The 51,861-nt window shown below is 71.8% G+C and carries 43 protein-coding genes and 1 pseudogene; 18 read left to right on the top strand and 26 right to left on the bottom strand.

Going from position 1 to position 51,861, the window contains the following annotated elements; genetic code table 11:
- Together JYK17_RS33895 and JYK17_RS33900 are read right to left on the bottom strand one after the other, a co-directional pair.
- A partial coding sequence (locus JYK17_RS33895; RefSeq protein WP_308011728.1) for an FtsX-like permease family protein occupies positions 1 to 1,279 on the bottom strand: 1,279 nt, incomplete at its 3' end.
- 149 nt (positions 1,280 to 1,428) lie between these two features.
- A complete protein-coding gene (locus JYK17_RS33900) occupies positions 1,429 to 1,842 on the bottom strand; it encodes a globin (protein ID WP_108014741.1) in 414 nt (137 codons plus the stop codon).
- Positions 1,843 to 1,958: 116 nt separating this feature from the next.
- On the opposite strand from JYK17_RS33900, the gene JYK17_RS33905 reads away from it, so the two are divergent.
- Positions 1,959 to 2,948 (top strand): methyltransferase domain-containing protein, encoded by a 990-nt coding sequence (locus tag JYK17_RS33905; protein ID WP_222811879.1) that lies wholly within the window; start codon positions 1,959 to 1,961, stop codon positions 2,946 to 2,948.
- Between the two features lie 79 nt (positions 2,949 to 3,027).
- Here the strand turns inward: JYK17_RS33905 and JYK17_RS33910 are convergent, their stop codons facing one another.
- From JYK17_RS33910 to JYK17_RS33975, 14 genes are all read right to left on the bottom strand, one after another.
- A complete protein-coding gene (locus JYK17_RS33910) occupies positions 3,028 to 4,380 on the bottom strand; it encodes an FHA domain-containing protein (protein ID WP_108014739.1) in 1,353 nt (450 codons plus the stop codon).
- A gap of 81 nt (positions 4,381 to 4,461) precedes the next feature.
- Positions 4,462 to 5,808 carry a vWA domain-containing protein gene (locus tag JYK17_RS33915; RefSeq protein WP_222811880.1) on the bottom strand — a complete coding sequence of 449 codons (1,347 nt, stop codon included), beginning with the start codon at positions 5,806 to 5,808 and terminating at the stop codon, positions 4,462 to 4,464.
- 98 nt (positions 5,809 to 5,906) lie between these two features.
- On the bottom strand, positions 5,907 to 7,316 hold the full coding sequence (locus tag JYK17_RS33920) for a PP2C family protein-serine/threonine phosphatase (RefSeq protein ID WP_108014792.1): 1,410 nt from the start codon (positions 7,314 to 7,316) through the stop codon (positions 5,907 to 5,909).
- A 3-nt stretch (positions 7,317 to 7,319) separates the two neighbouring features.
- Positions 7,320 to 9,836: a serine/threonine-protein kinase gene (locus JYK17_RS33925; protein ID WP_128802897.1), complete on the bottom strand. Its 2,517-nt coding sequence runs from the start codon at positions 9,834 to 9,836 to the stop codon at positions 7,320 to 7,322.
- A gap of 25 nt (positions 9,837 to 9,861) precedes the next feature.
- Complete coding sequence (locus tag JYK17_RS33930) at positions 9,862 to 11,190, bottom strand: hypothetical protein (RefSeq protein ID WP_108014736.1); 1,329 nt, start codon at positions 11,188 to 11,190, stop codon at positions 9,862 to 9,864.
- A 58-nt stretch (positions 11,191 to 11,248) separates the two neighbouring features.
- Entirely contained in the window at positions 11,249 to 12,292 is a 1,044-nt protein-coding gene (locus JYK17_RS33935; RefSeq protein WP_128802898.1) for a glutamate ABC transporter substrate-binding protein, read from the bottom strand.
- Between the two features lie 14 nt (positions 12,293 to 12,306).
- Positions 12,307 to 13,761 carry a GlnX family signal transduction membrane protein gene (locus JYK17_RS33940; RefSeq protein WP_108014791.1) on the bottom strand — a complete coding sequence of 485 codons (1,455 nt, stop codon included), beginning with the start codon at positions 13,759 to 13,761 and terminating at the stop codon, positions 12,307 to 12,309.
- Between the two features lie 147 nt (positions 13,762 to 13,908).
- Positions 13,909 to 14,880, bottom strand: a complete 972-nt coding sequence (locus JYK17_RS33945; RefSeq protein ID WP_108014734.1) for an N-acetylglucosamine kinase — start codon at positions 14,878 to 14,880, stop codon at positions 13,909 to 13,911.
- On the bottom strand, positions 14,871 to 16,136 hold the full coding sequence (locus JYK17_RS33950) for a 6-phospho-beta-glucosidase (protein ID WP_108014733.1): 1,266 nt from the start codon (positions 16,134 to 16,136) through the stop codon (positions 14,871 to 14,873). Before JYK17_RS33950 ends, JYK17_RS33945 begins: the two co-directional genes overlap by 10 nt.
- Positions 16,137 to 16,142: 6 nt before the next feature.
- On the bottom strand, positions 16,143 to 17,036 hold the full coding sequence (locus tag JYK17_RS33955) for a carbohydrate ABC transporter permease (protein ID WP_108014732.1): 894 nt from the start codon (positions 17,034 to 17,036) through the stop codon (positions 16,143 to 16,145).
- Between the two features lie 2 nt (positions 17,037 to 17,038).
- Positions 17,039 to 17,980, bottom strand: a complete 942-nt coding sequence (locus JYK17_RS33960) for a carbohydrate ABC transporter permease (RefSeq protein ID WP_108014731.1) — start codon at positions 17,978 to 17,980, stop codon at positions 17,039 to 17,041.
- Entirely contained in the window at positions 17,980 to 19,341 is a 1,362-nt protein-coding gene (locus tag JYK17_RS33965; RefSeq protein WP_234547825.1) for an ABC transporter substrate-binding protein, read from the bottom strand. The genes JYK17_RS33960 and JYK17_RS33965 overlap by 1 nt, the downstream gene beginning before the upstream one ends.
- 61 nt (positions 19,342 to 19,402) lie before the next feature.
- Entirely contained in the window at positions 19,403 to 20,614 is a 1,212-nt protein-coding gene (locus JYK17_RS33970) for an ROK family transcriptional regulator (protein WP_108014730.1), read from the bottom strand.
- Positions 20,615 to 20,788: 174 nt separating this feature from the next.
- Complete coding sequence (locus JYK17_RS33975; protein ID WP_164932238.1) at positions 20,789 to 21,883, bottom strand: mechanosensitive ion channel family protein; 1,095 nt, start codon at positions 21,881 to 21,883, stop codon at positions 20,789 to 20,791.
- 318 nt (positions 21,884 to 22,201) lie between these two features.
- Here JYK17_RS33975 and JYK17_RS33980 point away from each other — a divergent pair, with 318 nt between their 5' ends.
- The 5 genes and pseudogenes from JYK17_RS33980 (at position 22,202) to JYK17_RS34000 (ending at position 25,880) form a co-directional block, all read left to right on the top strand.
- Entirely contained in the window at positions 22,202 to 22,738 is a 537-nt protein-coding gene (locus tag JYK17_RS33980; protein ID WP_108014728.1) for an HNH endonuclease, read from the top strand.
- A gap of 236 nt (positions 22,739 to 22,974) precedes the next feature.
- Positions 22,975 to 23,208, top strand: a complete 234-nt coding sequence (locus JYK17_RS33985; RefSeq protein WP_108014727.1) for a hypothetical protein — start codon at positions 22,975 to 22,977, stop codon at positions 23,206 to 23,208.
- The gene (malQ, locus tag JYK17_RS33990; protein WP_222811881.1) at positions 23,209 to 25,314 is read left to right on the top strand and encodes a 4-alpha-glucanotransferase; all 2,106 of its coding nucleotides are present in this window, start codon (positions 23,209 to 23,211) and stop codon (positions 25,312 to 25,314) included.
- A 20-nt stretch (positions 25,315 to 25,334) separates the two neighbouring features.
- Positions 25,335 to 25,553 (top strand): annotated as a pseudogene (locus JYK17_RS33995) (hypothetical protein); the annotation flags it as partial.
- 63 nt (positions 25,554 to 25,616) lie between these two features.
- Positions 25,617 to 25,880 (top strand): hypothetical protein, encoded by a 264-nt coding sequence (locus JYK17_RS34000; protein WP_108014725.1) that lies wholly within the window; start codon positions 25,617 to 25,619, stop codon positions 25,878 to 25,880.
- A gap of 101 nt (positions 25,881 to 25,981) precedes the next feature.
- Here the strand turns inward: JYK17_RS34000 and JYK17_RS34005 are convergent, their stop codons facing one another.
- The gene (locus tag JYK17_RS34005; protein ID WP_108014724.1) at positions 25,982 to 26,584 is read right to left on the bottom strand and encodes a TetR/AcrR family transcriptional regulator; all 603 of its coding nucleotides are present in this window, start codon (positions 26,582 to 26,584) and stop codon (positions 25,982 to 25,984) included.
- Positions 26,585 to 26,706: 122 nt separating this feature from the next.
- Between JYK17_RS34005 and JYK17_RS34010 the strand changes: the two genes are divergently transcribed.
- From JYK17_RS34010 to JYK17_RS34020, 3 genes are all read left to right on the top strand, one after another.
- On the top strand, positions 26,707 to 28,143 hold the full coding sequence (locus tag JYK17_RS34010) for an FAD-dependent monooxygenase (RefSeq protein ID WP_108014723.1): 1,437 nt from the start codon (positions 26,707 to 26,709) through the stop codon (positions 28,141 to 28,143).
- 118 nt (positions 28,144 to 28,261) lie between these two features.
- The gene (locus JYK17_RS34015) at positions 28,262 to 29,599 is read left to right on the top strand and encodes a sigma-70 family RNA polymerase sigma factor (RefSeq protein WP_222811891.1); all 1,338 of its coding nucleotides are present in this window, start codon (positions 28,262 to 28,264) and stop codon (positions 29,597 to 29,599) included.
- Between the two features lie 72 nt (positions 29,600 to 29,671).
- The gene (locus tag JYK17_RS34020) at positions 29,672 to 30,430 is read left to right on the top strand and encodes an SDR family NAD(P)-dependent oxidoreductase (protein ID WP_128802902.1); all 759 of its coding nucleotides are present in this window, start codon (positions 29,672 to 29,674) and stop codon (positions 30,428 to 30,430) included.
- Positions 30,431 to 30,492: 62 nt separating this feature from the next.
- Here the strand turns inward: JYK17_RS34020 and pepN (JYK17_RS34025) are convergent, their stop codons facing one another.
- On the bottom strand, positions 30,493 to 33,063 hold the full coding sequence (gene pepN / locus JYK17_RS34025; RefSeq protein WP_222811882.1) for an aminopeptidase N: 2,571 nt from the start codon (positions 33,061 to 33,063) through the stop codon (positions 30,493 to 30,495).
- A gap of 158 nt (positions 33,064 to 33,221) precedes the next feature.
- On the opposite strand from pepN (JYK17_RS34025), the gene JYK17_RS34030 reads away from it, so the two are divergent.
- On the top strand, positions 33,222 to 33,698 hold the full coding sequence (locus JYK17_RS34030) for a DUF1203 domain-containing protein (protein ID WP_222811883.1): 477 nt from the start codon (positions 33,222 to 33,224) through the stop codon (positions 33,696 to 33,698).
- A 189-nt stretch (positions 33,699 to 33,887) separates the two neighbouring features.
- On the opposite strand, the gene JYK17_RS34035 is transcribed toward JYK17_RS34030, so the two are convergent.
- Positions 33,888 to 34,904: an aspartate-semialdehyde dehydrogenase gene (locus JYK17_RS34035; RefSeq protein WP_222811884.1), complete on the bottom strand. Its 1,017-nt coding sequence runs from the start codon at positions 34,902 to 34,904 to the stop codon at positions 33,888 to 33,890.
- Positions 34,905 to 35,125: 221 nt separating this feature from the next.
- Between JYK17_RS34035 and JYK17_RS34040 the strand changes: the two genes are divergently transcribed.
- Both JYK17_RS34040 and JYK17_RS34045 read left to right on the top strand, forming a co-directional pair.
- The gene (locus tag JYK17_RS34040) at positions 35,126 to 35,653 is read left to right on the top strand and encodes a sigma-70 family RNA polymerase sigma factor (RefSeq protein ID WP_108014718.1); all 528 of its coding nucleotides are present in this window, start codon (positions 35,126 to 35,128) and stop codon (positions 35,651 to 35,653) included.
- Between the two features lies 1 nt (position 35,654).
- On the top strand, positions 35,655 to 36,374 hold the full coding sequence (locus tag JYK17_RS34045; RefSeq protein WP_108014717.1) for a hypothetical protein: 720 nt from the start codon (positions 35,655 to 35,657) through the stop codon (positions 36,372 to 36,374).
- A 72-nt stretch (positions 36,375 to 36,446) separates the two neighbouring features.
- Here the strand turns inward: JYK17_RS34045 and JYK17_RS34050 are convergent, their stop codons facing one another.
- On the bottom strand, positions 36,447 to 39,743 hold the full coding sequence (locus tag JYK17_RS34050; protein WP_222811885.1) for a S8 family serine peptidase: 3,297 nt from the start codon (positions 39,741 to 39,743) through the stop codon (positions 36,447 to 36,449).
- Positions 39,744 to 39,883: 140 nt separating this feature from the next.
- A complete protein-coding gene (locus JYK17_RS34055) occupies positions 39,884 to 40,426 on the bottom strand; it encodes a CGNR zinc finger domain-containing protein (protein WP_108014716.1) in 543 nt (180 codons plus the stop codon).
- Between the two features lie 106 nt (positions 40,427 to 40,532).
- On the opposite strand from JYK17_RS34055, the gene JYK17_RS34060 reads away from it, so the two are divergent.
- The 5 genes from JYK17_RS34060 to JYK17_RS34080 all read left to right on the top strand — a co-directional run bounded on the left by JYK17_RS34060 (position 40,533) and on the right by JYK17_RS34080 (position 45,623).
- Entirely contained in the window at positions 40,533 to 40,976 is a 444-nt protein-coding gene (locus JYK17_RS34060; protein ID WP_108014715.1) for a VOC family protein, read from the top strand.
- A gap of 2 nt (positions 40,977 to 40,978) precedes the next feature.
- The gene (locus JYK17_RS34065; RefSeq protein WP_222811886.1) at positions 40,979 to 41,878 is read left to right on the top strand and encodes a pyridoxamine 5'-phosphate oxidase family protein; all 900 of its coding nucleotides are present in this window, start codon (positions 40,979 to 40,981) and stop codon (positions 41,876 to 41,878) included.
- 9 nt (positions 41,879 to 41,887) lie between these two features.
- The gene (locus JYK17_RS34070; RefSeq protein WP_108014713.1) at positions 41,888 to 42,349 is read left to right on the top strand and encodes an NUDIX hydrolase; all 462 of its coding nucleotides are present in this window, start codon (positions 41,888 to 41,890) and stop codon (positions 42,347 to 42,349) included.
- Positions 42,350 to 42,610: 261 nt separating this feature from the next.
- Positions 42,611 to 44,371 (top strand): TIGR03767 family metallophosphoesterase, encoded by a 1,761-nt coding sequence (locus JYK17_RS34075; RefSeq protein WP_222811887.1) that lies wholly within the window; start codon positions 42,611 to 42,613, stop codon positions 44,369 to 44,371.
- A gap of 100 nt (positions 44,372 to 44,471) precedes the next feature.
- Entirely contained in the window at positions 44,472 to 45,623 is a 1,152-nt protein-coding gene (locus JYK17_RS34080) for a serine hydrolase domain-containing protein (RefSeq protein WP_234547812.1), read from the top strand.
- Between the two features lie 92 nt (positions 45,624 to 45,715).
- Here the strand turns inward: JYK17_RS34080 and JYK17_RS34085 are convergent, their stop codons facing one another.
- Complete coding sequence (locus JYK17_RS34085; protein WP_222811888.1) at positions 45,716 to 46,774, bottom strand: hypothetical protein; 1,059 nt, start codon at positions 46,772 to 46,774, stop codon at positions 45,716 to 45,718.
- Positions 46,775 to 46,962: 188 nt separating this feature from the next.
- A complete protein-coding gene (gene pepN / locus JYK17_RS34090) occupies positions 46,963 to 49,530 on the bottom strand; it encodes an aminopeptidase N (protein WP_222811889.1) in 2,568 nt (855 codons plus the stop codon).
- Positions 49,531 to 49,686: 156 nt separating this feature from the next.
- Here pepN (JYK17_RS34090) and JYK17_RS34095 point away from each other — a divergent pair, with 156 nt between their 5' ends.
- Positions 49,687 to 50,349 carry a mycothiol-dependent nitroreductase Rv2466c family protein gene (locus JYK17_RS34095; RefSeq protein WP_108014708.1) on the top strand — a complete coding sequence of 221 codons (663 nt, stop codon included), beginning with the start codon at positions 49,687 to 49,689 and terminating at the stop codon, positions 50,347 to 50,349.
- Positions 50,350 to 50,356: 7 nt separating this feature from the next.
- Here JYK17_RS34095 and JYK17_RS34100 read toward each other — a convergent pair whose 3' ends face one another.
- The 3 genes from JYK17_RS34100 to JYK17_RS34110 all read right to left on the bottom strand — a co-directional run bounded on the left by JYK17_RS34100 (position 50,357) and on the right by JYK17_RS34110 (position 51,860).
- Entirely contained in the window at positions 50,357 to 50,560 is a 204-nt protein-coding gene (locus JYK17_RS34100; RefSeq protein ID WP_128802909.1) for a hypothetical protein, read from the bottom strand.
- Positions 50,561 to 50,652: 92 nt separating this feature from the next.
- Positions 50,653 to 50,883 carry a hypothetical protein gene (locus JYK17_RS34105; protein ID WP_108014707.1) on the bottom strand — a complete coding sequence of 77 codons (231 nt, stop codon included), beginning with the start codon at positions 50,881 to 50,883 and terminating at the stop codon, positions 50,653 to 50,655.
- A complete protein-coding gene (locus JYK17_RS34110; protein ID WP_308011729.1) occupies positions 50,883 to 51,860 on the bottom strand; it encodes a glycerophosphodiester phosphodiesterase family protein in 978 nt (325 codons plus the stop codon). The genes JYK17_RS34105 and JYK17_RS34110 overlap by 1 nt, the downstream gene beginning before the upstream one ends.
- Position 51,861: the final 1 nt, after the last annotated feature.

Below are 51,861 nucleotides of genomic sequence, written 5' to 3' on the forward strand. Positions count from 1 at the left end.
GCACCGGGCCGAACCCCTCGGCGGTGAGCGCGGGCAGGGTCACCGCGAGCGCGCAGCCCAGCGCCACGCACGCCGCCACCAGCCACACCCCGGGCCGCCCGCCGGCCGGCACGTCCAGCCGCAGTCCGATCCGCGCCAGCGCGCCCTGCCCGGCCAGCAGCCGGGTCAGCGGTCCGGCCAGCAGGGGTGCGCAGATCACCGAGGGGACCGCCAGGGCCAGTGCCTCCAGGGCGGCGAGCGCCGCGATCCTTGCGCGGGAGGCGCCGCGCGCCCGCAGCAGCCGGACCTCGCCCGTGCGTTCCGCGCTCAGCAGCCGCGCCACCAGCAGCAGGGCGCAGCCCGCGAGCAGCGCGAGCTGCAGCGCGACGATCAGCAGGGTGGAGCGGGAGACCAGCAGGGAGCGGTCGACGCGTCCGAGGACGTCCGGCAGGGAGGTGCTCGCGGCCGTCGTGCCGCTGAGCGCGGGCTGTCTGCGCAGGGCCGCACTGCCCGCCCGGGCGGCCTCGCGCAGCTCGCCGATCCGCCCGGTCGACAGCGACGAGAAGTCCGCCGACGCCAGCCACCCGGACTGCCCGGCGCTCACCCGGCCGCCGGTCAGCACACCGGGGGCGGCCAGCAGCGGGCCGTACGTGGTGAAGCCGACCGTTCTGACGCCCCGGCCGCCCAGGTCGTCCAGCCGCCAGTAGGGCGCGTCGGCGTGGGCGGGCCGGTACAGACCGGTGAGCGTGACGTGCACCTTCGGGCCGCTGAGCCGGTCGGTGAGGGTGAGACGGGCGCCGGGCTTCAGATGCAGGCGCCGGGCGGCGGTGACGGGGAGCGCGGCCTCGACGCCCGAGCCCTCCCGGGGCGCCCGTCCCGCGACGATCCGCACCTGCGTGGGATCCAGTGCCGCGACGAACGTCAGATCCGGCTCCCCGGACCGCTCGGCCGGCGGCTGCAGCGAGCGCGGCAGGGCGTAGGGGCCCGAGCGCATCAGGGTCCGTACGGTCACCGGCAGCCCGTCGAACGTCCGCCGGGCCCCCTGCCGTACGGCGCGGTCGGCGGCGGCACGCCCCTCGGCCGGTACGTCCGCCTTGACGATCAGGGCGGCGTCGGCGGCGTTCTGGGGGGTGCGCAGGGAGTGGCGCAGGGCGGCGTCGCCGATCGCGCCCGAGTAGGCGGTGAGGGTGGCCAGGACGGCGGTGGTCAGCAGAACGGTGAGCAGCGCGGCGGCCAGCAGGAGGCGGTGCGCACGGGCACGTAGCAGGACGAACCGTGCGATCGCGCCGAACGCCGTCACACCCAACCCCCCGTGGTTGTCCAGACCTCTCGGCGATGTTGTCAGAGGGTCAGGCTCAGGGGTAAGCGCTTGTACGGCGGGCTTGACCGGATCGTGACCGGATTCCGACGTAGTACGACCGGAATCCGCACGTCATACAGGGGAGTTGATCAGTCCGCGGTGTTCACCATCGAGGCGGCCGCGTACGTCAGGTACTTCCACAACTGCTGCTCGTGCTCCTCGGACAGGCCGAGTTCGTCGACGGCGTCCCGCATGTGCCGCAGCCAGGCGTCGTGCGCCTCGCGGTTCACGGCGAAGGGGGCGTGGCGCATCCGCAGGCGGGGGTGGCCGCGGTTGTCGCTGTACGTCGTCGGGCCGCCCCAGTACTGGATCAGGAACAGGGTCAGGCGCTCCTCGGCGGGACCGAGGTCCTCCTCGGGGTACATGGGCCGCAGGACCGGGTCCTCGGCCACACCCTCGTAGAAACGGTGCACGAGGCGGCGGAAGGTCTCCTCCCCGCCGACCTGCTCGTAGAAGGTCTGCTCCTGAAGCGTGCCGCGCCGGATCTCATTCACGTCCCCCATGCTCTCAGACGGCGGGACCCAGGACCTGAGGCGTAGGACCCTTGCCGGGGGCCCGACTTCCGGATCGGTGTGCTCCGGTACTCGCCTCGTGCGCCGCCGCGCAGGACAGTGGACGTATGGGCGCTCACGCTCTCGACAGAAGCGACAACGACCTCTCCGGGCTCGCGCGCTCGGCGCGGGCGGCGCTCGTACGGGAGATCGACGCGAGCGGGGCCTGGGACGACGACCCGGTGTGGCGGGAGGCGTTCGAGGCGGTCCCGCGTCATCTGTTCGTGCCGTACTACTACGTCGGCGTCATGGGCGGCTACGAGCGGCTGTGGGGCGAGAGTCCCGACCCGCGGACGCGGGAGAGGTGGCTGCGCGGCGCCTACGCGGACACCCCGCTGGCCACCCGGCTGCGCGACGGGGAACTCGTCTCCTCCAGCAGTCAGCCCTCGCTCATGGCGAAGATGCTGGTCGAGCTGCGGGTGGAGGACGGCAACCGGGTCCTGGAGGTCGGCGCCGGCACCGGCTACAACGCGGCGCTGCTGGCCCATCGGCTGGGCGACGACGACCTGGTCACCACCGTCGACCTGGAGCCGGAGATCACCGAGTCGGCGCGGCGGCACCTGGCCGCCGCCGGACACCACCCGGCCGTCGTCACCGGTGACGGTGCGCGCGGCGTGCCCGAGCGGGCCCCCTTCGACCGGATCATCGTGACCTGCACACTGGCCTCGGTGCCGCGCGGCTGGCTCGCCCAGTGCACCCCCGGCGCCCGCATCCTGGCACCGTTCGCCACCGGCCTGATCGCCCTGACGGTCCAGGACGCCACCCACGCCGAGGGCCACTTCCTGCCCACACCCGCCTACTTCGTCCCACTACGCGGCGAGACCCGCCCCACACCGGAACCCACCGACCTCCCGCGCCACGCCAGGGACCAGGACCTGTTCCGCTTCCTGCACACACTGACCCGAGGCACCCTCGACCCGCAGGAGACCTTCGCCCTCTGGGAACGCGAAGGCCGCCCCCCACGCGACCGCTACGGCATCACCATCGACAACGACCAGGAATGGGCCTGGCTGAACACCCCAAAGGGCCCTCACACCTGGCACCTCCCCTCGCCGTGAAGGGGCGCGGGGAACTGCGCGACCAGCCACGACGGCGCCGCAGACGAAAAACGGCCCGTCGCACCGCTGACCGGCGGAGCTAACCCCGGCGGATCGTGATCGTCGTCCAAGCCCCCACATGCACCTTGTCGCCGTCCTGCAGCGGCACCGGTACGAAGGGCTGGATCGGCTCCTCGGAGTTGTTGACCGTGGTGCCGTTCGTCGAGTTCTGGTCGACGACCGCCCAGCTGCCGTCCGGCTGCTGCACCAGCACCGCGTGCTGATGCGAGACGCCCGGGTCCTCCGGCGGCACCGCGAGATCGATGTCCGGGGTGTCGCCGGTGGAGTGGCGGCGGCGCCCGATGGTGATCTGGTTGCCGCTGAGCGTGCGCTGCTGCTCGGGCGAGTACGCGGGCAGGTTCAGCCCGGCGGCCTCGGGTCCCGAGCGCTGCATCATCGCCATGAAGTACTCGCGGTCCGGGCCGATGGTCGCCATCCAGGTGGCCGGACCGGCGGGCGGCTGCGGGAAGCCCTGTCCGGGCGGGGCCTGGGTCGCGCCGGCCTGCGGATAGCCGTAGCCACCGCCCTGACCGGGACCACCGGGACCACCGGGGGCGCCGGGGCCGCCGGGGCCGCCGGGTCCTTGCGGACCGCCGGACGGCGGCGGGATCACCCAGTCGTCGTCACCGCCGCCGAAGGACGGACCGCCGGGCTGCTGCGGCCGTCCCGTCTCCTGCGGGTAGCCGGGCGGGGCCGGCGGACCGGGCTGGTGGAACGCCTGCGGGGCACCGGGACCGTTCGGGCTCCCGGGACCGCCCTGCCCGCCGGGACCGGGACCACCCGGACCTCCGGGCGGCGGCGGAGCCTGACGGGACGGGTCCTGTCCGTAGCCGGAGGGGTCGGAGCCGAAGCCGGAGGGGTCGCCGAAGGGGCGGCCCTGACCCTGGGGGTCGGAGCCGTAGGGCGGGCTCGGCGGGATGGGCTCGGCGGGCCTGTTCATCTGGGACGGGCGCGAGCCCTGGTACTCGTACGAGTCACCGCCGCCGTACGACGGTCCGGGACCGGGACCACCGGGACCGCCAGGACCGGGTCCACCGGGGCCCGGCGGCGGCTGGAAGCGCACGGCGGGGCCGGGCGCCGGCGGGCGCGGGGCCGCCGGGGTGTAGGAGGTCGCGGTGTTCGTGAGGAAGTTCCACCGGCACTCCTCGCAGAAGGGCGCGCCGCCCTCGCGGGGCGTGCGGCACTGCGGGCAGAGCTCCGGCTCGGGGTCCGGCACGGCGGACAGATGTCCTCGGCCACCGCCCTGGGGGCCCTGGCCGGGCGGCGGGAAGCCGTAGCCACCGCCGGGCGGGGGTGGCGGAGGGGGCGGAGGCACGGCACCGGCCATGCGGTGACCGCAGACCTCGCACCAGTCGTCGGAACCCGACTGGTGTCCGTTCGGGCAGGTCGGCATGTCGGCGCTTCCCCCTCTCCTTGACCGGCCGTCCGGCCGGGTTTCTCCAACCCCAGGGGGCCGGGCTCGCTCTTTGCTATGTCACTTCTTTACACGAACAGTCTTTGTGGACCGAGTCTCGAGCGTCATCTCGTCGGCCTCCTCGACCTTCGCCTTCAGTCGCACAGTACCCGTCGCGGCGTCGACCACGTCCACCACCTTCGCAAGCAGTTTCGCAGTATCCGCGTTTCCGGAGGCGCTGGCGAGCTGAACGGCTCTGCCCAGTTTGGCCGTTGCTCCATCGAAATCGCCCGCTTTGCGAAGGTCAAGCCCCTGCTGGATGGCCTGTGCCAGTTCGGCCTGCCCGGTGTAGTGGGCGACCTGCGGGTTGATCGCCGTGGAGGCGGCCATGTCGTCGGTCCACACGGCCCTCACCAGGCCCTGGGCGCCCAGGTTCTGGGCGCTGCCGTCGGGCTGCGGGATCACCAGCGAGACCCGGGCGGCGAGCATCTCCTGGCCGATGTCCGCCGACTGCACTTCGACGCATACGTGGTAGTCACGGGACTCGTCGCCCCAGGAGCCGGTGGGGTAGTCGCCGGCACGCGGGCCGGCCTCCGCGCGACGGTCGGTCAACTCCTCGACGGTGGGCGCGACTTGCTTGACGAACTTGATGGACGTGCCCACCGGCGTCCACAGCCTGAGCGCCACGTCGGCGACCTCCTTGCCCATGGCCGTCTCCATCATCTGCGTGAAGTCGGCGGCGAGGGCGGCCGGGTCGGCCACGATGTCGGACGTGCCGAGCAGTGCCGAGGCGATCCCTGTGACTTCTTTCACTTCCCAGTCGGTGCCCACGCCCCGTGCGTCACAGGTGAACCGTCCGGCACAGGAGTCCAGGGCGGCCCTGAGGTCCCCGGGCGACTCGTGCTCGTTGCGGCCGTCGGTGAGCAGGATGCCGTGGCGGATCGCGACGTCGGCGGAGGCGAGCAGGCGGTCGGCCAGCCGCAGCCAGGTGCCGATCGCCGTGCCGCCGCCCGCGCTGAGCTTGCGCAGCGCCTGTTTGGCCTGCTCACGGGTGGTGGCGTCGGCGACCGCGAGACGCCCGCCGCCCGGGTAGACCTCCTTGGCGACATGGGTGCCGCCGATCACCGCGAAGTGGACTCCGTCGCGCAGGGTGTCGACCGCGGCGGCCGTCGCGTCCCGCGCGTTGCGCATCTTCGTCGGCGGGTAGTCCATCGAGCCGGAGCAGTCGACCATGATCGCCACTGCCGCGGAGGGGCCCTGTCCCGGCGCGTAGAGGTGGGGTGCCGCGACCGCGCTGCCGATCGTGCCGCCGCCGGTGGCGGTCACCGTGACGATGGCGTTGACCTCGCGACCGCCCTCCGGCAGGTACTCGTTCTGGTACACGTCCATCGAGAACTGCGGCACGTTGGACTTCGAGAAATTGGCCATGCCTACTCAAATCCCCCTCGAAAACCTCACGGTGGTGAGGTGACGCCTGGAAGTGGACCGGTCCCCTCCGGTCCATGAGACCTTCCCCGTACGCGGCCTCAGGCCGATCCTGCCCCCTGGGACACGGCCGGGAACGGGACGACGGCCACTGTTACGTTGTCGTGGCCCCCGCCGTCCAGGGCATGACCGACCAGTACGCGGGCGGCGTGCAGCGGACGGGCCGCGGCGTCCGACGGGACGAATTCGGCCATCTCCTGTGCCCCCTCCGCGTAGTTCCACAGCCCGTCGGTGCACACCACCACTACACCCGGCCGGTCCGGCTTGAAGGAAGCGGTGTGCGGCTCCAGTTCGTACGCGTCCGCGCCGAGCCAGCCCGTGATCGCGTGGGCGCGCTCGTCGGCGTACGCCTCGGCCTCGCTCATCAGGCCCGCGGAGACCATCTGCGCGGCCCACGAGTCGTCCTCGGTGAGCCGGGCCGGGGGCGAGGTGCGGTCCGCCGGCACCCAGTAGACGCGGCTGTCGCCGACCCAGCCGACGACCAGCAGCCCGGGCGTCACGACCGCGCCGACGATCGTGCACGCGGGCGCGTTCTGGTGCGGGCTGTGCTCGCGGGCGGTGGCGGGCTCGTCGGCCAGGGCGTTGACGGCGTGCGAGGCGGCGACGATCGCGTCGTGCATCGCCTGCTGCGGATGGGTGCCCCGCGGCAGGGCGGCCAGCAGCGACTCGTTGGCGGCCACTCCCGCGGCGAACGAGGCGTCGTCGGGGCGGGTCGCCGAGGAGACCCCGTCGCAGACCACGGCCACGGACGCGGGGGAGCCGTCCGGGAGGGTGGTCCGGCCGATGCCGAAGGCGTCCTCGTTGCGGTGGTGGCGCAGTCCGCGGTCGCTGACCGCGGCGACCGGTCCGGCCTCCTGCTCCATGTGGTCGCGCTCGCGGGGCTGGGCGTGCCCGCAGTTCTCGCAGTAGCCGTCGCTGTCGACGCGGCCCGCGCGGCAGGCGACGCAGAGCTTGGCCCCCGGGGGCGCGGAGAGGTCCGCGATGCGCGGGTCCGGCGCCTGCAGCGGGTACTCGTCGGGCTCCGGCGGCCGGTCGAAGCGCACCCCGGTGGCCGGGGAGACCGGCGACCCGGTGGGCGGGGGGACCGGCGGTCCGGCGGGCGGCACCGTCGGCAGCGGGGACCCGCCCGAGTCCGTACCGGGCAGCTCGGCGGGCACATGCGTCACCGCCGGGCCGCCGGAGCTGCTGTCCGGCTCGGCCGCGAGCGGCCAGGCCGCCGCATCACCGGCACCGGCACCTGCATCACCGCCTGCGCCGTCGTCGCCCTCGCCTGCGCCGTCGCCGGAGGGCGGGACCGAGCCGTTCAGGGTGACTGTCGGGTGGTCGTCCGGCCGTGCGGGCACGGCGGACAGGTCGTAGCCGCACGCACCGCAGAAACGGTCACCCGACTCGAGCGGCCACTCGCAGCTCGGGCAGTTCGACAGGGCGGCCTGCTGGGGCATCTGGGACATCAACTACACCCACGTCCGGGGGCGGTAACGGTTGGCACGTTCCACCAGGTCGATCCTCTCCTCGCCGCCGGGCGCCAGCCGGGCGAGCGTGCGGTACGAACGCTCCAGGCCGAAGCGGAGTCCCCGCTCGTCCAGATCGCTGCCGAGCAGCACCCGGTGCGCGGTGGGTGCGGAACCCTGCCCACCGGAGAGTATCCAGTCCAGCGCGCAGCCGAGGACCTCGGCCGACAACTGCTCCCGGCGCGCCGGATCCAGGCCGTAGGCGTCCAGCGCCTCGACCTGCCGGGCGGCGGCGCTCAGATCGTCCAGGAACGCCAGGTCACCGGGGGTCGTCGTGCGCCCGCGCAGCCGCGCCCGTACGGCGGCCACCCGCGCGGCCGTGTAGTGGATCGACGACTCCGGGACCGACTCCAGTGCCGCCACGGCGCCGACGCGGTCCCCGGTCGCGAGCTGGACGCGGGCCAGGCCGAAGGCAGTGCTCACATAGCTCGGGTCGGTCGACCACACCAGGCGGTAGTACTCGGCCGCGTTGTCCAGCTGGCCCAGCACCTCCGCACACAGGCCGAGCGCCAGCTTGGGCGCGGGCTCGCCGGGGAAGGCGTCGTAGATCGCGTCGAAGGCGAGCGCGGCGCCCTCGTGGTCGCCGGTCACCAGCGCCGCCACACCGCGGTACCAGACCACCCGCCAGTCGTCGGGCCGCTCGTCCTCCAGACGGAGCAGGGCCTCCAGGGCGGTGTAGGAGTCGCCGTTCTCCAGCCAGGCGCGGATCTGCCTCAGCCGGGTCTCGATCGACGCCGCGGGCGCCGCGGCCAGCGCCCCGAGCAGCTCGGCCGGGGCGGTCGTCATCAGACCCGCGAGGAAACCGGCGTTCGGGTCGGAGGGGTCGACGCGGGGGACCGGCAGGGCGAGGGCCGCCACGGGGGAGTTGACGGACTTCACGATCGCCGGGGAGCCGTTCGCGGAGGCGTTCGGGGGGGCGCTCGCGGAGGGAGGCAGGGCGGGCTGCCGACCCTTCCTGCGCGGCACCGACCGCGCCCCCAGCAGCGACACGTCCCCCTCCAGCTTGGGGAACAACTCCGTGTCCGTGACTCTCAGTTCGGGCCCGAACAGCGTCGACAGCGAGGGCCGCGCCCGGCCCGACTGCAGCGAGACGACCTCGCGCAGCACACCGGTCAGCTGCTCCGCCATCTCCTGCGCCGAGGCGAACCGGCGGGCCGGGTCCGGGTCGGTGGCGCGGACCAGGAAGCGGTAGAAGGACTCGTACTGGCGGAAGACCTCGATGTTGTCCGGGTCGGGCAGGGAGTCCACGAAGACGTTCGTGTACCCCTGGAAGTCGAAGGTCAGGACCGCGAGCGTACGGGCCACCGTGTACAGGTCCGAGGCCACCGAGGGGCCGGCGTCGGCCACTTCCGGCGCCTGGTAGCCCACCGTGCCGTAGATGGCCGACTCCTCGTCGTCCATCCGGCGCACCGCGCCCATGTCGATGAGCTTGAGCTGGTCCTCGGTCTGGATGGCGTTGTCGACCTTGAAGTCGCAGTACAGAAGGTTTCTGCTGTGCAGATGGCCGAGCGCCTCAAGCGCCTCGATGCCGTACGCGCATGCCTGCTCCACCGGCAGCGGATCGCGCTTGCCCTCGGGCGTACGGCGCGAATTGGCGATCTCCTTCAGCGACTTGCCGCCTACGTACTCCATGACGATGTAGCCGTCGAGCGAGCCGGTGCGCTGGTCGAGGTGCTCCACGAAGTTGTAGATCCGCACGATGTTGGAGTGCTCGATCTCGGCCAGGAAGCGCCGCTCGGAGATCGCCGCGGCCATCGCGTCCTGGTCACCGGTGTCCAGCAGGCCCTTGAGGACCACCCACCGGTCGGAGACCGCCTTGTCGACGGCGAGATAGACCCAGCCGAGCCCGCCGTGCGCCAGACAGCCCACGACCTCGTACTGGCCGTGCACCACGTCGCCGGTCTTCAGCTTCGGGACGAAGGAGTAGGGGTTGCCGCACTTGGTGCAGAAGCCCTCGGTGCGGCCCGCGCGGTCACCGCGCGCACGCCCCACCGGCGCCCCGCAGTCGGAGCGCGAGCAGAACCGCTTGCGCTCGGGCACCTCCGGGTTCTCGAGCACCATCGCCCGCGGGTCGGGCCGCGGCACGTCCGGCACCTGCACCAGACCGACGCCGAGTCGGCCGCGGCCGCTGGAGTTGGTGCTGGAACCCGAGCTGCGCACCGACACCGAACGGCTGGAGGTGCGGCCCGACAGGGAGCGGGAGAGCCGCCCGGACACCGAGCGCCGGGACTTCGAGGACTGCGAGGACGTGCGCGAGCTGCGGCTGCTGGCACGCGAACTGCCGCTGCCCTGCGAGTCCTTGCCGCCTCCGGTGATGCCGGTGGCCGGTGAGCTCACCATGCCGTCGGCGGAGACGACCGGCGCGAGACCGCAGGTGTCGCAGTACAGCTCGCCGCCGCCCACGTCCTCGTAACTGCCCTCGCACCCCGGCCGCTGGCACTGCTGCTGGGCCTTGCTCATGACGTCACAGCACCCCCTTCGTCACTCACGCTCCGGGCCCCCCGCGGTCCTGGGGCCCGCCCTGCCCCGGCACGCGGGCGGCCAGGGCCTCGGCGGCCGCCTGCTGGTAGCGCAGCACCGCCTGCCCGGCGACGCGCAGATCGCACGGCGCGCTCCACAACATGCGGCGCGCCGCGTCGTACCGCTCGATCAGGAACGGGTCCTCGGCGAGACCGTGGCGGGCCACCTTCGCCTTGTACGCGTCGAGGCGGCCGCGCAGCTCCGCGCGGACCGCGAGCGGCGCGGTCACGGCCGTCAACGACTCGCGGGCGCGCAGTAGTTCGTCCTCGGCCTTCTGCTCCAGCGACTCCAGCAGCGGCGACAGACGGTGCCACTGCGCGTGTCGGCGGTACTCGGCGGCCGTCGCCAGCTGCTCCTGCAGCTGGGTCGCCGGACCGCTGACGACCGGCACCTCCGTGGCCGCGATCTTCGCCAGCACCTCACCGCGAGCGGTGCGCGCCTCCGCGAGCGTGCGGTCGGCGCGGCTGAGCACGTCCCGCAGCTTCACCAGCCGCTGCTCCGCGTCCTGCCGGACGGTGAGCACGGCGTCGATCTCCCGGCGCACCTCCTCCAGGGCGCGCGCCTCGCGGTCGTAGACCGTGGTGTCCGGACGGCCGCCGCCGGGCGCCGAACTGCCTTGCGCGGGCAGCCAGTACGCGAGCGGGTCGGAGATCACCTGCTCGCGCAGGGAGGTCAGGATGCGCGTGATGCGCTCCAGGTCGTCGCCGGCCGGGTGCTCGCCGGGGCGCACCCCGACGGAGTGCGCGAGCTTGCGGGTGCGCTGGAGCTCCGCGGCCAGTAAATCGATCCGCGCGGGCAGCGCCGACCAGACCGCGTCGGCGGCCACGACCATGTCCAGGCTGGACGCGTACAGGTCGTTCATCACGTCGACCAGGCCGGCCAGCGAGAACTGCCGGCTCAGCTTGCCCGGATCGACCATCAGCGTCGGCGCGTTCGCCGTGGCCGTGGCGGAGCCCGCCACGGTGACGGACTCGCCGCGCAGCAGCTCCGTCAGCTCCACCAGGTCGTCGTGGCTGGACCAGCGGCGCCGGGAGCGGATCTCGCGGGCGGAGCGCAGCGCGTCGGAGTACGCGTCGAAGTAGGCCCACAGCAGGGTGATCGACGCCTCTGCCGCACTCCAGCGCTCCTTGGTGATGCCCGTGAGCTCAGCGCCCTCCAGGAGTCTGCGGCCCGCGTGGTCCTGCAGGGCGAGGAGCGAGGTCTCGATCGCCTCGTGCTCCGCGCCGAGCCGCGCCAGCGCACGGTCCACCTCGTCCCGGTCCATCACCGGCCCGGCGGGGTCCGTGACGCCCATCGATCACCTCTCGCTGCTGTCGTGTTCCGTGGTGTGGTCTCTTACCTCTGATGATCGGTCACTTGTAGTGGGCGGCGGGAGGGGTCGCCGACGTCGACTTCTTGTCACCCTGGTCCATGGTGGGGTGCAGCCACTTCTGGTACGAGTCCGCCCAGCCACCGTCCTTGACGTAGTTCTCCAGGGTCCGGTTGACCTGGCGTACCAGATCGTCCGAACCCCGCTTCATCGCCACGCCGTAGTACTCGTCGGTGAACAGGCCGCCCTTGAGCTCCACCGTCGGGTCCTGCGCGGCCTGGCTGGCGGCGAGCGCGCCGTCGGTGACGACCGCGTCGACCTCGCCGAGCTGCAACTTCACCAGGCAGTCGAGCTGGTTGGGCACGACGGTGCGGATGTCGGTGGAGGCGGGGATCCTGCCGCCCTTGTCCGCCTTGAGGTTGTCGAGCGCGGTGGAGCCCTCGGCCGAGCAGACCTTCTTGCCGGCGAGAGTGCCGTTGTAGCCGGTGATCGTCGACTTCTTGGGCGCCAGGACCTGCTGACCGGTCCTGAAGTAGGGGGCGGAGAAGGCGACATCGCCGAGGCGGTCGCAGGTGATCGTCATGGTGCGCACCACCATGTCGACCTGGCCGCTCTGGATGGCCGGAATACGCTGGTTGGTGGGGATGGCCTTGAACGAGACCGCGTTCGGGTCGCCGAGCAGGTCCTTGGCTATCCGGTGCACGAGGTCGATGTCGAAGCCCTCCAGCGAGCCGGAGGTGTTGTTCGGGTTGAGGTAGCCCCAGCGGTAGCTGTTGGTGTCGACGCCGACGATCAGCCGCCGGTCCTCGCGGGCCTTGATCTTGTCGACTACCGGTGTGGCGCCGCCACCGGACGGCGAGAGGCTCTGGTCCTGCGGGGGTATGCCGTTGTCGCACTTCGTGTCCGCCCTGGCCTGGGTGCCGTGGGCGAGGCGCCCGCCGGAGCTGTCCGGGGCGCCGCTGGACTGGGTGTGGGGCAGCAGCAGCGCGAAGGCCAGGGCCAGGGCGCACACGGCCGCCATCGCGCCGACCCCGCCCCAGCCGCGCAGGCCGGTCCGCAGACGCCGGGCCAGACGGTGTGCATCCATCCTCACGCCCCCTCTCACCGGTACTCCGAAAGCCTGCGCCCGATGCCGAGCACCGCGCCCGCCGCGCCCAGCACGGCGAGCACCGCCGCGCCGTACGGCAGTCCGGTCAGCGCGTCCTTGCCGTCGCCCGCGGCCTGCTTGAACTCCGCCTGCTCGTGGCCGAGTGCCGTTTCAAGCGCCTTGTCCACATTGTCGAAGCACACGCTCGTCGGATCCTTGCCGACGCCGATGACCTTGTCACGGGCCTGCTGGTACTCGCCCTTGTCGTTCAGGCCCTGGGCGACGCCGTGCCGGTCCTTCCACGCCTTCATGAAGCCGTTCGCGTCGTTCACGGGCTTGCGGCCCGCCGAGTCGTCCGCGAGGGAGTCCGCCTGCACGAGCGACTTGGCCAGCTTGCCGATCTGGTCGTCGTAGCCCACGGCGTAGGCGTCCTCGGTGGCGTCGCCGACCTTCTTGGTGTCCGCGCCGCGGCGGATCAGGCTGAGGTTCTCGTCGCTGCGGGCGGTCAGGGACGCGATCCGGGCGTCGTGCAGGACGTTCAGCGAGCGGACGCCGTGGTCGTAGGAGTCGCTCAGGCCCGCGCGCGCGACCGTGTGGCCGACGACGAGCCACAGCAGGACGACCGCGGAGGCGGCCGAAGCCGTGACCAGACCGTGGTTCAGCACCCGGTTGGTGCGCAGGTAGTTGCGGCGCTGCGCCCAGGCGAGGCCGCCGAGGGCGACGAGGCCGAGGCCGATCGCGGCCCACGGGAAGGACTTCGCGTCGGCGTAGTCGGACTGCAGCCGCTGGTTCTCCTTGCGGTACAGGTTCTCGGCCTTGGGCAGCATCTGCTGCTGCATCTGCTCGTTGGCGGCGCGCAGATAGGCGCTGCCGACCGGGTAGCCCTGCCGGTTGTTGGTCCGGGCCGTCTCGATCAGGCCCTTGTACTGCGGCAGCAGGTTGTTGAGTTCGGCGATCGTCCTCGCCGAGTCGGAGCCCGCCTCGGAGTTGGAGGCCGCCGTGACCAGCTTGGTCGCGGCCGTGCGGATGTCGGCCTCGTACCGCTTGCGCATCTCGGGCTTTTCCTGCGGGCCCGCGAGATAGCCGCTGGCCGCCGCCGTGTTGGCGTCGGCGAGCGAGCGGTAGATGTCGGCCGCGTCGGAACTCAGCGGCTGGCTGCGGGTGAGCACGTCGTCGGCGGCCGAGGCGCGCTCGGTCATCTGCCAGGCGGTGACCGCCCCGAACGCGACGACGAGAAGGGCGACGAACGCGCCGATGACGCGCAGCCGTCCGGGCTCCGTCGTCGCCGCCTCACGCAGCCGGTCGACGCCCTCGGCGAAGGCCGTGCGGCGGGCCGGGGCGGGTTCGGGCACGGCGGAGGGGCCCGGGGCCGGTGGGGGTGCGGCCTGCCCGGGCTGCGGCGGGATCGCCGGCATCGTGGGCAGCCCGGTGCCCGGTGGCGCCGTGCTGCTCTTCGGCGGGTGTGTCACTGTGACCTCCCCCATGGTCATCCGTCGCCGCAAGTATCCCTGCCGGTCGCCTCCGGCGGGAGGGCAGGGTCTCGCCTCACCCCCTGCCCATCAATACGTCGTGGGAATCGGATCGGTTCCGCCCCGGGGCACGTCGCCTCGCGGTGCTCACGCCTCGAAGTGCGCCCGGACGCGCTCGTGCACCTCCCGGGGGGCGTCCAGCCGGTCCAGACCCAGCAGCGCCGCCCCCAGCACCGGGCTCGCCGTGACCACCCTGGGCACCGCCTTGGGGGCCCGGGCCGCCAGCAAGTCCCGTACGCCGTCGTTGAGTTGCGGGTGCTGGGCGGCCAGGACGCCGCCGCCGAGGAGGACGGGGGTCTCCTCCTCCAGCAGACCGAGGCGGGTCAGGGCCACCGTCGCCATCGTGACCACCTCGTCGGCCAGGCGGTCCACGACGGCGCGGGCGACCGGGTCGCCGTCGGCCGCCGTCGCGAACAGGACCGGGGTCAGCTCGTGACGGCGGGCGGGCTCCACCTTCTCCAGGTGCAGCGCCTCGATCAGCGCGAGCATGGTGTCGAGGCCGAAGTGCGCCGGCAGGGTGCGGGCGAGGGCGGTGGGTTCGCCGCGCCCGTCCTCCGCGCGCGCGGCGAACCACAGGGCCTCCTCCGCCAGGCCCCATCCGCCGCCCCAGTCACCGGAGATACGGCCGATCGCGGGGAAGCGGGCGGTGCGCCCGTCGGGGTGCATGCCGACGCAGTTGATGCCGGCGCCGCAGACCACGGCGACCCCGCGCGGCTCGGTGATGCCCGCGCGCAGGATGGCGAAGGTGTCGTTGCGGACCTGCACGGCGGAGCCCCACGCGCGCGCGTGCAGCGCGGCCGCCAACTGCTCCTCCTCGACGGGGAAGTCGGCGTTGGCCAGGCACGCGGAGACCTGGTCCACGCCGCTCACCCCCGCCGCGGCGAACGCCCTGTCCACCGCCTCGGCGAGGGCGTCCACCGCGTTCTCCACGCCCACCACCGGCGGCCGGAACCCGCTGCCGCGGGCCGTCGCGAGGACGGTGCCGTCGTCCGCCACCACCGCGACGTCGGTCTTGCTGTTGCCCGCGTCTATGGCGAGGACACGTGCGGTCAGGCCCACGCGAGATGCTCCCGGTTGTGTGCGATCAGTCGGTCGGTCAGGGCGTCCGCGTACTCGTACTGGCCGATGAGCGGGTGGGCGAGCAGGGCCCGGAAGACCCGGTCGCGGCCGCCGCGCAGCGCCGCCTCCAGGGCCAGGTCCTCGTACGCCGTCACGTTCGCCATCAGGCCCGCGTACAGCGGGTCCACGGCGGGCACCGTCAGCGGCAGCGCCCCCTTCGGCCCGACGGCGGCCTGCACCTCGATGACCGCGTCGTCGGGCAGGAAGGGCAGCGTGCCCCGGTTGTGGGTGTTGACCACCTGGTACGGGCTGCCCCCGCCGCCCAGCAGCGCGGCCGCGAGGTCGACGGCAGCCTCCGAGTAGTAGGCGCCGCCCCGCTTGGCGAGCAGCTCCGGCTTCTCGTCGAGGGCCGGGTCGCCGTACATCGTCAGCAACTGCCGTTCCATCTCCGCGACTTCGGCGGCCCGGGAGGGCTTGGTGCGCAGTTCGCGCACGACCGCGTCGTGGGCGTAGAAGTAGCGCAGGTAGTACGAGGGGATCACGCCGAGCCGGTCGAGCAGGGCCCGGGGCAGCCGCAGGTCGCCGGCGATGGTGTCGCCGTGCTCGGCCAGCAGCCTCGGCAGGACGTTCTCGCCCTCGGGGCCGTCCAGGCGTACGGCGGTCTCCCAGGTGAGGTGGTTGAGGCCGACGTGGTCGAGGTGGACGTCGGACGGAGAAACGCCCAGCATCCCCGCGAACTTCCGCTGGAAGCCGATCGCCACGTTGCACAGGCCGACCGCCCTGTGGCCCGCCTGCAGCAGGGCCCGGGTGACGATGCCGACCGGGTTGGTGAAGTCGATGATCCAGGCGTCCGGGTTGGCGCGGCGGACGCGTTCGGCGATGTCGAGGACCACCGGGACGGTGCGCAGCGCCTTGGCGAGGCCGCCCGCGCCGGTGGTCTCCTGGCCGACGCAGCCGCACTCCAGCGGCCAGGTCTCGTCCTGCTCGCGGGCCGCCTGCCCGCCGACGCGCAGCTGCAGCAGCACGGCGTCGGCGCCCTCGGCACCCGCGTCCAGGTCGGAGGTGGTGACGATACGGCCGCCGTGCCCCTGCTTGGCGAAGATGCGGCGGGCCAGACCGCCGACCAGCTCCAGACGCTCGGCGGACGGGTCGACCAGCACCAGCTCCTCGACGGGCAGGGTGTCCCGCAGCCGCGCGAAGCCGTCGATGAGTTCGGGGGTGTAGGTCGAGCCTCCGCCGACCACGGTGAGTTTCATACTGGGTTAACCCTTCACTCCGGTGAGCGTGACGCCTTCGACGAACGCCTTCTGGGCGAAGAAGAACACGAGGATCACGGGGGCCATGACCAGCACGGTGGCGGCCATGGTCAGATTCCAGTCGGTGTGGTGCGCGCCCTTGAACGACTCCAGGCCGTACGACAGGGTCCAGGCGCCGGGGTTCTCCGACGCGTAGATCTGCGGGCCGAAGTAGTCGTTCCAGGCGTAGAAGAACTGGAACAGGGCCACGGCCGCGATGCCCGGCCGCGCCATCGGCAGGACGACCTTCAGCAGGGTGCGCAGCTCGCTGCAGCCGTCCACCTTCGCCGCGTCCAGGTACTCGTTCGGGATGGTCATCAGGAACTGGCGCAGCAGGAAGATGGAGAACGCGTCGCCGAACGCCATCGGGATGATCAGCGGCCACAGCGTGCCGGACAGGTCCAGCTGCTTCGCCCAGAACAGGTACATCGGGATGATGACGACCTGCGGCGGCAGCATCATCATCGAGATCACCAGCATGAGCGCCAGATTGCGGCCGCGGAAGCGGAACTTGGCGAGCGCGTACGCCACCGGGATCGAGGAGACGACGGTCAGGACGGTGCCGAGGCCGGCGTAGATCAGGGTGTTCTTCCACCAGGTCAGAAAGCCCGGGGTGTCGAAGACCTTCCGGTAGTTGGACCATTCCCAGGTGTGCGGGATCAGATCCCGGCTGAGTGCCTGGCTGTCGCTCATCAGCGAGGTCAGGAGCACGAACACGAACGGGAGGACGAAGAACAGCGCGGCGGCGACGCCGAGCGCGTGGACGGCGACCCACTCCAGCAGCGTACGGCGGCGGGCCGTGCGCTCGGCGGGGGAGACCGGCGACTTCAACTGCACGGGCTTTTCCAGCACTTGGGCCATGGTCAGTCACCTGCCAGGTTGAGACCGCCCCGGCGCCGCATCAGGAACGCGGTGAACACCATGGACAGGGCGAACAGGACCAGGGCGACGACGCACGCGGAGCCGTAGTCGAAGCGCTGGAAGCCGAGGTTGTAGACGAGCTGGGGGAGGGTCAGGGTCGACTTCTCCGGGTAGCCGGGCTCGAACTGGGTGCCCGCGCCCTGGATCACGCCGGAGGCGACCTTCCCCGCGATGAGCGGCTGCGTGTAGTACTGCATCGTCTGGATCACGCCGGTGACGACCGCGAACATGACGATCGGCGAGATGTTCGGCAGCGTCACGTACCGGAACCGCTGCCACGCCGACGCCCCGTCCAACTCGGCCGCCTCGTACTGCTCCTGGGGCACGTCGAGCAGCGCCGCCATGAAGATGACCATCAGGTCGCCGATGCCCCACAGGGCGAGCAGGGTCAGGGCCGGCTTGGACCAGCTCGGGTCGTTGAACCAGCCCGGGGCCGGGATGCCGACCTTCTCCAGGACGGAGTTGACCGGGCCCGTACCGGGGTTGAGCAGAAAGGCGAACGCCATCGTGGCCGCCACCGGCGGGGCCAGGTAGGGCAGATAGAAGAGGGTGCGGAAGACCCCCGTGCCCGTCTTGATCTTGGTGATCAGCAGGCCGACGCCGAGACCGAAGACGACCCTCAGCGTCACCATCACCAGCACCAGCCAGAGGGTGTTGCGCAGGGCCGGCCAGAAGAAGGGGTAGTGCTCGAAGACGTAACTCCAGTTCTTCGTCCCGCTCCACGTCGGCGGCTTGAAGCCGTCGTAGTGCATGAAGGAGAAGTAGACCGTCGAGATCAGCGGGTACGCGAAGAAGACCGCGAAGCCGATCAACCAGGGCGACATGAAGGCGAGAGTCCGCAGCGCCGACCGGCGGCGCTTCGACGCCAGGGTGATCGTGGCCATTACTTCGCCTGCGCGATGTCCGTGTCGATCTGCGCGGCCGTCTTCTTCAGGCCGGCCTTGAGGTCGGTGACCTTTCCGCTCTCGTAGTCGTAGCCGAAGTTCTGGATCGTCGTCAGATACACGCCGCCGTTGATGGAGGCGGGCGACGTGGTGGAGTTCGGGTTCGCGGCGATGTCCAGGAACGTCTTGAAGCGCGGGTCGTACTTCAGCTTGGGGGACTTCAGGGCGGCGAGCGTCGAGGGCACGTTGTGGATGCCGTTGGAGAAGTTCACCACCGCGTTTGTGTCGGTGGTCATGTACTTCACCAGCTCCCAGGCCGCGTTCTGCTTGTGGCTGGTGGCGGCGATGCCGGTGATGGTGCCGGTGATGTAGCCCTTGCCGTACTGGCTCGCCCGGTCGTCGGGGACGGGCAGCGGGGCGACGCCGATGTCGAACTTGGGCTTGGCGTCCATGGCCATGCCCAGGCGCCATTCGCCGTCGAGCTGCATGGCCACCTGGCCGGTGTGGAAGGGGTGTTTGACGCCCCATTCGTCACCGAGCTTGGAGCGGTAGGTCTCCAGCTTCCTGAATCCGCCGAGTTCGTCGACGAGCTTCTTCTGGAGGGTGAATCCGGCCCGGAAGGCGGGGTCCGTGGCGAGTTCGGACTTGCCGGCCCTGTCGAAGTACGTCGGTGAGAACTGCCCGAAGTAGTGCTCGGTCGTGGTCTCCCAGCCGTGGTAATCCGGCATGAAGCCGAGCTGCTTGTAGCTGTCGCCCTGGGGGATGGTCAGCTTCTTCGCGTCGGTCTCGAATTCGGACCAGGTCTTCGGCGGGGTCTTGATGCCCGCCTTCGCGAAGGCCGTCTTGTTGTAGTAGAGCCCGTAGGCGTCACCGAGCAGCGGGGCGGTGCAGCGGTTGCCGTCGAACTGGGTGTACTCGTTCATCGCCTTCGGGAACGTCGTCTCCGGGTCGATGCCCGACTTCTTGAAGAAGGGGTTGAGGTCGACCAGCGCACCCGACGAGCAGAACTTGCCGACGTTGTTGGTGGTGAAGGAGGAGATGACGTCCGGGGCCTTGCCGCCGCCGGTGCGCAGCGCCTGGTTGATCTTGTCGTCGGTCATGTTGGCGACGACGTTGACATGGATGTTGGGGTGCGCCTTCTCGAAGCCGGCGATCAGCGTGTTGACGGCCTTGACCTCGCTCGGCGCGCTCCAGGCGTGCCAGAAGTTGATGGTCGTGTCCTTCGAGGCGTCGTCGTCCGCGCCGGAGGAGGACTGGCCGGTACAGGCGGTGGTCAGCAGGGCGAGGGAGGCGGTGGCGGCGAGGGCGACGGCCGTCTTCCGCGACACTCCGGCTATCACTTTCCAGGACTTTTCGGGCATGACGAGGTCTCCCAGGGACGGGGTGGGTTGAGGGGGAGGGGCGGGACTGACGGGCAGGGGGTCAGCGCGAGGTGTCGAAGACCTCGTCGCGGGTGGCCGCGAGCGCGCTCTCCAACGCGCCCTGCAGCACGGGGTGTTCATGGACGTCGCCGACCACGAGCCGGGGCCGGGAGGCGGCCAGCTCCTCCAGCTCGGCCTGCACGAGGGCGCGCAGCACCTCGCCCCCGCTGGTGAGCGAGCTGCCGCTGAGGACGACGAGCTCCGGGTCGAGGACGGAGACGAGCGAGGCGAGACCGGTGGCCAGCCGGGTCGCGTACGTCCGCAGCAGCTGCCGGTGCGGTTCGTCGTCGCTCTCGGCGGCGCGGGCGACGAGAGCGGCCCCGGCCTCGGCGTACGGCCCTGCCGGGATGTCCTCGATGCCGAGGCCGCGGGCCAGCTCGGGGATGGCCTGCGAACCGGCCAGCTCCTGGTAGCCGCCGCTGTTGGCCTTCGTCACCTGCCGGACCAGGGGCACGCCCGGTACCGGCAGGAACCCGACCTCGCCGGCACCGCCGGTCCAGCCGCGGTGCAGCCGGCCGCCGAGGACGAGGGCGGCGCCGAGGCCCCCCTCGTTCCACAGCAGCACGAAGTCCTCGTGTCCGCGGGCCGCGCCCAGGCGCTGTTCGGCGACGGCGGCGAGGTTGACGTCGTTCTCGTACTCCACCGGCACCGGCAGGGCGGCGGCGAGCTCGTCGAGCAGGTTCGGGGCGTGCCAGCCCGGCAGGTGGGAGGCGTAGCGCAGCCGGCCGGTGTTCGGGTCGAAGGCGCCGGGGGTGCCGATGACCAGGCGGTGGACGTCGGCGCGGGCGAGCCCCGCGGCCTTCACGGCGCCGTCGAGGGCGTCGGTGACCTGCCGTACGACGGGCTGGGCGGGCCGCCTGCCGGGGGTGGCGAGTTCGTAGGAGCCCACCGTGCGGCCGGTGATGTCGGCGACGGCCGCGATGATGCGCTCGGGGGTGACGTCGAGCCCGGCGGCGTACGCGGCGGCCGGGTTGACCTCGTACAGCTGGGCGTTGGGGCCGGGCCGCCCCTCGGTGGTGCCGGTGGCGAGGACGAGTCCGGCCGCTTCGAGGCGGGCGAGCAGCTGGGAGGCGGTGGGCTTGGACAGGCCGGTGAGCTTGCCGATGCGGGTGCGGGAGAGTGGGCCGTGCTCCAGGAGGAGGTCCAGTGCGGCGCGGTCGTTCATGGCGCGCAGGACGCGCGGGGTGCCCGGCGTGCCGGCCGTTCCTGCCATGGGGCGCCACCTGCCTTTCGACTGCCCAAGCTTCTCATTGATCACTGTTAGGAAAGTTTCCTATTGGCGAGAGGAACGTAAGCCCAGGGCGAAGCGGGCGTCAAGAGAAACCGCCCGCGAGGCAACGGACTCGTTACCTCGCGGGCGGTGCGGAATGCCGGGCCGGGCGGGCCCCTACCTCAGCGGCGGCCGCTGCTGCGTGATCGGGGTGGCCGCGGCCGCCTGCGGGGACTCCGAGTTGGCGTAGGCCGACGGCGCCGCGACGACGGCCGTCGGGTCCGGCAGCTCCTCCTCCGGCACGGCCGTCGCCCCGCCCACGATGCGGATGTCCGCCGCGTCGAAGGCACGCTTGATGCGCCAGCGCAGCTCGCGCTCCACCGTCAGCGACTTGCCGGGCATCGTCCGCGCGGAGACGTGCACCACCATCGAGTCCAGCAGCACGCTGTCCAGGCCGAGGACCTCGATCGGGCTCCACAGGAGCTCGTTCCAGGGCTCCTCCGCGCTCATCTTCTCGGTGACCTCGTCCAGGGTGGCCTTCATCCTGTCCAGGTCCTCGGACGCCTTCACGGTCACGTCGACGCCGGCCGTGGCCCAGCCCTGGGAGAGGTTGCCGATGCGCTTGACCTCGCCGTTGCGGACGTACCAGATCTCGCCGCCGTCGCCGCGCAGCTTGGTCACGCGCAGGCCGACCTCGATCACCTCGCCGGAGGCGACGCCCGCGTCGATCGTGTCGCCGACGCCGTACTGGTCCTCCAGGATCATGAAGACGCCGGAGAGGAAGTCCGTGACGAGGTTGCGGGCGCCGAAACCGATCGCCACGCCCGCCACACCGGCGGAGGCGAGCAGCGGCGCCAGGTTGATCTGGAAGGCGCCCAGGATCATCAGGGCCGCGGTACCCAGGATCACGAAGGACGCGACCGAGCGCAGCACCGAGCCGATGGCCTGGGAGCGCTGGCGGCGGCGCTCGTTGTTGACCAGCAGCCCGCCGAGCGCCGTGCCCTCCGCGGCCTGCGCGGTGCGGGCCATGCGGTCGATCAGCTTGGTGATCGCCCGCTTCACTACCGCTCTGAGGACCATGGCGATCACCAGGATCAGCAGGACCCTGAGGCCGATCGCGAGCCATGTCGACCAGTTCTGTTCGACCCAGCCGGCGGCGTTGGTCGCGCTCTCCTGGGCGTCCTGGAGCGTGGGGACCACCGGAGTCGCCGAACCCGAGGGGGTCGGTGACGGCGACGGACCGGCGGCCGGCAGGGCGGCGGGCAAGAACACGGGCGGAACCTCCAGGTGCAGCGGTCCGCCCCACCGGCAGGCGGTCAAGGTCACGAAAAGGTCACCGGCGGGGCAGGTCAACCACACTATCGGGGCATCGTGTGTGGATCCGCGCCGTCTTTCGGGGAGAGACGGTGCTCACGTGGGGATGAACAGGTGGGATGAACCGATTGCCGTCCTGGGGATGAATGAGATGTGGTCGAAAACACTCCCAGCCCGTTACCGGCACATGGTGGCGCGTCCACCAGGCCAGAGGGGAGACTGACTGCAGATCGTCCCGGCGCGAGCCACGCGCCGCCGGCGTACAAGGAGGCATCCGTGCCGCATGTCCTGGTCCTCAACGCGTCGTACGAGCCACTCGGCGTCGTACCGCTCCGCCGCGCGCTCGTACTGGTCCTCGAGAACAAGGCCGTGTGCCTCGAGGAGTCCGGCGCCTTCATGCACAGCGCAACCGTCACCGTCCCCGCTCCCAGCGTGGTCCGGCTCAAGCGATTCGTCCGGGTGCCCTACCGGGGGCCCGTTCCGCTCACCCGGCGGGCGCTCTTCGCGCGCGACGGGGGCCGGTGCATGTACTGCGGTGGCGTCGCAACCAGCGTCGACCACGTCATCCCGCGCAGCCGCGGGGGCAAGCACGCCTGGGACAACGTGGTGGCGTCCTGCCGCCGCTGCAACCACGTGAAGGCCGACCGCCATCTGTTCGAGATCGGCTGGCGGCTGCGCCACAAACCGGCTCCACCCACCGGCCTGGCCTGGCGCATCATCGGCACCGGCCATAGGGACCCGCGCTGGCTGCCCTACTTGCAGCCGTTCGGCGCGGACGACGCCATGGCCCGGATCGACGGCATATCCGCCTGACGGTCCGGGCTTTCGCATACCTGAACGCAGGATCCCGCACGGCCCGGCGTTCGGTCCCGGGGTGCCCCGCGCTCCCCGGGACCGCCAAGTTTGGAACCAGGGGCGCGGGAAAGCGCAGGATTTCCGGCGCGGAATGTGATGAGGGGCACGATGTTCCTCCGTGGACGTCTGCCGTCGCGACGACGGGGTAGGGCTGCCGTAACCGTCCAGGCGTCGTACTCGAAAAGGAGGCCCCCGTGGCCGCATCGGCACAGCTTCTGCTCTCGGCCCTTTCCAAACGTGACGAGTTCGCCGACTACGAACCGCACCTGTACGCATCCGGCTCGGAGGGCACCTGCGTCGAGGCCCCGCTGACCAGCGAGCCGCCCCTGCCCGACGCCGAACCCCTCACCAGCGAGCCGCCCCTCGCCGACGCCACCCCCCTGACCAGCGAGGCAGTGGGCCTGGAGCCGGAGACCACGAGGTTCTAGATGACAGCAGCGGCCGAACCGCCCGCCGGACCCCAGTCCGGACCGCCCTCCGAGGACCTGTCCCGGCTCGCCGCGCTGCACGGCGTCGCCACCTCCTACAGCCCTTCCCCGGACCGCACGGTCGCGGCCTCGGCCACCGCCGTCACCCTCGCCCTCGCCGCCCTCGGCGTCGACGCCTCCACCCCCGAGGCGGTCAGCGCCGCGCTCGCCGCCCGTGAGCAGGAGCTGGGCGAACGGCTTCTGCCCCCGACCGTGGTCCTGTGGAGCGGCGGCACGTCCCCCGCGCTCGCGGCCCTGGCGACCGGCACCCGGCTGCACATCGAGACCGAGCAGGGCGAGACGCAGACCGGGACCGACCAACTCCCGCCGGGCGTCCACCGGTTGACGGCCACCGCGCCCGACGGACGCACCGCCGAGGCCCATCTCGTCGTCGCCCCGCCCCGGCTGACCACGTCCACAGCCCGCTCCTACGGCCTGCTCGTCCAGCTCTACTCCCTGTTCTCCCGGCGCTCCTGGGGCATGGGCGACCTCGGTGACCTGGCCGAGCTCGGCGCCTGGGCCGGGCGTGCGCTCGGCGCGGGCTTCGTCCAGGTCAACCCGCTGCACGCGGCCGTACCGGGAGCCCCCACCGACCCCTCGCCCTACCGCCCCTCCTCCCGCCGCTTCCCCGACCCGGTGCACCTGCGCGTCGAGGACATCCCCGAGTACGCCTACGTGGAGGACGGCGAGCGCCTGCGGACGCTGCGCGGACGCGCCGCCGGACTGCGCGCGTCGGTGCTGGAGAAGGGGGCGCTGATCGACCGGGACGCGGTGTGGGCGCTCAAGCGCGAGGCGCTGGAGCTGATCCGCGAGGTGGAGCTCGGGCCCGGCAGACGCGCCGCCTACGTCGACTTCCTCGCCGAACAGGGCCAGGCCCTGGAGGACCACGCCACCTGGTACGCGCTGGCCGAGGTGCACGGCTCCGACTGGAGCCGCTGGCCGGAGGAGCTGCGCGACCCCCGCTCGGCCGGAACCGCGCGCGCACGGGGCCAGTTGATGGACCGCGTGGACTTCTACTCCCGGCTGGCCTGGCTCACCGACGCCCAGCTCACCGAGGCGCAGCGCACCGCGCGCGAGGCCGGGATGCCGGTCGGCATCGTGCACGACCTCGCGGTCGGGGTGCACCCGCAGGGCGCCGACGCCTGGGCGCAGCAGGAGTACTTCGCCGCCGGCATGTCGGTGGGCGCCCCACCGGACGCCTTCAACGCCCGCGGCCAGGACTGGGGTTTGCCGCCCTGGCGCCCGGACCGCCTCGCCGAGTCCGGCTACGCGCCCTACCGCCGTCTGCTGCGGGCCCTGTTCCGCTACGCGGGCGCCCTGCGCATCGACCACGTCATGGGCCTGTTCCGGCTCTGGTGGGTGCCCCAGGGCCACCCGCCCACCGAGGGCACCTACGTCCGCTACGACGCCGAGGCCATGCTCGCGATCCTCGTCCTGGAGGCCTCGCGGGCCGGGGCGCTCGTCATCGGCGAGGACCTCGGCACGGTCGAGCCGGGTGTGCGCGAATCGCTGCGCGAGCGCGGGGTGCTCGGTACGTCGGTGCTGTGGTTCGAGCGGGACTGGGAGGGCGACGGGCGCCCGCTGCCGCCCGAGCGCTGGCGCGCCGACTGCCTGGCCACCGCCACCACCCACGACCTGCCCTCCACCGCGGCCCGGCTGACCGGCGAGCACGTCGAACTGCGCCACCGCCTGGGCCTGCTCACCCGCCCGCTGGAGGAGGAGCGCGCCGAGGCGGCGGCCGACACCGGCGAGTGGCTGACCCTGCTCACCCGCCTCGGCCTGCTGCACGGGACGGGGGGCGGCCACGCCGCCTCGGAGGAGGAGGCCGAGATCCAGGCCGTCCACCGCTTCCTCCTGCACACTCCGTCCCGCATGCTCGGCGTCTGGCTCCCCGACACGGTCGGCGACCGCCGCCCGCAGAACCTGCCGGGTACCTGGGACCAGTACCCGAACTGGCGGCTGCCGGTGGCGGATGCGGAGGGGTGTCCGGTGACCTTGGAGGAACTGGCCCGCTCGCCGCGTCTGCACGCGCTGATCGAGGTGTTGCGGGCGGAGGGTGAGGGGTAGGGCGGGGTCCGTCTGGTACACGGCACCTCCTGCGCACCCCGTCCCGCATGCTCGGCGTCTGGCTCCCCGACACGGTCGGCGACCGCCGCCCGCAGAACCTGCCGGGTACCTGGGACCAGTACCCGAACTGGCGGCTGCCGGTGGCGGATGCGGAGGGGTGTCCGGTGACCTTGGAGGAACTGGCCGGCTCCCCGCGCCTGCACGCGCTGATCGACGTGCTGCGGGCGGAGGAGGGGTAGGGCGGGGTCCCGTACGGCACCCCGGGCGCGCGGCCCACACCGGCGTTGGCTATTTTTGGTGGCGTGGACAAGAAGAACGCCCTGCGCGCCGGCGCCCTGGCTGCCGGTACGACGCTGATGATGCTGCTCATGTCGTCCCCCGCGCTCGCGCTCACGCGCGACGACGGCGACGACCCCGGCAACGGCCTGAGCGTCATCCAGACGCTGGGCCTCTACGTCCTGATCCCGCTCGCCCTGTTCGCGGTCATCGCGGGCCTGGTGTTCGTCCTGGACAAGTCCCACGACAGGCGGGACGACACCACCTCCAACGTCGACGTGAAGGCCTGAGGCTCAAGGCTCAAGGCCTAGGTTTCAAGTCCCGAGCGGGGACTCCTACCGCGGTCGTGGCGGCTGCCGCCGCCATCGCCGCCCCCCACGACCGGAGCGCCTCACGGCTCCCGCGCCGTCAGATACCGCTGCAGCGTCGGCGCCAGCCACGCCACGATCTCCTCGCGGCTCAGCGCCACAGTCGGCGGGAACCGCAGCACATAGCGCGTGAGCGCCAGCCCGAGCAGCTGCGCGGCGGCGAGCGCGGCCCGCGCGGGCGCCTGCCCCGGGTCGGGGCACGCCGCCCGCGCGACCGGGATCAGCTGGTCCCGGAAGACCGACTGCATCCGTTCGGCCCCTGACCCGTTGGTCACGCCGACCCGCAACAGCGCCGTCAGCACCTCGTTCTCCTCCCACATGCCGAGGAAGTGCGCCACGAGCGCCCTGCCGATCTCGTGCGGAGGCAGCGCCCCCACCTCCGGCATGGACAGGTCGATCGCGACCGCCGCCGCGAACAGCCCCTCCTTGTTGCCGTAGTACCGCATGACCATGGACGGATCGATGTCCGCGTCCTTGGCGATCGCGCGGATCGTGGCCCGCTCGTACCCGTCCGTCGCGAAGCGCTCGCGGGCCGCGGCGAGGATGGCGTCCCGGGTGACGTCCGAACGCCGGCGGGCTCCGCCGCCGGAACCCGTGCTGCTGCTGTTGCTGACCTTCACACCCACAAGCGTAGGCCAACATCTGTTGGCCTACAAGTGTTGACTTCCCTGTATTGCCGGGTCTAGCGTGGTCAACGCACGTTGGCAAACACTCGTAGGCAAACAAGCGTTGACCAGTGGAGGTCGTCATGCGGACTCAGCACTCGGTGATCGTCGTAGGCGCGGGCCCCGCGGGTCTGCTGCTGGCCGGGGACCTGGCCGCGGCCGGCGTGCCCGTCACGCTCGTCGAGAAGCGCCCGCACAAGACCAGCAACCTCTCCCGCGCCTTCGTCCTGCACGCCCGCACCCTGGAGCAGCTCGACGCCCGCGGTCTCGCCGACGGCCTGGAAGCGGTCGGCCGCCCCCTCGACAGCCTGCGGCTCTTCGGACGCCTCAGCATCGAGCTCGGCACGCTCCCCTCCCGCTTCAACCACCTCCTGGTCATCCCGCAGTACGAGGTGGAGAAGGCCCTGCAGCGCCGCGCCGTCGAGGCCGGGGTGGACTTCCGCTACGACACCGAGCTGACCGCACTGACCCAGGACGCGGACGGCGTGACCGTCGAGGTCCGCACGGCCGAGGGCGAGACGGAGAGCCTGCGGGCCGAGTACGTCGTCGGCACCGACGGCATGCGCAGTGCCGTGCGCGCGGCGATCGATCTCCCCTTCCCCGGCCACTCCGTCATCCGCTCCGTCGTCCTCGCGGACGTACGGCTGACCGAGGAGCCCGAGAACCTGCTGACGGTCAGCGCCGTCGGCGACGCCTTCGCCTTCCTCGCGCCCTTCGGCGACGGCTACTACCGTGTCATCGCCTGGAACCGCGCCCGCGACGTCGCCGACAGCGAGCCCCTCGACCTCGACGAGGTCAGGGAGGTCACCCGGCTCGCCCTCGGCCGCGACTACGGCATGCGCGACGCGCGCTGGATGTCCCGCTTCCACAGCGACGAACGCCAGGCGCCCGCCTACCGCGTGGGCCGCGTCTTCCTCGCCGGGGACGCCGCGCACGTCCACACCCCGGCCGGCGGCCAGGGCATGAACACCGGCCTGCAGGACTCGGCCAACCTCAGCTGGAAGCTGGCCGCCGTCATCCAGGGCCACGCGGACGCCGCCCTGCTGGACACCTACCAGGCCGAGCGGCACCCCGTGGGCAAGGCGGTGCTGCGCAGCAGCGGCGGCATCGTCCGGCTCGCGATGGCCAAGCGGCCCTGGACGCTGGCGCTGCGGGCGGCGCTGACCACCGTGCTCAACCGTGTCGGCCCGGCCCGCCGCAAGGCCGTCGGCGGCGTCACCGGCATCGGCTACCGCTACCCCGCCCCCCGCGGCGCCCACCGCCTGACCGGCACCCGCGTCGCCGACCTGCCCCTCGAGGGCGGCCGCCTCTACGAGGCCCTGCGCGGCGGCCGGTTCGTGCTGATCACCCCGAAGGCGTACGAGGACGGGGGCGCCCGCAAGGACCGGCTGGCCGTGGAGCACTGGATGAGCGACCGCCGTACGACCGTCCTGGTCCGCCCCGACGGATACGTGGCGTGGGCGGCGGACTCGGCGGACACCGCCAGGATCGACGAGGCGCTCGCGGCGCACGTGGGCTGAGACCGCGCACGCTGTCGCGGGCAGGGGCGCGTGGGGCTTTACGGCTCCACGCGCCCCTGTCCGCGATAGCGTCACAGGGCTCTCGCGTGACGCAGTGCCCGCACTTGTGGAGGTGCCCGTGGTCGCCCAGGTCTGTGCAAGCTGCGGCAAGCAGCTCCCCGCGCGTGCCGGCCGGTCGGGCCGCAGCTCCGTGTACTGCTCGGCCGCGTGCCGGCAGAAGGCGTACCGGGAGCGGCGGGGGACCGCCCCGAGCGGCGTGGAGGCGCTGATCGAGGAGATCGCGCAGCAGGTCGGGGACCTGACCCCGCAACCGCCCTCCGTCCTGTACTCCGGAGTGACCGACCTGTCGGCCTCGGTCGCCCGCCTGCGCCGCGTCGCCCGGATCGCCCGGGAGAGCGCGAAGGAGAGCGTGACCAAGACCGCGAAGGATTCCGTCACTGCGGCCTCCGTGACGAAACCCCCCGCCGCCCCCTCCCTCCTCACCGAGACCGACTTCGCCGCCCTCACCGAGTCGCACCGCCGTGAGATCCAGGTGCACTGCTACCGCATGACCGGTTCCTACGACGACGCCGAGGACCTGGTGCAGGAAACGTTCCTGCGGGCCTGGCGGGCCCGGGACGCCTTCGAGCGGCGGGCCGGCGCGCGCACCTGGCTGTACCGCATCGCCACCAACGCCTGCCTGGACTTCCAGCGCCGCACCGCCCGCCGCCCGCAGCGCTACGAGCCGGTCCCCGGTATGAACCACGGCACCGGCGAGGCACCCGACCGCATCACCTGGCTGCAGCCCTACCCCGACGACGAACTCCCGGCGGCCGAGGAGGACGGGCCGGACGTCGCCGCCGTCTCGCGCGAGACCCTGGAGCTGGTCTTCCTCGCCGCCCTCCAGCACCTACCGCCCCGCCAGCGGGCCGTGCTGATCCTGCGGGACGTGCTGGGCCTGACCGCCGCCGAGACCGCCGAGGCCCTCGGCCTGACCGTCGCCTCCGCCAACAGCGCCCTGCAGCGGGCCCGGCCCACCCTGCGCGACCGGCTGCCCGGACCGCGCGCCGACTGGAGCGCGGGGGAGCCGACCCAGGCCCAGCGGGCCGCTCTGCAGAGCTATATGACCGCCGCCGAGCGGCTCGACCTCGACGCGATGACCGACCTGCTCAGCAAGGACGTCCGGCTCACCATGCCGCCCAACCCGTTCTGGTTCACGGGCCGGGACGCCCTCGTCGACTTCCTGCGGCCCACCCTCGACCCCGCCTCGCCCATGTTCTTCGGGCACTGGCGCCACCTGCCCGCCCGCGCCAACGGCCAGTTGGCGGCCGGGGGTTACGTCCGCAGACCCGGTACGCACGTCCACCGGGCCCAGGTCCTGGACGTGCTCCGCTTCGACGCGGACGACCGGATCGTGGAGATCACCTCCTTCGAACCGCACCTCTTCCCGGCCTTCGGACTGCCGCTGAAGCTGTGACCGATGAGCGTCCGGGGTGCCGTGCGTCTGTATGACCGACCGACCCGCAGCACCCCTACCGAGGAGATCACCATGCAGCTCACCGACAAGACCGCGATCGTCTACGGCGCCGGCGGCTCGATCGGCGGTGCGGTGGCCCGCGCCTTCGCCGCCGAGGGCGCCCGCGTCCACCTGGTCGGCCGGACCCGTAAGACCCTCGAGGCGGTGGCCGCGGGCATCAAGGACGCCGAGATCGCGGTCGTCGACGCGCTCGACGAGGCGGCCGTGGAGGAGCACCTCGCCCGCGTCGGCGACGTCGACATCTCCTTCAACCTCGTCACCCGCGGCGATGTGCAGGGCGCCCCGCTGACCGAGATGCCCGTGGACGACTTCATGCGGCCCGTGATCAACGGCGCCCGCGCGAACTTCATCACCGCCCGCGGCGCCGCCCGCCGGATGGCCGAGCGCGGCTCCGGTGTCGTCCTCACCCTCAACAGCGGCTCCGCGCACGGCAGTCCGATGATGGGCGGCACCGGCCCCGCGGACGCCGCCGTCGACACCCTCGTCCGCAACCTCGCGGTGGAGTGTGGGCCGCGCGGGGTGCGTGCCGTGGGCCTGTGGGCGGCCGGGATCCCCGAGACGTTCAGCGTCGAGAAGCTCTCCGCGGTCAACCCGGCCATCGACGAGAACGCCGTCCAGGGCATCGTCGAGGGCCTCGCCGGGATGCGCATGACCCGCCGCAACCCCACCCTCGCCGACGTCGCCGCCACGGCCGTCTTCCTCGCCTCCGACCACGCGGCCGGCATCACCGGCACCTTCGTCAACGTCACCGGCGGCATGGTCCCGCGCTGACGGCGGCGACGGCGAAGGGCGCCCGGTGCGACACCGGACGCCCTTCGTGTGCGGAGCGGCGACTACGCCCGCGCGTCCGCGGCCTGCGCCCTGAGCGCACGCTCGATGCCCGAGCGGGACTCGGAGACCAGGCGGCGCAGGGCCGCGCCGGGCTCGGCGGAGGCCAGCCACGCGTCCGTCCGCTCCAGCGTCTCCTGCGAGACCTGGATCGCCGGGTAGAGGCCGACCGCGATCTGCTGGGCGATCTCGTGCGAACGGGACTCCCAGATGTCCTTGACCACCTCGAAGTACTTCTCGGTGTACGGAGCGAGCAGCTCGCGCTGGTCGGTCTGGACGAAGCCGCCGATGACGGCCTCCTGGACGGCGTTCGGCAGCTTGTCGGACTCCACGACCGACGCCCACACCTCCGCCTTCGCCTCCGCGGTCGGCCGGGCGGCGCGGGCACTGGCCGCGTGGCGCTCGCCGGCGGCGGTCCTGTCCAGTTCGTACTCGCCGGCGATCTCCGCCTCGTCCCAGCGGCCGACCGCGGCGAGCCGGTGCACGAACGCCCAGCGCAGCTCGGTGTCGACGGCCAGGCCCTCGACCGTCTGCGAACCGTCCAGCAGCGACTCCAGCAGGTCCAGCTGCTCCGGCGTGCGGGCCGTCGCCGTGAACGCCCGCGCCCAGGCCAGCTGGTGGTCGCTGCCCGGAGCGGCCGAGCGCAGGTGGGCCAGCGTGGCGTCGGTCCAGCGGGTGAGCAGGGCCTCGCGGGTGGCCGGGTCGGCGTACAGGTCGATCGCCAGCTTCACCTGGCGGTGCAGCGACTGCACCACACCGATGTCGGACTCCTTGCCGATGCCCGACAGGACCAGGGCGAGGTAGTCCCGGGTGGCGAGCTCCGCGTCCCGGGTCATGTCCCAGGCCGAGGCCCAGCACAGGGCGCGCGGGAGCGACGCCTCGAAGTCGCCGAGGTGCTCGGTGACGACGGCGAGGGACGCCTCGTCCAGCCGGACCTTCGCGTAGGACAGGTCGTCGTCGTTGAGCAGGATCACCGCCGGACGCGGCCGGCCGGCCAGCTGCGGCACGGCCGTCAGCTCGCCGTCGACGTCCAGCTCGATGCGGTCGCCGCGCACCAGCTTGCCGCTGTCGGCGTGGAGGTCGTACAGGCCCACGGCGATGCGGTGCGGGCGCAGCGTCGGCTCGCCCTTGGCGCCGACGGGCAGCGCGGGGGCCTCCTGGCGGATCGCGAAGGAGGTGATCACATTGTCGGCGTCTGTCTCGATCTCGGGCCGCAGGACGTTGATGCCCGCCGTCTGCAGCCACTTCTTCGACCAGGTCTTCAGGTCACGCCCCGAGGTCTCCTCCAGCGCGCCGAGCAGGTCGGACAGGCGCGTGTTGCCGAAGGCGTGGCGCTTGAAGTAGGCCTGCACGCCCGCGAAGAACGCGTCCATGCCGACGTAGGCGACGAGCTGCTTGAGGACCGAGGCGCCCTTGGCGTAGGTGATGCCGTCGAAGTTGACCAGGACGTCGTCCAGGTCGTTGATCTCGGCCATGATCGGGTGGGTGGAGGGCAGCTGGTCCTGCCGGTAGGCCCACGTCTTCATGGAGTTGGCGAACGTCGTCCAGGAGTGCGGCCAGCGCGAGTCGGGGGCGTGGGCCTGGCAGGCGATCGAGGTGTACGTGGCGAACGACTCGTTCAGCCACAGGTCGTTCCACCACTCCATGGTGACCAGGTCGCCGAACCACATGTGCGCCAGCTCGTGCAGGATCGTCTCCGCCCGCACCTCGTACGCCGCGTCGGTCACCTTGGACCGGAAGACGTACTGGTCTCGGATGGTGACCGCGCCCGCGTTCTCCATCGCGCCCGCGTTGAACTCCGGCACGAACAGCTGGTCGTACTTCTCGAAGGGGTACGCGTAGTCGAACTTCTCCTGGAACCAGTCGAAGCCCTGCCGGGTGACCTCGAAGATGGCGTCCGAGTCCAGGTACTCCGCGAGCGAGGGCCGGCAGTAGATGCCGAGCGGCACGCTCTGGCCGTTCTTCTCGTAGACGCTGTGCACCGAGTGGTACGGGCCGACGATCAGCGCGGTGATGTACGACGAGATCCGCGGGGTCGGCTCGAAGACCCAGGTGTCGTCCCGGGGCTCGGGCGTCGGGGAGTTGGAGACGACGGTCCAGCCGGGCGGCGCCTTCACGGTGAACTGGAAGGTGGCCTTCAGGTCGGGCTGCTCGAAGGAGGCGAAGACGCGGCGGGCGTCCGGGACCTCGAACTGGGTGTAGAGGTACGCCTGCTGGTCGACCGGGTCGACGAAGCGGTGCAGGCCCTCGCCGGTGTTGGTGTAGGCGCAGTCGGCGACGACGCGCAGGACGTTGCGGCCCTGCAGCAGACCGGGAAGGGCGATCCGGGAGTCCTTGAACAGCTCCGCGGCGTCGAGTGCGTCGCCGTTGAGCGTGACTTCGTGCACGGTCGGGGCGACCAGGTCGATGAACGACTCCGCGCCGGTTTCGGCCACGTCGAAGCGCACCGTGGTCACGGACCGGTAGGTGCCGCCCTCCTGTGCGCCGGAAAGGTCGAGATCGATCTCGTAGGAGTCAACGGTGAGCAGCTTCGCCCGCTGCTGTGCCTCTTCGCGGGTCAGGTTTGTGCCAGGCACCGGGTCATCTCCTCGTCATGTGTCGGTGGCGCCATCCTTCCACGTGATCGCGGACAGGGGGACGAGGGTTTTCCCGATGCCTTCCCCGGTCCGCGGCGCCGGACCGCCACGTCCGAATCCCGCCGGTCCCGCGGCCCCGCGCGCGCCAGCCTGGACCCATGACCACCTACACCGCACGACCCATCGCGCCGACCGTCCTCAAGGAACTGCGCACCACCGACGACGCGGGCCGCCCCATGGTCCCCGTGACCGACGACGAGGGCGGCGCCCCGCTGCGCTGCTGCCTGCGCCGCAGCGAGCCGGGCGAGCGGATCGCCCTCGTCTCCTACGCACCCCTGCGCCGCTGGGCCGCCGAGACCGGCGCCGAGCCGGGCGCCTACGACGAGCAGGGCCCCGTCTTCATCCACGCCGACGACTGCCCGGGCCCGAACCCCACAAACACCTACCCCTTCGCCGACGCCCACCGCACCGTCCGCCGCTACTCGGCCGACGGCCACATCCTGGGCGGCGAACTGGTCGCCGCCCCCGTCGCCGACCCCGCCTTCCAGAACGCCTTCGACGACCCGGCGGTGGCACTGGTCCACGTACGGGCGGTCGAGTACGGGTGTTTCCTCTACGAGGTCAGGAGGGGTTAGGTCTTTTGCGGGGCCGGGCGGGTCGGCGCTGGGCGGGCCAGGGGGCCGACGTTCCCACGGCGGACGCGCCGGGGCCTTGCGATTGCCCGCGCCGGGCGCCGCCTGCCCCGCCGCGCGGGCGGACGACGCGACCTGTCGGACACCCCCCCGAGCCGCTCCGAACGCTCGGGAAGAGCTGACCCCGCTGCGTCAGCTCTTGAGTTCCGCTGCCACCAGTTCTGCGATCTGTACCGCGTTCAGGGCGGCGCCCTTGCGGAGGTTGTCGTTGGAGATGAAGAGGGCGAGGCCGTTGTCGACGGTCTCGTCCTTGCGGATGCGGCCCACGAAGGCGGGGTCCTGGCCGGCGGCCTGGAGGGGGGTGGGGATGTCGGAGAGGGCGACGCCGGGGGCGCCGGCGAGGAGCTCAGTGGCGCGCTCCGGGGAGATCGGGCGCGCGAAGCGGGCGTTGACCTGGAGGGAGTGACCGGAGAAGACCGGGACGCGGACACAGGTGCCGGAGACCTTGAGGTCCGGGATCTCCAGGATCTTGCGGGACTCGTTGCGCAGCTTCTGCTCCTCGTCGGTCTCGTTCAGACCGTCGTCGACGAGGTTGCCCGCGAAGGGCAGCACGTTGAAGGCGATGGGGCGCCTGTAGACGCCGGGCTCCGGGAAGTCCACGGCCGCGCCGTCGTGGGTCAGCTTGTCCGCGTCGGCGACGACCTTCTGGGCCTGGCCGTGCAGCTCCGCCACGCCCGCGAGCCCCGAACCGGACACCGCCTGGTAGGTGGCGACGACCAGCGCCTCGAGACCGGCCTCGGCGTGCAGCACCTTCAGAACCGGCATCGCGGCCATCGTGGTGCAGTTCGGATTGGCGACGATGCCCTTGGGGCGGTCCGCGACCGCGTGCGGGTTCACCTCGGAGACGACCAGCGGAACCTCGGGGTCCTTGCGCCAGGCGGAGGAGTTGTCGATCACCACGGGCCCCTGCGAGGCCACCTTCTCGGCCAGCGCCTTCGAGGTCGCGCCGCCCGCGGAGAACAGCACGATGTCCAGGCCGGAGTAGTCCGCGCTCGCCGCGTCCTCCACCGTCACGCCGTCCAGCTCCGTCCCCGCCGAGCGGGCCGAGGCGAACAGGCGCAGCTCGCTGACCGGGAATTTCCGCTCCGCGAGGATCCTGCGCATGACCGTGCCGACCTGTCCGGTGGCTCCGACGATTCCGACCCTCACGGCGACTCCCTGTGCGTGTTCATGCCTGGCGGCTACTCGTGTCTGCGGCGTTTCCATGATGCGGCCGACCCGGGTCCGCCTGTCCAATTCTTTGCACTCCATGCCCGAGGAATGGGACGCCGGACGGTGTGACGTCCGCCTCCGGACAGGACTTCCGGGGATCCGGCGAACGTTTCCGTGCGCCCGTGCGTCGTAGAGGAAACGCGGTGAGGGGGTGGCTCGTGCTGCGCAGAAAGGCCCGCCGTGCGCCGGAGGACGATCAGGGTGATCCTCTGGACGCGGCCCAGGAACGCCGGGTGCGGGCGGTGCTCGCGCTGGGCGGTGTGCCGCAGGCGGACCTGCCGGACGGCGTCCAGCAGGTCCGCCTGCGGCTGCTGGAGCGGGCGGCGAAGGGGTACGAGGCACCGCGCGACGTCTCCGCGTGGGCGGCCGTCGTCGCCTCCAACCTGGCCATGGACTGGCACCGCGCCAAGCGCCGGCAGGAGCGGATCGGCGAGCGGCTGGCCTCGCTGAGGCAGCTGGAGCACCCCTCCGGCGAGGACACCAGCGTGCTGTCGCTGTCCGTCGCCCAGGGCCTCGACGAGCTGCCCGACTCCCAGCGCCAGGTCCTCGTCCTGCGCTTCTACGCCGATCTGCCGGTCCGCTCGATCGCCGAGGAGCTGGGCGTCCCGGAGGGCACGGTCAAGAGCCGGCTGCACACGGCGGTACGGGCCCTGCGCGCCCGCCTGCACGAGGACGAGGTGGTGTGACATGACCGCGGAACACGACGGCACCGACGCGCTCATGGCCGCGCTCACCGGCGAGGAACTGTCGCGGGAGGCCCGCGCGGACGCCGCCTTCATGTCCGAGCACCGAGAGGCGGAGGCGGACGTGGCCCTGCTGCGGGAGCAGCTGGGCCTGATCGGGGATGCGCTGGCCCGCGACGAGACGGTGCGGCACACGCCCCCCGCTCCGGTCCGGGCGCCGCGGGACTGGCGCCGGGCCCGTCGGTTCGCCCTCGGCTCCCTGGCCGTGGCCGCCGCCGCGACCGTGCTGGCCGGGATGGGCTGGCTGCTGACGCAGAGCGGCACCGGCGCGAGCGAGGGCGCCGACGCGAGCGCCGGCAAGGCGGCGGCCCCCTCCGCGAGCTCCGCCCTGAGCAGCCCGGGCTACCTCGCCTGCGCGGGTCTGATCGTCGAGGGAGACGTCACGGCGGTCGAGCAGGTGCCCTCGATGGCGGGGCAGGAGCGGATCACCCTGCACGTGACCCGCTCGTACAAGCCGCAGAAGGGCCCGAAGCAGGTGGTCTTCGTGCTCGACCAGGGCCTGACCGACAAGGCCCTGCACAAGGGCGACCATCTCCTGGTGACCCTGCCGCAGCACTCGGACGCTGCGCAGAGCGTGGTCGTCGGCGCGCAGGCGGTCGCCCGCGAACGCGCCGGCCTGATCCGCGCGCTCCCGCAGGCGGCGGGCCTGCGCTGCGGAGGCTGAACGCGCGGCAGGACGCAAAAAAAAAGGGGGCGGGCGCCCGTACGGACGCCCGCCCCGCTCCCGCCGCCCTGACTACGGCGTGACCTTCTCGATCTTCACACTGCCGATGCCCGCGACCGTGCCGCGCGCGTTCACCAGCTGCACCCGGCCGAAGAACTCACGGCCCTCCGGAGCGGCCGCCGCGGCGGTCACGCTGCCGGAGACGGTCGCCGAGTCGCCGGTGCCGAGCTCGACCGGCGCCGACTCGTCGACGGCGACGGTGCCGAGGGACGCGGAGAAGAAGACGTCCCGGTAGTCGTACTCGGTGGAGCCGGACGGCACGGAGTAGCCCGCGACCTCGACCGTGTACGTACCGGCGGCGGGCGAGGCGACGGAGACCGCCTCCTCCGAGTCGCCGTCGGCGGACTGGCCGACGACGTTGCCGTCCTCGTCCTTGACCGTCAGGTCCAGGTCGGCCGCGGTGTCCGAGACCCCGCCGATGGCCACGTCGAGCGAGGTGGCGCCCGCGGGCACCTCGACCGTGCTGGTCTGCGTCTCGCCCTCCTTGATGGACGGACGGGCCGACTTGGCGGAACCGAGCGGACCGCCGACCAGGTGGCCGTCGAGGGCGGCGAAACCGTTGGTCGCCTTCCAGGAGACGGCCGCCGGGGTGCCCACCTCGGCCTCGGGGACCGTCACGGTCTCCGGGTCGAAGGCCGCGCCGTAGACGGCGGCCTCCAGCTTGTACGGGTTGTCGAGCAGCGGCGAGGTGCGGCGCGCCTCGACCTCGACCTCCCACACACCGGGCTGCGGGTCGGCGTAGGAGCGCACGTCCGGCTTGCAGCCGTTGGTGTTGGGGTAGTTGCTGTAGCAGTACGGGGTGCCCGTGTCCTCGACCGGGACGCCGTAGGGGTGGATGGAGATGAAGCGGGTCTGGCTCTTGTCCTTGAGCCCGCCGATCGCGACCTGAAGCGCCTTGGCGCCCTCGGGCACGGTCAGGAAGTACGACTGCGTGCTGTTGCGCTGCACCGTGTTCGACGCGGACCAGGTGTACTTGACCGGCGTCGAGACCACGACGGTGGTCAGGATCTGTTGGTCGACCCCTTCCGTCCTGCGGTCGTCGACCTCGAGAATCGCGCTCTTCAGGCCCGCCGAGCGCGGGTTGGCCTGCACCTTGACGGTGACCGGCTGGTTCAGCGGCAGCTTGACCTCGTCCGGGCCGACGATGCGGAAGGTGTCACCGGCGTTGTTCGCGAAGTGGAGCCGGTGCCGGATCGCCTTGTCCGGGCCGGAGGTGCGGGTGACCGTGATGTCGTACGACTTCTTCTGCCCGGCCTTCAGGCCGCCCTCGCGGTCGTAGAGGCCGGTGCCGAAGCCCGGCGTCTTCAGCGCGAAGTCGAGCGCGGTGTCGACCGGGGCCTTCACGGTGTAGTCGTCGGCGGTCGCGCCGTGGCGGATCGCGTCCCAGGCGTCGACGACGTCGATCAGGCCCGCGCCCTCCTCGTACGCCTGAACTCCCTTGATGTGGTCGGCGGTTGAGGTGAGCGCCGTGCGCAGGCCGGCCGGCGTCAGCTCGATGTGCTTCTGCTTGGCGGCGCTCAGCAGCAGCGCGGACGCGCCCGCGGCCTGCGGGGAGGCCATCGAGGTGCCCTGCAGCATGGAGTAGCCGGCCGGCAGCGAGTAGCCCGCCTCGGCGACCGGGGCGCCCGGCATCCAGGTCTGGGTGGTGTTGATCGCGGCGCCCGGCGCGGACAGGGTCGGCGTGAAGCCGCCGTCCTCACGCGGGCCGCGCGAGGAGAAGGGCATCATCGCGTACCTGGTCCTCACGGCCGAGCCGTAGTTGGCCGCCCAGGTCTCCTTGGAGATGGTCGCGCCGACGGAGATCACCTTGTCGGCGAGGCCGGGGTCGCCGATGGTGTTGGCGCCCGGGCCGGAGTTTCCGGCCGAGATGACCAGCTGCACGCCGTAGGTGTCGATGAGCCGCGTGTACAGCAGGGCGCGCGCGTTGCTGCCGTCGTTGAGGGCGGGCAGGCCGCCGATCGACATGTTGACGATGTCGACGCCCCGGTTGACGACCAGGTCGATCATGCCCTCGGTGAGCGCGACGTTGGTGCAGCCGCCGGTCCAGGTGCAGGCACGGGAGGAGACGATCTGCGCGCCCGGGGCCTCGCCGTTCATCCGGCCGCCGAACAGGCCGTGGGCGGCGGTGATGCCGGCGACATGCGTGCCGTGCTCGGCCTCGATGACGCCGATGTTGACGAAGTCGGCCTTCTTGCCGACCCAGTCGCCGCCGTAGGGGTCCATCGGCACGTCCTTGCGGATCTGCACGACGAACGGCTGGCGCTCCACCACGTCGGTCTTCGGGTCGTCGGTCCCGAAGTAGCCGATCTGGTATCCGTCCTTGTACGGCTTCATCGGCGTGTCGTCGCCGAAGTCGAAGTCGTTGTTCAGGTCCACGCGGACGGTCCCGGCGGCGGGGTCGTACAGGACGCCCCACTTGTCCGTGGTGTCGCCGTCGCGGTTGGCGTCGCCCTTCGCGTCGCCGCCCGCGGTGGCGGACTCGCTGAAGGTGCTGACCTGGTACGAGCCCGCGGGCGCCGTCCAGGTCCGGCCGCCGTACGTGAACGTGGGCCCGGAGACGGCGGTGACCATGGGGCGCCAGGTGGCGTCGCCGTCGACGATCGGGTCGGTCGCCGTCACCCAGTCGACGATCTTCCGCTCGCCGGTGGTGGTCTTCTGCAGCGCCGGGTGTCCGAGGTCGACGCCGGAGTCGAGGATGCCGATGGTGATGCCGCGGCCGTCCGCCTTCGGGTTCCTCTTCACGAAGTCGACGGCGCCCGTCTCGAAGGACGGGTTGTACGGGTTGGCGGCCGGGGTCTTCTTGCCCGGGGCGGGGTAACTCACGCTCCCGGAGCCCGACTTGGCGGAGCCGCCGCTCACGCCCGGGTCGTCCAGCGGTATCTCCTCGCGCAGGTCGATGCCGCGCACGGAGGAGAGCTTCGCGGCGGCGGCGATGGCCGACTCCGCCTTCGAGGTGGGGACGGTGGCGCGGACGTAGCCGAGCTTGTCGTAGGTCCGGCCCACTGAGCCGCCCTTGACCGCGTCCAGTTCGCCGGCGACCTGCTCGGTCTGCCCCGGAGTGGTGGCGATCATCATCGTGACGTTCTTGTCGCCGTCGGCCTTCGCCTCGGCGAGCAGGTCCGCGTCGTTCGAACCGAGCTTGTTCTGCGCGGACTTGACGGTGCCGTCCGAGGGCGCGGGCGGACCGTCGGCGGCGAAGGCCATGGGTATCGGCCCCGCCGCGGAGAGCGCGGCGACGAGACCGGCGGCCACGGCTATGTGGGCCACGCGTCTCGCGCCCGGTATGGGATCGCGCTGGGGGTGGGTCATCGGCATCCCTCGTAGGTGAAGTTCCAGTGCCGGACGAGCGCACAGCTTTACCCAAGGGACAGTTGTTTGGGAAGTGTTGACCGAAACGATATGGACGCATGGGGAAAACCCCCTATGCGCATCAGGTGTTTTGGGGCGTTTCAGGACGCTTTCGAGCGGGCGTAGTGGCGCGAAGCCTTTGCCCGGTTCCCGCAGGACGCCATCGAGCACCAGCGGCGGGTGCCGTTGCGTGAGGTGTCGTAGAAGTGCAGGACGCACGCGTGGCCGGAGCAGGCGCGGATGCGGTCGGGGGCCGCGGAGAGCAGTTCCAGGTAATTGCGTGCGGCGAGCCAGGCCGCGCCCCAGGACGGGTCGTCGAACTCGGGCAGCTCGCCGGGGCCGCCGGAGGTGAGGGTGAGCCGGATGCGGCCGTGCGCGAGGACGGCGTCGACGGCGTCCGCGCCCTCCGCGACCGACCCGTCCACGGCCTTCTTCAGGGCGTCGCGCGCCTGGAGGGTGTGCCGCAGGGTCGTCGCGTCCGCCTCGAACCGCCCGTCGAGTCCGTTCGCGGTGAGCCACACGGCGAGCCCGTCGGTGTCGGTGAGCAGATCCTGGGCGACTCCCTCCCTGTTCCACCGGGTGTTGAGCAGGTCGAGCGCGAGGGGCTCGCCGGTGAGGGGGCGCGGGTCGGGGGCGGTGGGCATCGGGGACTCCTTCCGGGCTAACCCTTGAAGGGTACGTGACTGGTTGACGTGTGCGCATGCTAACCGTTAACCTCAAGAACGACGGTTAAAACGACTGGGGAGAGCCATGACCCTGCACACCGGACACGTCGGCCTGAACGTCACCGATCTCGACCGCTCGCTCGCCTTCTACCGCGACGTCCTGGGCTTCGTCCTCGTGGCCGAGGGCAAGGAGGACGACCGGCGGTACGCGTTCCTCGGCGACGGCGAACGCCTCGTCCTCACCCTCTGGCAGCAGGCGGGCGAGCCGTACGACGGCGGCCGCGCGGGCCTGCATCACCTGGCCCTGGAGGCCGAGTCGATCGAGCGCGTCAGGGAGTACGAGCAGGCGCTGCGGGCGTACGGCGCCGAGTTCGCCCACGAGGGTGTGGTGGCGCACCGCGAGGGCGCGGACTCGGGCGGCATCTTCTTCCACGACCCGGACGGCACCCGCCTGGAGATCTCCGTGCCGAGCGGCGCCCAGGGTGCCCCGGCACCCCATGAGTCGGCCCCGACCTGCGGTTTCTTCTAGCCATGGAGGTCTATCACGCGGGTTCGCGCGCGGTGCAGGACCTGGTCGGCGTGCGCGAGGACGCCGACCACGTGGGCCGGGCGGTCGGCGAGGGGATCAAGCCGGTGGCGGCCGCCTTCCTGGAGCTGCAGCCCCTGCTGGTGCTCGGCGCGGCCGACCCGGCGACCGGCGCGGTCTGGGCGTCACCGCTGACCGGGGCCCCCGGTTTCGTACGGGCGACGGGCCCGCGGCAGATGTCGGTGACGGGCGGCGTCCCGCCCACCGACCCCCTGGCGACGGCCCTGGCGACGGCCCTGGCGACGGAGGGCACCCAGGTGGCCACCATCGCCCTGGACCCCCGCACCCGCCGCCGGATGCGCCTCAACGGCCGGCTGCGGCCGACCGCGCGCGGGTTCGCGGTGACGGCGGAGCGGGTGTTCTCGAACTGCCCCCGGTACATCCAGCGGCGCCAGTCGTACGAGGTGGTCGCGGACCGCAGCTCGGGACAGGCCCGGCGCGGCAGTGAACTCACCGACGTCCAGCGCGAGTTCGTCGAGTCCGTCGACACCTTCTTCATCGCCACCGTCCACGGGGGCGAGGTCGAGGTGAGCCACAAGGGCGGCAACCCCGGCTTCCTGCAGGCGAGTTCCCCGCACGAGCTGACCTGGCGGGACTACCCCGGCAACGCCATGTTCCTGACCCTGGGCAACATCGCCCTGGACCCGCGCGCCGGGCTGCTGTTCGTCGACTGGTCGACGGGCACGGTGCTGCAACTGACGGGCGAGGCGCGCACGGAGTTCGGCGAGGACGCCGAGCGCCGGGTGCGGTTCACGGTGCGGGAGGTCGTGGAGACCCCCGCGGCGGTTCCGCTGCGCTGGTCGGCGCCCGAATACTCACCTGCCAATCCGGCATCGGCGGACTAACGTCCCCTCGTGCGCGAGACATTGAGGGTGGCGGCCTACGCCATGTGCATCCGCGACGATCAGGTCCTGCTGGCCCGCTGGATCGACAAGCAGGGCCGCCCCGAATGGACCCTGCCCGGCGGCGGCATGGAACACGGCGAGGACCCCTACGACACGGTGCTGCGCGAGGTGGAGGAGGAGACCGGCTACCTCGTCGAGATCACCGGCCTGCTCGGCGTGAACTCCAGGAACGTCACCACCTCGCGGCGCTTCCGCCGCACCGTCCACCACCACGGCGTACGGCTCGTCTACGAGGCCCGGGTGACCGGCGGCGAACTGCGCCACGAGGTCGGCGGCTCGACCGACATGGCGGCCTGGCATCCGCTGGCGGAGGTGCCCGGACTGCGCCGGGTCGGCCTGGTCGACATCGGGTTGCAGCTGTGGCGGGAGCGACCGGTCACGGGGAGGGCGACGGTGCCGGGCCAGGAGTGACCGGCGTCACTCGCAGACTCCCTGAACTGCTCCCAGTACCCCGAAAGATGAACACGGAGTGACCGACTCCGGGCCGCGTGACGAGCGGTCGTGGGCGCGGAGGGTGGCCCAAGATCCACGTACGGTGATCGGTGTTGCGCGTTGCCGTCTCGTTCACGCGCAGGTCATTCCCGGTGCCAAGCATCCAGAGCGAGCGGGATGTTCGCGACAGCGACCGCCCGCGACCACTGCCGACGCGTTCGCACTCGGGGAGACCGCGCCATGTCGCGCATACGCTCTGTCGCCGCCAGCATCCCGGCGGTCAACCGCCGTACCGTCCTCGCCGCCACCGGAGCGGCCGCCGTCTCCGCGGGCGTCGGTTACGCCCTGCGGCCGACCGACAGCCAGGCCGCCACCACCGCGCCCACACAGGCGACCCGGGTGGTGGCGCAGTCCCGCAGGGCCCCGGCCGCCCCCCTCGCCCCGTACACCAAGGGCACCACCCTCGCGAGCGTCGCCACTCCGCGCTCCGGCACCGGCTACCGCCGCCTCGGCGACGGTGCGGGCTGGTCCCGGGTGGTGCGCGGCGAGCTGGCCGCCGCCAAGTCGGGCCGCGCCGGGCGCCGTACCGCGCTCGCCGCGTTCGTGCAGCTCACCGACCTGCATCTGATCGACGCCCAGCACCCGCTGCGCCTGGAGTACCTGCGCTCCACCGACAAGCACGCCTGGCGCCCGCACGAGGCGCTGACCGTGCACGGGGCGATCTCCCTGGTCGAGCGGATCAACGCGCTGCGCGGGGCCCCCGTCACCGGCTCCGCACTGCACTTCGCGATGACCACCGGCGACAACACGGACAACAACGCGAAGTCCGAGCTGGAGTGGTTCCTGAAGATCATGAGCGGCGGGCGGTTCACGCCCAACACGGGCGACCCGCGCCACTACGAGGGCGTGCAGAACAGCGGCCTCAAGACCTACTGGCAGCCCGACTCCACCGTGCGCGACGGCGACAAGCAGCTCGGCTTCCCGCACCTTCAGGGCTATCTGGCCGCCGCGATCCGCGAGGTGCGCAGCCCCGGCCTCAACCTGCCCTGGTACTCCACGGTCGGCAACCACGACGCCATGCCGCTGGGCTGCTACGGCCACGGCGACTCCTGGCTCGCCGAGTACGCGGTCGGCGGCAGGAAGCTGATGTCGCTGTCCGCGTCCGAGGCGAAGCGGCTGCAGGACCACATCAAGGCCGGCAACGACCCCAAGGGCCTCGCCTTCCGGGACCTGCTGAAGGCCCACACCCGGAACATGCGCCCGGTCACGGCGGACGAGCAGCGCGCGCCGTACACCCCGGCCGAGTTTCTCAAGGCCCACCTCGACCCGGCCCACCGCGGCCTCGGCCCGGTCGGCCACGGCTACTCCAGCGCCAACCTCGCGGCGGGCACGCAGTACTACACCTTCCGCATCGCCGACGACGTCGTGGGCATCAGCCTCGACACCACCGACCCGGGCGGCCACTACGAGGGCTCCATCGGGACGGCCCAGCTCAACTGGCTGGACAAGCAACTGAAGGACAACAAGGACTCGTACGTCGTCGTCTTCAGCCACCACACCAGCAAAACGATGACGAACACGGGCCACGCCGACCCGGCCCGCCCGAACGAGCGCCGCCACAACGGCCAGGACGTGATCGCCACCCTCGGCCGCCACCGCAACGTGCTCGCCTGGGTGAACGGCCACATCCACCGCAACGACATCACCGCGCACTCGACCTCGGCCGGCGGCTCCTTCTGGGAGATCTCCACGGCGTCCCACGTGGACTACCCCCAGCTCGCCCGGGTCATCGAGCTGACGGACAACAAGGACGGCACGATCTCCCTGTTCACCACCCTGGTGGAGTCCGCCGCCCCGCACCGCACGGACTTCTCCGACCTGACCCAGACGGGCCTCGCGGCCCTGTACCGCGAGCTGTCGTACAACGCGCCGGGCGCGAGCACGACCCTGGGCGGCGCCGCGCACGACCGCAACACGGAGCTGCTGCTGAAGAAGGGCTGAAAGCCGCCCAACCGGCCCGCGGTGTGTCAACCTCGCTGCCAAGGGCCGGGTCTGATCTCCCGTCCGAGCTCCGTGCACAGTGAGATGGGGGAGACGAGAGATGAACACAGGCGTCCGTACGACTCTGATGGCGGCGACGGCCGTGGCGCTGTCCGCGGCCCTGGCGGGACCCGCGCTCGCCGCCGCGCCCGCGCGCGGCACCACCGGTCACGACACGACCAGGCAGGCCGTCGAGGCCCTGGTGAAGGAGGGCGTGCCCGGGGTGACGCTCACCGCGAGAGAAGGTCACGGCAGCTGGTCGACGACCGCGGGTGTGGGCAACCTCCGTACGAAGGCGCCCCGTTCGGCCGTCGACCGCTACCGCGTCGGCAGCATCACCAAGACCTTCGTGTCCACCGTGCTCCTCCAACTGGAGGCGGAGGAACGGCTGTCGCTGGACGACACCGTGGACAAGTGGCTGCCGGGCAAGGTCCGGGGCCACGGCCACGACGGTCGCGCGATCACGCTCCGCATGCTCCTCAACCACACCAGCGGTGTCTTCAACTACACCGCCGACGAGGACTTCGGCCGCACCTACTTCCTCAAGGACGGCTTCTTCAAGCATCGTTACGACCGCACATCCCCCGCGGACCTGTTGGCGATCGCGATGTCCCACAAGCCGGACTTCGCGCCGGGCACCTCGTGGAACTACTCCAACACCAACTACCTGCTGGCCGCGTTGGTGATCGAGAAGGTCACGGGCCGTCCCTACGGCGCCGAGATCCGCGACCGGATCATCGAGCCCCTGCACCTGAGCGCCACCTCGGTCCCCGGCACCCGCGTCACCGTCCCGCGGCCCAGCAGCCGCGCCTACTCCAAGCTCGCGGAGACGGCCACCGGCCCGACGTACGACGTCACCACCCTGAACCCCGCCATCGCCTACGGATCCGGCGAGATGATCTCGGACTCCGCCGACCTCGACCGCTTCTACTCGGCCCTGCTCCGCGGGCGTCTCCTTCCGCCCCACCAGCTCAAGGAGATGAAGACCACGGTGCCGATCGAGGGCGCGCCGAACGTCCGCTACGGGCTGGGCCTGATCGACCGCACCCTCTCCTGCGGTGTGCACGTCTGGGGCCACGACGGCGGCATCCACGGCTCCTCGTCCGACGCGGCCACCTCCGCGGACGGCCGGCACTCCGTGGCGCTCAACCTCAACGGCGACTGGACGGGCGACACCACCACGGTGCTCGACGCGGAGTTCTGCGGAAGCTGAGCACGAGCCGGAAGCCGTGCACGAGGAGGGGCCGCCCGGTCGTCCGCCCGGCGGCCCCTCCTCTCCCCTCCTGATACCGCCCCGGTCCGTCACTACCGCGGCAGCACCACGACATACGCGGCGGGTTCCCGGTCGCCGGACGCCATCAGCGCCGTGCGGACGATCGCCGCCTGCTGCTCCATCGACTCGCGCAGCTTCCTGGGCGTGAGGTGCACGACCGTGATGCCGAGCCGCTCCAAGTGCTCGCGCTTGCGGGCGTATTCGGACCACAGCGCGTCATCCTCCTGCGGAAGGCCGGGCCGCGGCGCCCGGGTGTCCAGCTCCACGGCCACCGCCTGCTCGGGCCAGTAGGCGTCCAGGCCGCCGAGGTGGGGGCCGCCGGGCAGCCGCAGGTCGACGTTCCAGACCGGGTCGGGCAGGCCGTACTCCTGGACCATTCGGTACAGCCGGTCCTCCGCGATCGCGCGGCCCTCTGCCAGCAGCGAGTCCACCGCGTCCACCACGTGCGGGCGGCTCAGCAGCTTCGCCTGGGTCAACGCCCGTACCACCGAGGCCGGTTCGCAGTGGCCGCCGCGCACCGCCTCCGTCAGCAGCCGGCGCACCGTGGAGGCGTCCGCCAGCTCCGCGACCGCGTCGGCCAGGGCGCGGGCCACCGGCGCGACCGGAACTCCCGTCACCGGCTCGGGAGTCGGCAGGGCCGGGGTGCGCACGATGCGCGCGCAGCCCGCCGAGCGCAGCCGGCGCAGCCGGGGCACCAGCACGTCGATCTTCTCCAGCGACAGCAGCGGCGGCGCGGAGGTGAAGCCGTACAGCGCGAGGGCCGCGAGGCCGGTGATCATGGCCTCCGCGTAGACGGGCCGGTGCGGCGCGTCCGGGCCGGGCTGCGCCGGCACCCCCGGCGCCGACTCGCGCGAGGCGTACATCAGCACGGCGTGCAGCCGCTCCTCGCTGGTCGGCGGGCCCGGGTGGAGCAGGAAGACGCCCGGCAGGAGCTGCTGCCAGGAGCCGCCCGAGCGGCACTGTTCGTTCATCTCCGCCGACGAGACGCCGTGCGCCCGCAGTTGAGCCGTCGTCAGCACGCGGCGGTGCACGTCGGCGAGGTGGCGCAGGGGGCGGGGGGAGGCCGGGGGGAGCGGGGTGTTGTGGTTCATGACTCGGAATGTCCCGCGTCGGGCCCGCGCTTTAACCGCTGTTACAGGCTCGTCGACAAAGGCGGACAAGGCAGCACTAAAGGACGCGTGTTCGGATGCCGATAGGGCACGGAAAACCCCTGGTCCAATCGGGTTGGACCAGGGGTTACGGGTGTTATTGACCGGATTCCGTAACGGTCACCGGCGGCTCAGTCGTTGGCCAAAGCTTGGGCTCGCAGGGCCCGCGCCAGATCGTCCCGTGCCTCCAGCACCAACCGGCGCAGCGCGGGCGCGGCCCCCTCATGGGCGGCCAGCCACGCGTCCGTCGCCTCCAGCGTCGCGGGGGAGTCCTGCAGCGCCGGGAACAGGCCCCGCACCACGTCCATGCCGATCTGGATGGACCGCTCGGTCCAGATCCGCTCGATCACCTCGAAGTACCGGGCCGCGTACGGCGCGAGCAGCTCCCGCTGCGAGGCCTGCGCGAAGCCCGCGATCGTCGCCTCCACCAGGGCGTTGGACAGCGCGTCGGACTCCACGACCTGCGCCCACGCCTGCGCCTTCACCGCAGCCGAGGGCCGGGCGGCCAGGCAGCGGACCTGGTGGCGCTTGCCCGACGCCGTGTCGTCGCGGGCCAGTTCGGCCGCAAGTACCGCCTCGTCCACCGCGCCGTGCGCGGCGAGCGGCTCCAGGAACGTCCAGCGCAGCTCCTGGTCGACCTTGAGCCCCTCGATCTTCTCCGTGCCCTCCAGCAGGCCCCGCAGCAGCCGCAGATCGTCGGGCGCCGACGCCACCGTCGCGTAGAACCGCGCCCACGCCAGCTGCTGCTCGCTGCCCGGCTCGCAGGCCCGCAGGTCGCGCAGCGCGGTGCGGGCCAGCAGCTCCTCGCCGCGCGGCCGCCGCGAGGCGGGGGAGTAGTGGGTGAGCGCCGAGCCCGCCCAGGCGTGCAGCATCTGCAGCACACCGATGTCGGACTCGCGCCGCCCGAACCGCACCACCAGGTCGATGAAGCCGGACGCGGGCAGCAGCGCGTCCCGCGTCATGTTCCACAGCGCCGACCAGCACAGGGCGCGCGCCAGCGGGTCCTCGATCGCGCCCAGGTGCTCGCGCAGCGTGGCGAGGGAGGTGTCGTCGAAGCGGATCTTGCAGTACGTCAGGTCGTCGTCGTTGACCAGCACCAGCTCGGGCGCCTGCGCGCCGGCCAGTTCCGTCACGACCGTGCGAGGGCCGTCGACGTCCACCTCGGCGCGCGCGTAGCGCACGAGACGGCCGTCCTCGCGGCGGTAGAGCCCCACCGCCACGCGGTGCGGCCGCAGTTCGGGGTGCGACTCGGCGGCCTCCTGCACCACCGCCAGCTCGTCCACGCGGCCCTCGGCGTCCAACAGCACCTGCGGCGTCAGGGAGTTGACGCCCGCCGTCTGCAGCCAGCCGCGCGCCCAGGTGCCCATGTCGCGCCCGCTGGTCTCCTCCAGCACCGACAGCAGGTCACCCAGGCGCGTGTTGCCGTAGGCGTGCCGCTTGAAGTAGCGGCGGGCGCCCTCCAGGAACGCGTCCTGGCCGACGTAGGCCACCAGCTGCTTCAGCACCGAGGCGCCCTTGGCGTAGGTGATGCCGTCGAAGTTGAGCTTGGCGTCCTGCAGGTCGCGGATGTCGGCGGTGATGGGGTGCGTGGAGGGCAGCTGGTCGGCGCGGTAGGCCCAGGACTTGCGGCGGTTGGCGAAGGTGATCCAGCCGTCGGTGAAGCGGGTCGCGCCGACCAGCGAGAAGGCGCCCATGAAGTCCGCGAAGGACTCCTTGAGCCACAGGTCGTCCCACCACTCCATGGTGACCAGGTCACCGAACCACATGTGCGCCATCTCGTGCAGGATGACGTTCGCCCGGCCCTCGTACGACGCCCGCGTCACCTTGCCGCGGAAGATGAACTCCTCGCGGAACGTGACCAGTCCGGGGTTCTCCATAGCGCCGAGGTTGTACTCCGGGACGAACGCCTGGTCGTACTTGCCGAAGGGGTACGGGTAGTCGAAGTGGTCGTGGAAGAAGTCCAGGCCCTGCTTGGTGACGAGGAAGACGTCGTCGGAGTCGAAGTAGGGCGCGAGGCCCTTGCGGCACAGGGCGCCGAGCGGGATCCGGAGCTTCGTGCCGTCCTCGAAGGTCCGCTCGTAGGAGTCCGTCACGTAGTGGTACGGGCCCGCCGTCACGCAGGTGATGTACGTCGAGATGGGCTTCGTCTCCGCGAACCGCCACACCCCGTCGGTGAGCTCACCGGCGCCGTTGCTCCACACCGTCCAGCCCTCGGGGGCGCGCACCTCGAAGCGGAACGGGGCCTTGAGGTCGGGCTGCTCGAAGTTGGCGAAGACGCGGCGGGAGTCGGCGGGCTCGTACTGGGTGTACAGGTACACCTCGCCGTCCTCGGGGTCGACGAAGCGGTGCAGCCCCTCGCCGGTGCGTGAGTAGGCGCACTGCGCGTCCACGACCAGCTCGTTCTCCGCGGCCAGGTCCTCCAGGAGGATGCGGGAGCCGTCGAAGACCTGGCCGGGGTCGAGATCGCGGCCATTCAGTGAGACGGAGGTCACACTCGGGGCGATCAGGTCGGCGAAGGAGGCGGCGCCGGGCTCGTTGCTGCGGAAGCGGATCGTGGTGACGGAGCGGAAGGTGCGCGGTCCGTCGCCGTCGTGCTCGCCCACCGCCGAACGCAGGTCCAGGGCGACCTCGTACCCGTCGACGGACAGCAGGGCGGCCCGCTCCCGGGCCTCGTCACGGGTCAGATTCTCACCGGGCACGGGCGGTACTCCCTCGGCTGCTGTTCGGCATGTGGACAGGGCCGATCCTGCCATGTGCTCCTGACAGTGAGCACCCGGGAATCGGGTGGTCATCCGGGAATGGGGTGGATGATGACCGGTGTTGTTCGTTGAACACGACACTTTTCGAGGAGAGCCATGTCCGAGACCGCGACCACCTCCGGCAAGACCCCCGTCGACTTCTGGTTCGACCCGCTGTGCCCCTGGGCCTGGATGACCTCCCGATGGGTGCTCGAAGTGGAGAAGGTCCGGGACATCGAGGTGCGCTGGCACATCATGAGCCTGGCGGTGCTCAACGAGGACAAGCTGGACACGCTGCCCGAGGAGTACCGGGACATGCTGGAGACCAAGGCGTGGAAGCCGGCGCGCGTGGTGACCGCCGCCTGGCAGAAGCACGGCGCCGACGTCCTCGGCCCGCTCTACACCGCGCTCGGCACCCGCTTCCACAACAACGGCGAGGGCCCCACCACCGAGGCCATCGCCGGTGCCCTGGCCGACGCCGGTCTGCCCGCCGACCTCATCGACTACGCCGACCAGAAGGACTTCGAGTTCGACGCCGAACTGCGCGCCTCCCACAAGGAGGGCATCGACAAGGTCGGCCAGGAGGTCGGCACCCCCGTCATCGCCGTGCCCGGCGCGGACGGCGAGCAGATCGCCTTCTTCGGCCCGGTCGTCACCCCGGCCCCCAAGGGCGAGGACGCCGCCAAGCTCTGGGACGGCACCCTCGCGGTCGCCTCGATCCCGGGCTTCTACGAGATCAAGCGCACCCGCACGGTGGGCCCGGACTTCAGCAACCTGTAAAAACGGCTCACTCGGGCGGCGGGAGAGTTCCCCCGACCTGGTAGTTCCCCCGCTGCTGCCACCGCCGGCAGTTCTTGTTGGTGCAGCGCAGGAGAGAGTTCTCGCTGACGTGCTTCGGTACGTCGGGCCGGGCCTGCTCCTTCTCCTTCTCGGTGAGCTCGCGGAACTCCTGCATCTGATGGCCGCAGTTCGGGCAGCGCTTGGACACCATGTGACCCCCCTGAATGTCGTGACCGGAGCGTAGGTCCGCGTATGGCGGCCGCGGCAGCCCGGAATCCGTCCCACCAGGGCGGATTCCGGACGTCACTTCGTGGTGGTCTCCTCCCCGCGGAAACCCTCGGGGAGGAGGTCGCCCTGCCCTCTGTTCAGGTACGGCTGGTACCAGAGGCACTTCTCGGCGGTGCAGCGCCAGAGGTTGCCGACGAAGAAGCGGGGGCCCCTTTTCTCGCGGACGGCGGCCTTCTCCGCGGCGTTGAGCCGACGGAACCTCTGTCTGCTGCGACAGGTCGGGCACTCCCGCTCGATCTCGGTCATCAACCCCTCCTCGCGATCACCGCCAGGTCCGGGAAGTCGGTCACGACCGCGTCGACTCCCTGGCGGTAGTACAGCGCGTACTCCGCGAAGGCGTCACCGAAATCGTCGGGTCCGCTCCCGCGGCGCAGCTCCGGGGGGAGGAACTGGTTCTCGGCGCGGAAGGTGTACGGCCCCACCCGCAGGCCCGCCGCATGGGCGTCAGCGAGCAGGGACGTGCCGGTCAGGGAGGTTTTGTCCGGGCCGATCCAGTCCGCGTAGCCGGCGATCCGGGCGAGGCCGGCCGGCGTCATCATGTCCTGGTAGGTCGTCGACGGCAGGTCGTACGGGCCGCCCGTCGTGCCCAGCGCCTGCCACAGGGGGACCCCGAGCCGCGCGGCGGCGACCCGTCGCAGGCTCGTCGGCTCGAAGGACTGCACGACGCACTCGCGCGGGCCGAGCCGGTTGCGGCGGATCAGCCGGACCAGCTCCGGCTCCAGCTCCAGGCCGATCGAGCGGAAGTACGTGGGGTGCTTGGTCTCCGGGAAGACGGCGACGGTGCGGCCGTACGTCCGCGACAGCCGCCGCGCCAGGTCCACCACCTCCTGAAAGGTGAGGATCTGCTCGCGGCCGTCGAAGACGGTGTTGCGGTTGCGCACCTCGGGCAGCCGTTCCACCGCGCGCAGCGTCTTGAGCTCGGCGAGCGTGAAGTCCTCCGTGAACCAGCCCGTCACCGCCGTCCCGTCCACCGTCTTCGTCGTCCGGCGCCCCGCGAACTCCGGGTGCGCGGCCACGTCCGTGGTCTGCGAGATGTCGTTCTCGTGCCGCACCACCAGCACATGGTCCCTGGTGGGGACGAGGTCCGGCTCGATCCAGTCGGCGCCGGTCTGCACCCCGTAGGTGTAGGCCGCCGCCGTGTGCTCGGGGCGCCAGCCGGCCGCGCCCCGGTGACCGATGACCAGCGGGCCGCCGCGAGAGCCCTGCGCCGCGTGCGCGGGCACC

It is taken from the genome of Streptomyces plumbidurans (genome assembly GCF_019857225.1).
GTDB classification, from domain to species: Bacteria; Actinomycetota; Actinomycetes; order Streptomycetales; family Streptomycetaceae; genus Streptomyces; species Streptomyces plumbidurans.

Coding starts and splice junctions, on each gene's coding strand:
- JYK17_RS33900 (WP_108014741.1), bottom strand. CDS start 1,842: ATGGGGGACGTGAATGAGATCCGGCGCGGCACGCTTCAGGAGCAGACC.
- JYK17_RS33905 (WP_222811879.1), top strand. CDS start 1,959: ATGGGCGCTCACGCTCTCGACAGAAGCGACAACGACCTCTCCGGGCTC.
- JYK17_RS33910 (WP_108014739.1), bottom strand. CDS start 4,380: ATGCCGACCTGCCCGAACGGACACCAGTCGGGTTCCGACGACTGGTGC.
- JYK17_RS33915 (WP_222811880.1), bottom strand. CDS start 5,808: ATGGCCAATTTCTCGAAGTCCAACGTGCCGCAGTTCTCGATGGACGTG.
- JYK17_RS33920 (WP_108014792.1), bottom strand. CDS start 7,316: ATGTCCCAGATGCCCCAGCAGGCCGCCCTGTCGAACTGCCCGAGCTGC.
- JYK17_RS33925 (WP_128802897.1), bottom strand. CDS start 9,836: ATGAGCAAGGCCCAGCAGCAGTGCCAGCGGCCGGGGTGCGAGGGCAGT.
- JYK17_RS33930 (WP_108014736.1), bottom strand. CDS start 11,190: ATGGGCGTCACGGACCCCGCCGGGCCGGTGATGGACCGGGACGAGGTG.
- JYK17_RS33935 (WP_128802898.1), bottom strand. CDS start 12,292: ATGGATGCACACCGTCTGGCCCGGCGTCTGCGGACCGGCCTGCGCGGC.
- JYK17_RS33950 (WP_108014733.1), bottom strand. CDS start 16,136: ATGAAACTCACCGTGGTCGGCGGAGGCTCGACCTACACCCCCGAACTC.
- JYK17_RS33955 (WP_108014732.1), bottom strand. CDS start 17,036: ATGGCCCAAGTGCTGGAAAAGCCCGTGCAGTTGAAGTCGCCGGTCTCC.
- JYK17_RS33960 (WP_108014731.1), bottom strand. CDS start 17,980: ATGGCCACGATCACCCTGGCGTCGAAGCGCCGCCGGTCGGCGCTGCGG.
- JYK17_RS33965 (WP_234547825.1), bottom strand. CDS start 19,341: ATGCCCGAAAAGTCCTGGAAAGTGATAGCCGGAGTGTCGCGGAAGACG.
- JYK17_RS33970 (WP_108014730.1), bottom strand. CDS start 20,614: ATGGCAGGAACGGCCGGCACGCCGGGCACCCCGCGCGTCCTGCGCGCC.
- malQ (WP_222811881.1), top strand. CDS start 23,209: ATGACAGCAGCGGCCGAACCGCCCGCCGGACCCCAGTCCGGACCGCCC.
- JYK17_RS34010 (WP_108014723.1), top strand. CDS start 26,707: ATGCGGACTCAGCACTCGGTGATCGTCGTAGGCGCGGGCCCCGCGGGT.
- JYK17_RS34020 (WP_128802902.1), top strand. CDS start 29,672: ATGCAGCTCACCGACAAGACCGCGATCGTCTACGGCGCCGGCGGCTCG.
- JYK17_RS34030 (WP_222811883.1), top strand. CDS start 33,222: ATGACCACCTACACCGCACGACCCATCGCGCCGACCGTCCTCAAGGAA.
- JYK17_RS34045 (WP_108014717.1), top strand. CDS start 35,655: ATGACCGCGGAACACGACGGCACCGACGCGCTCATGGCCGCGCTCACC.
- JYK17_RS34050 (WP_222811885.1), bottom strand. CDS start 39,743: ATGACCCACCCCCAGCGCGATCCCATACCGGGCGCGAGACGCGTGGCC.
- JYK17_RS34055 (WP_108014716.1), bottom strand. CDS start 40,426: ATGCCCACCGCCCCCGACCCGCGCCCCCTCACCGGCGAGCCCCTCGCG.
- JYK17_RS34060 (WP_108014715.1), top strand. CDS start 40,533: ATGACCCTGCACACCGGACACGTCGGCCTGAACGTCACCGATCTCGAC.
- JYK17_RS34065 (WP_222811886.1), top strand. CDS start 40,979: ATGGAGGTCTATCACGCGGGTTCGCGCGCGGTGCAGGACCTGGTCGGC.
- JYK17_RS34075 (WP_222811887.1), top strand. CDS start 42,611: ATGTCGCGCATACGCTCTGTCGCCGCCAGCATCCCGGCGGTCAACCGC.
- JYK17_RS34080 (WP_234547812.1), top strand. CDS start 44,472: ATGAACACAGGCGTCCGTACGACTCTGATGGCGGCGACGGCCGTGGCG.
- JYK17_RS34085 (WP_222811888.1), bottom strand. CDS start 46,774: ATGAACCACAACACCCCGCTCCCCCCGGCCTCCCCCCGCCCCCTGCGC.
- JYK17_RS34095 (WP_108014708.1), top strand. CDS start 49,687: ATGTCCGAGACCGCGACCACCTCCGGCAAGACCCCCGTCGACTTCTGG.
- JYK17_RS34100 (WP_128802909.1), bottom strand. CDS start 50,560: ATGGTGTCCAAGCGCTGCCCGAACTGCGGCCATCAGATGCAGGAGTTC.
- JYK17_RS34105 (WP_108014707.1), bottom strand. CDS start 50,883: ATGACCGAGATCGAGCGGGAGTGCCCGACCTGTCGCAGCAGACAGAGG.